The sequence below is a fragment of the Nitrogeniibacter aestuarii genome, assembly GCF_017309585.1.
GTDB lineage: Bacteria > Pseudomonadota > Gammaproteobacteria > Burkholderiales > Rhodocyclaceae > Nitrogeniibacter > Nitrogeniibacter aestuarii.
The window spans coordinates 4537965-4594236 of record NZ_CP071321.1; the positions used below are offsets into that span (position 1 = coordinate 4537965).

Here is a 56272-nt window from a genome sequence, read left to right on the forward strand (position 1 = left end):
AGCGTGACACCTCCAGCGGACTGACGGGGATGCCGAGGGTGTTGCAGATTTCCTCGGTCAGATCGTGGTTGGACCCGCAGGCAAAGACTCGGAGGGCGTCATTCATGTCGAACTCGGGCGTGAATCGTCTCGGAAAGTGTCCATTGTAGACCGGCAGAACGGCCACTTGGGCCGTTCGACACACATCCACCCGAGCGGAATGCCCGACGCCTCAGGGCAGAGAACGCAAATACGCCACCACAGCATCGATCCGCGGCTCGCCCAGCTTGGTCACCTGGGCCGTCATCGGCGGATAGATCCGCTCGCCCGACATGGTCAGATAGCGCTTGAGACTGACCCGCAGGTACTTCTCCTGCTGGCCGGCCAGACGCGGCACCTGGGCGTTGCCGTGGCCATCGGCACCATGACACTGGGCGCACAGACTGGCGTAGGCCTTGCCCCCGGCAGCCACCAGCGCGGCGTCACTTTGCGCCGCCGCGGGTGGCGTGCGCGTGGTGTAGTAAAGGACCAGTTGCGCCCGTTCGTCCGGAGAAAGCGCTTTCATCAGACCTTCCATGAACGGATTCTTGCGATCCCCCGACACGAAAGACTCGATCTGCCTGAGCAGGTAGGCCGGATGCTGTGCCGCCAGATTGGGCACATCCGGAATGGCGCTCACACCGCTCTGACCATGGCAGTTCGCACAGAAGGTGGCCGTTTTGGATCCGGCCTCGATGGCCGCCTCGCGCGCATCGGGATCTTTGGCCATACCCGCCAGAATGGTGGCCACATCCGCCGCACCTGCTGCGCTTGCCCATGCAGGATTGAACAGCAGCGCGGTGGTAACCGCCGCAAGCTTGATGTAGTGCCCGATCTTCATGAGGCACCCTCCTAAAGACACATAAAATCACAGTTCAGGTGAACTCACGGCACAGGCGGACGCATACTTGAGCATCGGCTGATGCCAAAAGGGCAGCCTTATGCTCAAATAAATCAATGGCATAAAAGAGAATGCCCGCAAATCCGCGGCATTGTTGCGTTTCCGTTCAGACGCTTCGTGCTAGTCTGTTTTCCTGAATCTTTTAGTTACAACCCGAGTTTCGTGTCCCCAGACGCCTCCAAGATCTCGACACAAGAGCGCAAGGATGATCAGGTCGCAGCCGAGTGCGAACGACAGATCACCCAGATGCTTTACCGTAACAACGGTTTTGCCATTGGCCTGTCGGCGGCAGTGAGCCTTCTCGTGGCCGCAGGCAACCTGGCCATGAGCGGCCCGCCCGCGCTGATCGCTCTCTGGCTGTCGATTTTCCTGGGCATTCAGGGCTGGCGTTACTGGCAACTGCGGCGGGCACGCCGCTACTTCGCCAATGGCGGCGAGCCCACCATGGCGTCGCGCGCGCCCGTGCTCCACGGTATCGTGGTCTCGGCCATCGGCTGGGCCCTGGCCGGCGTGATGCTGCTTCCGACCGGCAATTTCGAGGCCCGCCTGTTCACGGCGGTGGTCATCGTCTCGTCCACCACGGGCGCGATCCCGCAGGCGGGCATCTGGGCCAAGGCCTATCTGAGCTATCTGATCATTTCGATGGTGCCGGTGGCACTGGTACTGCTCCTGCATCCTGTCGAACAGATCGATATGGTGCTGGGCCTGGCCGTCTTTCTCTACATGGTGACCGCCAACGGCGGTGCCAAACGCTTTCGCACCAGCATGCTCGACAGCGTGCGCCTGGGTGTCGAACGCGCCCACCTCATCCGCGAACTCGAAGAAGCACGCGACCGGGCCCACGCCTCCAGTCGCGCCAAGACCGAGTTCCTGGCCAATGTGAGTCACGAGATCCGCACCCCAATCAACGCCATTCTGGGCTTCAGTGAAATGGCACTGGACGATCCGCGCAGCGACGACATGCCGCGCCATCTGAACGGCATCCGTCGTTCCGCTCGCGCCCTGCTTTCGCTCGTCAACGACGTGCTCGACATGTCCAAGATCGAATCGGGCATGCTCACCACCGAGCAGACCTGCTTTTCGCTGGATGAGACCATTGCGGGGCTGCTCGACATCTATTCCACCGAAGCGCACCGCAAGGGACTGCGCCTGCAGATCGATCGTGCCGATGACGTGCCCGACCTCATTCGCACCGACCCGCTGCGCCTGCATCAGGTGCTGTCGAACCTGCTCTCCAACGCCGTGAAGTTCACCGAACGTGGGCAGGTGACCCTGAGTGTGAAGCAGGTCGAATCGCGCGAGCACTGGCGGCGGCTGTTGTTCGCGGTGACCGACACCGGCATCGGCCTGACCAAGAAGCAGAGCGAACATATCTTCGACAGCTTCAGCCAGGCCGACACCAGCACCACGCGCCGCTATGGCGGCACCGGTCTGGGCCTGTCGATTTCACGGCAGCTGGTTCGCCTGCTCGGCGGCACCGGCATCGTCGTCGCCAGCCAGCGCGGCCGGGGCAGCCGTTTCAGCTTCGAACTGCCGGTGACGGTGGCCGAGAGTGCCGAGCCGGCGAGCGACGCACGCGCGACATTGCGCCCACCGGGCGATGCCGAGCACATGCGCGTCCTGCTGGGAGAGGATTGTGACGACAACCGCTTCATCATCGGCAACATGATCGAGCGCGCGGGTCATCACATCTGCTCGGCCCATAACGGACTCGAAGCGGTACGGCGCGCCGAGAGCGAAGAATTCGACGCCATCATCCTCGACATGCACATGCCGGAAATGGACGGTCTCGAGGCCACGTGCCGCATCCGCCAGCACGAGATCATGGCCGGCCGCCCCCGCACCCCCATCATCATGCTCACCGCCAGCGTACGCCCCGAAAACCGCGAGGCCTGCCTGGCCGCGGGCGCGGATCGCTACCTGCTCAAGCCGGTGGACGCAGAGCAGCTCATCGCGGCACTCACCAGCCTGCACGACTCCCTCGGCATGCCCTGAGCACACGCAGCTCAGCGTGGTTGCGGGCCATCTGCATGAACATTTATCTTGCTAGAAAGCAATCTAGCTGATAATTTAGATTCATGAAACCACGCTGCCGCACCCGCTGCGAAGACATGCTTCGCCAGACCGCCGAAAGTTTTCCCGAGCTTTACAGCCCGGGCATGCGCGCCATTGCGCGCATTTTCCGTCTGCGCGATCTCATCTTCGAAAACGCCCAACGCGAAATGGCGCGCTTCGACCTCTCTCCCGCCGAGTACTCGGTGCTCTCCGTGCTGCGCAAGACGCCGCCCCCCCACGCACTGCGTCCCTCGGACATCACCAAAGGCATGCTGCTCACCTCCGGCGGGCTGACCAAGGTGCTCAAGACACTGGAAGACCGCGGCTTCATCGAACGTGAGGACGACCCCGACGACAAGCGCGGCAGCCTCGCGCGCCTGACACCGGCCGGCATTGCCTTCAGCGAACAGGTCATGCACGCCGTGGTCGGCGGCGATGTGGCCATGCTCGAACGCGTGGCCGACGCGCCAGCGGTCGAGGCGCTCGCGAACGCCCTCCAACCCTTCACGGAGGCGCTGGACCGATGAACCCCAACCCCGTCCCCGAAACAGGCGCCCGCGCCGGACGCATGCATTTCTACGAATTCGTCGGCTTCATTGCCGCCTGCATGGCGCTCAACGCCCTGGCCATCGACGTGATGCTGCCGGCACTGCCTGACATGAATCGCGATTTCTTCCTGAGCGACCCCAACCAGAGTCAGGCGGTGATTGCCCTGTATCTGGGCGGCATGGGTCTGTCCCAACTGTTTTACGGCCCGCTCTCCGACCGTTTCGGCCGGCGACCGGTGCTCATCGGCGGTCTTGCCCTGTTCTCCCTCGCCGGTCTGCTCTCCGCCATGACCCAGAGCTTCTCCATGCTGCTGGCCGCGCGCTTCATCCAGGGCCTGGGCGCAGGCGCCCCGCGCGTCGTTGCCGTCTCCCTGGCGCGCGACACCTATTCGGGCACCCAGATGGGCCGGGTCATGTCGCTGGTCATGATGGTGTTCATGGCGGTCCCCATTCTGGCCCCCTCCATCGGCCAGCTCATCCTGCTGGTCGCCCCATGGCGCTGGGCCTTCGGTGCCCTCGTGGTCGGCGGCGGCCTGATGCTGGCGTGGACCCTGTACCGCCTTGAGGAAACCCTGCCGACGCATCGCCGACGCTCGATCTCCCCGGCCTCGGTATTCGAAGGCTTCCGCATTGCCCTGACCACCCGCACGACCCTGGGCTACATGCTCGCCATGGGGCTGGTGCTGGGCGCCCACATGGGCTTCATCATCTCGGCGCAGCGCATTTTCATGGACGTGTTCAACGCCGGGCAACGCTTCTCGCTACTGTTCGCCCTGGTCGCACTGGCCATGTCGGTGGCCGCCTTTACCAATTCGAAACTGGTCATGCGCTTCGGCATGCGCCGGCTCGCCATCATCGGGCTGTGCACGCTCATCGTGCTGAACCTTGTTCACCTGGCACTGGTCTGGCACCACCCCGAGTCACTTCCGATCTTCCTGCTCATGCAGGCCGGCAGCATGTTCATGTTCGGTTTCCTGGGCGCCAACCTCAACACCCTGGCCATGGAGAAAGTGGGTCATGTGGCCGGCACGGCCTCGTCACTGATCGGCTTCTTCACCACGGTGAGCGGGGCTGTGCTGGGTTTTATTGTCGGGCAGTGTTTCGATGGCAGCGTGGTGCCGCTGACCAGTGCCTACGTTCTCCTGGGCGCAGGGGCCTTGTTCATCGTGATGATGACGGAGCGAAATGGACCGGTTGCGATGGCGTAAGCGGGACTGTTAAAGAGGTTTGGGCCGGGATGCGCGGTCGTCGTGACGTGCATCGCTCTGCAGGTTGTGGAGGTTCATGTTTCGCCCGGAAGGGCGACAGACCTCGCCAGAATGGCAGGTCCGGAGTGCCCTCGGTCGCGCCAATCGCCAAGCGCCGGGGGCGGAAACACGGGCTTCGCTGTCTGAGCCCGATAGGGCGAGTTGGCGAAGCACGCCGCCTCCGGGGTTTGGCGGTTGGGGATCGCCGCAGGCGACACGACCGTGGGCTGTGCTTCTTTGCTTACTTTCTTGCACAAGCAAGAAAGTGAGGCGCCCGCCGGGGCGAAACCCGGCCAATGCCGTTTCGTGCCTGAACGACCTCACGCATGAGTTCAGTGTTGAGTCGGGACACCATTCCATTCTTGTTTCGCTGCTGGTTTCGCCCTGAGGGGCGACCTACTTTCTTGGCGCGCAAGAAAGTAGGCAAAGAGACGCATCCCGCTTTTCGTGGCCCTGCGGGCTACCCTCGCTGCCCGAATGCCCGGCAGGCGGATTCGCAAACTCGCCCTTCGGGCTCAGACAACGAAACCGCTTTTTCTGCCGGACATCCGGGCGACTCGGCACGACAGAGGGATTGGGGGTGTGCCAACCCGCCGCTTCTTTCAGATTTAGACGGATGATCCCGGCTACGGCCCCACCACAATGGGACGCCCGCTCCGCCCTCGAGAGCGCCAATCGACAAGCGCCGGGGGCGGCACAAGGGCTTCGCTGTCTGAGCCCGCAGGGCGAGTTGGCGAAGCACACCGCCTCCGGGGCTTGGCGATTGGGAATCGCCGGCAGGCGACGCGATCGTGGGCCGTGCTTCTTCGCTTACTTTCTTGCACAAGCAAGAAAGTGAGGCGCCCGCCGGGGCGAAACCCGGCCAACGGACCTCACTTGAATGCGCCAGCCGCCGCAACAGCTTCGCTCGCTAAAGCACCAGCACCAGCAACGGCTTCAATACAGCAACAGCGGCTGCACCGCCTCCCGCCAGGCGGCCTCATCCGGCTTGGTCAGCGCATCCAGATCCGCCGGCGCGGCTTCCGGGTCATCCACCCATTCACGCAGCAGCGGGCTGCCGTTGATGAGATCGATGGCGAGGCGCTCGAACTCGTATTCATAGGGGAAATCACGCCACAGCCGGTAGTCCGGATACAGATGGCGGATGGCTTTGAAGGCGAGTGTCTGCAGGCGCCAGGGCTTGAAGGTGGTGTGCTGGTAATGCGCCGCCGCCTCGACGTGAATCTGCACGCCATGACAGAGCCGGGTCTCGTGCTTGTGGAAAGTGGGCTCGAACCAGCATTCGCGCAGCACACAGCCGCCCAGCCACTGGGGCGCCAGTTCGCTCATGGTCCGCATCACCGCAAGGGCGTCGATATCCGGCGCACCGAACAGTTCCAGCGGTCGGGTGGTGCCGCGCCCTTCGGAGAGGGTGGTGCCTTCGAGCATCACCGTGCCAGCGTAGGCGCGTGCCATGGAGAGGTTGGGGGCGTTCGGGCTCGGGTTGATCCAGGCGCGCTCGCCCAGGGGCCAGCCAAAACCCGGCGCGGCGCCCGGATGCCAGCCGCTCATGGGCACAACATGGTAATCCACATCGAGATCAAGCTGATTGACGAACCACTGGCCCATCTCGCCCATGGTCAGGCCATGGCGCATGGGCATGGGCCCGGCGCCCACAAAGCTCTCCCAGCCTTCGCGCAGGCTCAGGCCCTCGACCGGGCGACCGGCGGGGTTGGGGCGATCGAGCACCCACACCGACTTGCCGTGGGCGGCAGCGGCTTCCAGCACGTAACACAGGGTGGTGATGAAGGTGTAGATGCGACAGCCCAGATCCTGGAGGTCCACCAACAGCACATCGAAGGTGTCCATCATGGCATCGGTGGGGCGACGCACCTGGCCATACAGGCTGAAGACCGGAATGCCGAGGCGCGGATCCCGATAATCCGGCGACTCCATCATGTTGTCCTGCTTGTCGCCACGCAGCCCGTGCTGAGGGCCAAAGGCGGCAGTCAGTTCGATATTGGGCAGCTCTGCCAGCGCGTCGAGGGTGTGGGTCAGATCTGCGGTGGTGGATGCCGGATGCGCCAGCAGGGCGACCCGTCGGCCTTCGAGGGGTCGACGCAGCGCGGCGTCTTCGGTCAGGCGATCGATACCGAACTTCATGCAACTCATTCCTTGCCAAGCATCAGCGCGAATCCGTCGCGATGATGAAAATCAGGCTGTGGTTCCGGGTGGGCCAGCGCCCAGTACGAGCGCGTGCCCTCGTGTGTCTCGATCACGCAGCTGAGCGCCGCCTGCCGGGCCGCGGGCGGCAGCAAGACGGCCGGAATCGGCACGCTGACGGTCGTTACCGCACCATCGTGCGCGCATTCGATATCGGGCCGCCATGCCGGTTGACCCTGATCGGCCCGCACCCGGTACGCGGCGAACCGGTAGCAGGCCCACGGCCCGGCAGGTGAGGCGTTGAACTCCACATAAGCCTCCGAGTCCGGTACCGCCACGAAGGCCTCGCAACAGGTGTGCTGCCACAATCCGTCCGTCGCCTGTCTCGGCGCGTCGGCCGGCCACAGGATCAGGCCATGGGGGTCTTCGACCCGGTAGTCGAGCTGCCACGCACCATCATCGGCGAGACGGACCGTCACGGTCACCGACACACCGGCAGGTGCGGGCACGGCCGGGTGGGGAACAAGCGTCAGGACGGACGAAGAGACCATCGAACCGGGGCTGCGGGATCAAAGGCCACGGAGTGTAACGCGCCGCCCGCCTCAGAGGACCGACTGAAACATTTCCAGTTGCGGCGGGCCCATGTACATGTCGCGCGAACTCTTGCCCGCATTGGCGTGGGCGGCGCGGAAGGCCTCGGACTGGGTCCAGGCTTCGAAATCGGCCTCGGAACGCCATTCGGTGTGCGAGGCGAAGAGGGTGAATTCCTCGTTGCTGGCGCCTTGCAGCAGGTGGAAGCGGACGAAACCCGGCACATCGGCCAGATAGCTGTCGCGCTCGCGCCACATCTGCACGAAATCGTCTTCTTTCCCGCGAGCGATGCGGAATCGGTTCATGGCCAGGTACATGGCATTGGCTCCATCAAAACAAAAAAAGGTCCGGTCCATTGTAGGACCGAACCTTTTCCGATGCGTTGCGCGGTGGCCTGACCACCGCACACCGGCAATCAGGCCAGCTGGGCGCGCATGCGGGCAGCCCGCTCCTTGGGTGCCGGATGGGTGGACAGCCAGCTGCTGTCGCGGCCGCCGGACATGGCGTCGAGCTTTTCGAGCGCGGTCACACAGGCCTGCGGGTCATAGCTTTTCTTCTTCATGAAGGCCATGGCGTAGTCGTCGGCCTCGTTTTCATTGCCCTGGGAGTGCTGTGCGCGCACCACCTTCTCGAACAGCTCACCCAGCTGGGAGTCGGCCAGCGCGGCCTGATCGCCACCGCTGGCCGCCAGCGCCTCGCGCAGGCCGCCGGAGGCCATCGCCACCTGCATGCGCTTGCGCGAATGGCCCGACTTCACGTGACCCATTTCGTGGCCGACCACGTAGCGGATCTCGTCGTCCGACATCTTGTCCATGAGGCCGCTGTAGAGGCGCACCGTACCGTCGGCCATGGCAAAGGCGTTCACTTCTTCGGTCATGTAGACGGCAAAGTTCAGCTTCATGCCGTCATGCGTATCCAGACCCTGGGTGAGCTTGGTCAGGCGCTTGCCGTACTTGCTGCCGGCCGGTGCCACCTCATGCTGGGCGTCCTGCTCGTCGCGCAGCTGGGCACAGTAGTTGGCGATGTCTTCGTCACTCAGGGTGGCGGCTCCGGCCAGGTCCTTGGCCGCACCGATGGCACGGCCCAGATCGAAGGCCGACACCGGCCCTGCCATGGAAACGCCCAGCGCCAGCAGGCACTGACGCAGCATGTCACGTCTGTTCATTGGGAGATTCTTCCTCGTTGCGATTGAAACGCGCGCCCCGAGGGGGCGCGGAGCGGATTGTCCCAGAGGTCGCCACCCTTGAACAGGAAAAAATGCCAACGTGCTATGCGTGTTATTTCAGCGCCCTTGCTGGACTTCATCCAAGCCCAGGGCGCTGAAGGCGGCGAGTACGGCCATGAACGCGAACACCGCCAGCACCGCCACCTCACCCGCCACCTGGGCCAGCACACCAAAGGCGCCCCCCGCGATCAGCACGACGCCGATGACCGTATTCGACAGCGCGGTGTAGTTTGCCCGCTGGTCCGCATCGGCCATGTCCACGATATGCGTGGAGCGGCCCAGGCGGACCCCCTGGTGCGCCACCATCAGCACGAACAGCAGCGCGGCAGGGACCAGCACGCCTTCGAGAAGCCCCGGGGCCACAAGCGCCAGGCCGGCGGTTCCGGCCAGCGCGACGGCGGCCACGATGCCCGCGAGCATCAGCACCTTGCGGCTGGAGCGGTCCGACAGGCGGCCCCACACATACGCACTCACGAAACTGGCCAGTGACGAGGCCACGATGAAGCCGCCGAGCTGGTCGAGCGCGCCCTTGCCGGCTTCGCCCGACACGGCGAGCAGAAACGGGGGTGACAGGGCGGTGGAGACCAGCAGCGCCCGCACCAGAATGAATCGGCGTAGTTGCGCATCCTCGCCGAGCAGGGCGAATTGCTTGCGGAACAGGGTCAGCGCGTTGCCCCCGCCCTCGGTGGCCCCGGGGGCCTCGGTGAGGGTGGCGAACAAGGCCGCTGCGGCCAGCCACAGGCCGCCCGCGAGCAGCAGCACGGCGGCCACCGTCGCCGTGGTACGGGGGAAAACGCCAAAGGCCAGTGCCAGGCCGAACAGCAGGACGATGACCGAGGAGGCCGATCCGGCCGCACCGGTGGCAGTACCCCGGGTGGACTTGGATACCGTCTTGCCGAGCACATCCTTGTAGCTCACCGAACAGGCCCCGCGTGCCAGCGCGGCGACGGCCAGCAGGCCCACGACGACCATGCCGGCGGCGGTGCCCTCGAGCGTGAGCGCGGCGATGGCGATGCCGATGACTGCCAGCCCCTGTCCGACACTGCCGATGACCCACACCCACTTGCGCACCGCCAGACCGCGGATGGCGGCCGCAATACCCAACTGCGGAAGCAGGGCGCCCGCCTCGCGCACCGGCACCAGCAGGCCGGTCAGCCAGGCCGGCACGCCCAGCGCCCCGAACAGCCAGGCGAGGATGAGTTTGGCGTCGGCAAAACCGTCAGCGCTTTTGGTGGCCCCCAGGCTGAGCACATGACGCATGAAGTTGCCAGGCTGGTCATTGCACGCGGATTCGGGGATGTCCTTGCAGATGCGGCCTTCGCTGTCATCGGCAAGCAGGGTGTAGGCCTCGCGTGCGAGGCGGCTGGATTCGGTGTTGGCGGCGGACATGGGGCGTTGAGAGGCGACGTCGAGTGAGGTCGACTATACCTTCGCGAAGGCCCCGTCCATCGGCGTTTGCGGCCGATCCGCGCAGAAACCCGAGCGGGGTCGGTCAGGCTGCGTCGGAAGTCTGCATGGCCTGCAGTGAAGCGACCAGGTCGGCAAAGCGCTCACCCTGGACGACCACATGGCGCTGGAGCGTATCGGCCGCCCCTTCGCTGTCGCCCTCGAGAATGCGCTCGACGATGGCCTGATGCTCCGAATAGGAGGTGCGCATGCGGTTGCGCACGCGCAGCTGCAGGCGTCGATAGGGGCGAAGCCGGCGGTGCAGCGCCTCGGCCTGCTCGGCGAGAAAGCCGTTGTGGCTCGCCTGGTAGATGCGCTGATGGAAGACCTCGTTGAGCCGGTAGTACTCATCCGGGTCGTCCGCATCGCGGGCCGCTTCGCAGGCGCGATGCGCTTCGAGCAGTTCCGCCTGCTCGGCGGGGGTGATGCGTCGTGCCGCGAGACGGCCGCACATGGCTTCGAGCTCGGCCATCACTTCGAACATCTCGCACAGCCGCGTGGCGCTGGCCTGGGCAACGATGGCGCCGCGTCGGGGACGCATCTCGATCATGCCGGTGGAGGCCAGCTGGATGAGGGCTTCGCGGATGGGCGTGCGGGAGACACCGAATTCGTTGGCGAGGTCCTGCTCATCGAGTCGCATGCCGGGGCGGTATTGCCCGGTCACGATGCGTTCCTCGATTTCTTCCCCCAGCTGTTCAGAGCGTCGCAGCGGAGTCGCGGTGTCACTCATGGATATCTCCGATTGTCGGATGCAGTGATTTTCATTATACGTGAGTCTTGACAATGAATACATGACTGCCTAGCTTGTATACAAAACAAAAACACTTGCACACATGACTGGTTCCCGGTGCCCCTCTGGACACCCCGGCCATGATGAAAACCACCAAAGGAGACTCAAATGACAAAGAAGCCGTTCCGGGCACTCGTGTCCGCCCTCATCAGCGCCACCTTCGTGGCCATGGCGCCAGCCGCTGTTCACGCCGCCGACACCACGACGCTGAAGCTGTCGCACCAGTTCCCGGCCTCCAATGGCCCCGACGGCGACTTCCGCGACCAGCTGGCGCGCAAGTTTGCCGCCGAGGTCGAGCAGAAGACCGGTGGTTCGCTGAAGATCGAGATCTACCCGGGCAGCTCGCTCATGAAGACCAAGAGCCAGTTCAGCGCGCTGCGCAAGGGCACGCTGGATCTGTCCGTGCTGCCGCTGGCCTATGGCGGTGGTGAAGTGCCGGAAGTGACCATCACCCTGATGCCGGCCCTGGTGCAGAGCTACGAGCAGGGCCTGCGCTGGAAGACCGCGCCGATCGGCGTCGAACTGGAAAAGATCCTTGAAGAAAAGGGCATGAAGATCCTCACCTGGGTGTGGCAGGCCGGCGGGATCGCCAGCCGCGGCGAGCCGGTGACCAAGCCGGCCGACATGAAGGGCCTGAAAGTGCGCGGCGGTGACCGCAGCATGGACCTGCTCATCAATGGCGCCGGCGGTGCCGCCACCAACCTGCCGTCCAGCGAGATCTACAGCGCCATGTCCACCGGCGTGCTCGACGCGGCGCTGACCTCCAGCACCTCGCTGATCAGCTACCGCCTCAACGAAGTGGCCAAGTCGGTGACCACCGCGCGCGGCAAGACCTTCTGGTTCATGTTCGAGCCGCTGCTCATCTCCATGGAAGCCTGGAACCGCCTGACCCCCGAACAGCAGAAAGTGGTGACCGAAGTAGGCGCCTCGCTCGAGCCCTTCGCCATGGAAGGCGCCAAGCGCGACGATGAACGCCTGGCCGAGGTCTATGCCGCCTCGGGCGACAAGGTGGTGGACATGGACGACGCGGCGTTTGCCGAGTGGGTCGCCATTGCCAAGGAAACCGCCTACAAGCACTTCGCGGAAAACGTGAAGAACGGCCAGGCCCTGATGGACATGGCCCAGTCGGTGAAGTGACATGAACAACGCCACCCACTCCTCGGCTGCCCCGCAGCCAACGGAGCCGGGTGGTCGGTCGGTCTGGCGCGTGTTTGCCCAGTCCGTGAAGGGCTTCAACGTCCTGACCGGCTACCTGTCCGCCATCGTCGTCGTCATCACCTCCCTCGTCGTGTGCTACGGCGTGTTCATGCGCTACTTCATGGACTCGCCCATCGACTGGGGGCTGGAGCTGTCGATCTTCCTGCTCATCATCGCCACCTTCATGAGCGCCGCCTACACCCAGCTGCAGCGCGGCCACGTAAACATCGAGGTGCTCGAACACATCCTCTCCCCCAAAGCCAACCGGGTGCGCTACCTGATTGGCGATGCCCTCTCGCTGGTGTTCTGTGCCTTCCTGGCCTTCAACGCCTGGGAGTTCTTCCTCGAAGCCTTCGAGGACGGCCGCATCACCGAAAGCACCTGGGGCCCGAAACTGTGGGTGCCCTATCTGTTCATGGCCATTGGCAGCACCGCCCTGTCGCTGCAGCTGCTGGTCCAGATCGTTGACGTGCTGGTCGGCTGGAAAGGCCGCCCCCATGTCACCGGCCCGGAATGGAGGGAATGATGGATACGACCACCATTGGTCTGCTGTACTCGGGCGTCACGCTGATCCTGCTGTTCTCCGGCATGCCCATCGCCTTTGCCCTCGGCCTGTCCGCCCTGGGTTTCATGGCTGTCTTCATGCCTTCGGCCCATCTGGGTTCGGTGGCCGAAACGATCTTTTCCGAGCTGGACAACTTCACCCTGCTGACGATTCCACTGTTCGTGCTCATGGGCGCGGCCATCGGCAAGACGCGGGCCGGCGCGGACATCTACAACTCGCTCAATGCCTGGCTGCACAAGGTGCCCGGCGGCCTCGGCTTGGCCAACGTGTTCGCCTGCGCGGTGTTCGCCGCCATGTGCGGCTCCAGCCCGGCCACCTGCTCGGCCATCGGCTCCTCGGGCATCCCGCAGCTGGTCAAGCGCGGCTACTCCGAGGGCCTGGCCACCGGCATCATCGCCGCGGGCGGCACCCTGGGCATCCTGATTCCGCCTTCACTCACGCTGATTCTGTATGGCCTGGCCTCCGAGCAGTCCATCGGCCGCCTGTTCATGGCCGGCATCGGCCCGGGCACCCTGCTGATCGTGCTCTTCGCCCTGTGGGTGATGTTCAAGTACAAGCTCGAGCGCCAGATGGCCACCGGCCGCGACGATGCCGCCTCGCAAGCCATCCTCGAAGACGAACAGATCACCTGGCATGACCGCCTTTCGGCCCTGCCGCGCCTGCTGCCCTTCGGCATCCTCATCGCCGTGATCATGGTCGCCATGTACGGCGGCTGGGCAACGCCGTCGGAGGTGGCCGGCATCGGCGCCGTGGGCGCCACGGTGATGGTGATCCTGCTCTACCAGTGCTACCGGCCGGACGACATCAAGACCATCCTGTCGGGCACCATCCGCGAGAGCACGATGATCATGATGATCATCGCCACCTCCTTCCTGTTCACCTACGTGATGAGCTACCTCGGGGTGACCCAGAAGGCCGCCACCTGGCTGGTGGAGCTGGAGCTGTCCAAGTGGGTGTTCTTCTTCTGGGTGAACGTGTTCATCATCGTGCTGGGCTTCTTCCTGCCGCCGGTGGCCATCATCCTCATGGTGACGCCCATCCTGCTGCCGGCGCTCAACGCGCTCAACATCGACCTTATCTGGTTCGGCATCGTCATGACCATCCTCATGGAGCTGGGTCTGATCACGCCGCCGGTGGGCCTGAACCTGTTCGTGATCAACGGTATCTCGCCGGACATCAAGCTCAAGAACATCCTGCTGGGCAGCCTGCCCTTCATCGGGCTGATGCTGCTGGCCATCGTCATCCTGTGTCTGGTACCGGGCATCGCCACGTGGTTACCCAATCACTTCTATCAAGGGGGCTAAGCTGACATGAGCGCCTCTCAACAATGGAACACCCTCCAGCAGGGCCGCATGCGGCGGCTGGAGCGGGCCGCCGCCCTGGCGCAGGGCAAGCGGGTCGAGGCCGACAAGGTGGTCGAGCTGCTCGAAGCGATCATCGAACCGGGTGACCGCATCTGCATCGAGGGCAACAACCAGAAGCAGGCCGACTTCCTCGCCCGCGCCATGGTGCAGACCGACCCCGAGCGGGTGCGCGAGCTGCACCTGGTGCAGTCGGTGCTGTCGCTGCCCGAACATGTGGACATCATCGAGCGCGGCCAGGTCAGCCGCATCGACTTCTCCTTCTCGGGCCCGCAGTCCGGCCGCCTGGCGCGGCTGGTGGAGTCGGGGCGCATCACCATCGGCGCCATCCACACCTACCTGGAGCTGTTCGGCCGCTACTTCGTGGACCTCACGCCCCATGTGGCGCTGGTCGCGGCGCAGATGGCCGACCGCCAGGGCAACCTGTACACCGGCCCCAACACCGAGGACACACCCGCCATTGTGGAGGCCACCGCCTTCAAGGGCGGTATCGTCATCGCCCAGGTGAACGAGATCGTGGACACCCTGCCGCGGGTGGACATCCCCGCCGACTGGGTGGACTTCACCGTGCCGGCGCCCACGCCGCACTATGTGGAGCCCCTGTTCACCCGCGACCCGGCGCTCATCACCGAAACCCAGGTGCTCACCGCGATGATCGCCATCAAGGGCCTGTACGCGGAGTACGGCATCACTCGGCTCAACCACGGCATCGGCTTCGACACCGCCGCCATCGAGCTGCTGCTGCCCACCTACGCCACCGAACTCGGCCTCAAGGGCAAGATCTGCACCCACTGGGCGCTCAACCCGCACCCCACGCTGATCCCGGCCATCGAGGCCGGCTTCGTGCAGTCGGTGCATTCCTTCGGCTCCGAAGTGGGCATGGAGCACTACGTGGCCGCGCGGCCGGACGTGTTCTTCATCGGCCCCGACGGGTCCATGCGCTCCAACCGGGCCTTCTGCCAGGCCGCCGGCCACTACGCCTGCGATCTGTTCATCGGCTCGACCCTGCAGATCGACCTGCACGGCAACAGCTCCACCGCCACCCGCGGCCGCATCGCCGGTTTCGGCGGCGCGCCCAACATGGGGGCCGATGCCCGTGGCCGTCGCCATGCTTCGCCGGCCTGGCTCAAGGCCGGCCGGGAAGGGCGCGGCAACATCGCCATGCCGCGCGGCCAGAAGCTGGTCGCCCAGGTGGTGGAGACCTTCCGCGAACACATGGAGCCGGCCTTCGTCGAGCGTCTGGACGCCTGGGATCTGGCCGAATCGGCGGGCATGGACCTGCCACCGGTGATGATCTACAGCGAAGACCTCACCCACATCATCACCGAGGAAGGCATCGCCCACCTGGTGCGCTGCCGCACCCCGGAAGAGCGCGAACAGGCCATCCGCGGCGTAGCCGGCTACACCCCGGTGGGCATGGGCCGCGACAAGCGCGCAGTGGAGAACCTGCGTGACCGCGGCATCGTCCAGCGCCCGGAAGACCTGGGCATCGACCCGCGCCAGGCCACCCGCGACCTGCTTGCCGCCCGCAACGTCAAGGATCTGGTGCACGCCTCGGGCGGGCTCTACGATCCCCCGAAGAAGTTCCGCAACTGGTAGGAGCGTGACATGGAACGATTTGAAATCACCCTGCCCGCCCAACCCGCGGGTGCTGCCCGGCAGACCGCCCTCACCGGCGTCGTCTCCTCGGGCAACCTGGAAGTGCTGGTCGAGGCGGGTGCGAACCCGTCGGCCTGCACCATCGAGGTCAACACTTCGGCCCACGGCTTTCGCGACATCTGGGAAGCGGTGCTGAGCGACTTTGCCGAGCGCCACCCGGCCGGGGGCCTGCGCATTGCCATCAACGATGCCGGCGCCACGCCCGCCGTGGTGAGCCTGCGCCTGGCCCAGGCCTTTGAAGACAGCACCGGGGAAGCATCAAGCGTCGGCGCACGGCCGCCCGAAGGCGACGCGCCTCCTCCCTCGGGGAGGATGTCGCGAAGCGACAGGAGGGTAGAAAAATGAGCCGACGCATCAGCTATTTCGAAGCCAGCGCGCGCGCCCGCGTGGCCGCGCTGGCCGACGCCGGCAGCTTCACCGAGTTCTGCCCGCCCGCCCAGCGCCGCACCAGCCCGCACCTGGCCCGGCTCGACGCGCCGGTCGCTTTCGACGACGGCGTGGTGGTCGGCTCGGCCACCGTGGATGGCCAGCCGGTGCTCATCGCCGCGCAGGAAGGCAAGTTCAACGGCGGCGCCGTGGGCGAAGTGCACGGCGCCAAGATCCGCGGCCTGCTCGAACGCGCCGCCCGCGAGAAACCCGCCGCCGTGCTGCTGCTGGTGGATTCCGGCGGCGTACGCCTGCACGAGGCCAATGCCGGCCTCATCGCCATCTCCGAGATCATGCGCGCCCTCATGGCCGCCCAGGCCGCCGGCGTGCCGGTGTTCGCCCTCATCGGCGGCTCCTGCGGCGCCTTCGGCGGCATGGGCATCGTCACCCGCCTGTGCGACGAAGTGATCATGTCCGAAGAAGGGCGCCTGGGCCTGTCGGGCCCTGAAGTGATCGAAACCGTGAAAGGCGTGGGCGAGTTCGATTCGCGCGACCGCTCCCTCGTCTGGAGGGTCACCGGCGGGAAACTGCGCCGGGCGCTGGGTGAAGCCACCCGGCTGGTGGACGACGATGCCGCGTCCTTCCGCGCCGCCGCCGTCGCCGCACTGACGAACCATCGCAGCGCCCCGGGAGATCTGGCCTCGCTCAAGGCCGCACAGGCCGCGCTCACCGAGCGCCGCGCCGCCCACCCGGACACCCGCGACGGGCTCGAGGTCTGGCGCGCCATGGGCCTGCCCCAGCCGGAGGCCGTGCCCATGCTCGCCGCCGACACCTTCAACCAACAGCTCGCGCAGCTGGCCACGGAGGCCTGATCATGTCTGACGCACGCCTTTTCGATGCCCTGTTCGGTGCCGGCCAGCACGAGGTCGTCATCGACGGCCACTTCGTCGCCGGCCCGGCCCGCCTGGGCAACACCCCGGTCGCCGTGATCGGCACCTGGGACACCGCCGCGGTGGACGGCGATCTAGCCCTGGCCATTGCCGGCGAGATCCTGCGTGTGGTCGAGGCCGATCAGGGTGCCACGCCGCGCCCGATCATCTTCATCGCCGACACCCAGGGCCAGGCCCTGTCGCGCCGCGAGGAGCTGCTCGGCCTCAACGGCTGCTTCGCCCATGTGGCACGCTGCGTGGATCTGGCCCGCCGCTCCGGTCACCCGACGCTGACCCTCATCCACGGCGAAGCCGTCTCCGGCGGCTTCCTCGCCTTCGGCATGCTGGCCGACCGGGTCATCGCGCTGCCCGAATCCCAGGTGCGCGTGATGGACCTGCGCGCCATGTCGCGGGTCACCAAGATCGAGCTCGAACGCCTGCAGACCCTCGCCAAAGCCTCGCCCGTTTTCGCCCCCGGCGCAGACAACTACTGGCGCATGGGCGCGGTGAGCACCCTGTGGGAAAGCACCGACGGTGACTGGCCCGACATGCTGGCCGAGGAACTGGCGCAGGCCCGCGACGTGGCCGGTCAGGACATCCGCGCCCGCACCGGCGCCGAGCGTGGTGGCCGCGATCTGGCCGACCCCGTGGCCCGCGAGGTGGCCGGTGGCTGAGATCCAGCCCCGCCGGCACGACCTCGTCTGGCTCGACCCCGAGGCGCTTGATGGCCTCGAGGTGAGCGCCGACGACCGTCCGCGGCTGGTCGACTGGCTGCAGCAGGCGCGCCCGCTGGTGACCGGCCGGCGCGAGCCGGGCGACGCCCGCCTGCGCCTGGGCTTCACGGTACCGGGCATGGGTGCGCGCCGACGGGTCGGCGTGATCGCACCCCGCGAGGCACGGGTGCGCCACACGCCACCGCCCTTGCTGACCGATCTGTGCGCCGCCGCACCCGTCTCCTGGTGCGCGACCCTGATCGATCTGGCCACCGACATGGCGGCAGCCGGCCACACGATTCGGGCCTATGGTTCGCTGGTCAATCAGCACCTCAGCGCTCAGCCTTGCCTGCGGCCCGACAGTGACCTCGACGTGCTGACGGACTGCACAGACCGCGCTCAGGCCATCGACGCCCTGCGCGTGCTCGATCGCTTCGGCGACGGCCATCCGCGCATCGATGGCGAGCTACGCATCGGCGGTTGGGCAGTGGCCTGGCGTGAGCTGGCTGGTGCCCTGGGCACGCAGCGCTCGGTGCTCACCAAATCCGATACCGCCGTACGCCTCATGTCGGTGGATGAATTCCTCGATGCAAGCCATGCAGATCAACGCACCCCTGACCCCCTCGCGGCCTGACACGGCCGTCTCCCTCAGCCCGGCCGCGCTCGACGCGGCCTGCTGTGCCGCGCTCAAGCACGAGGCCGATGCCTGGCCCAAACCCGGCCTGGTCACGCCCGTCGACTCCGGCAGCCACCGGGACATGAACTACGCCAGCTTCGTGGACAGCATCGCCGCCGTGCGCGGTTACTTCGCAGAGGTTGCCGAGGCCGGCGCGCGTGGGGCGACCTACGCCGAGCTGCAGCCCATCGCCATCGCCGCCGAAACCCGCATGCTGGCCGCCACCTATGGCGCCAACACCCATCGCGGGGCCATCTTCAACCTCGGTCTGCTGGCCGCCGCGGCCGCATGGCGGCAGGCAAACCCGGCCCATGGCAGGGCGCGTTGCGGCGATCTGGTCGCCCGCCTCTGGGGCCCGGCCATTCTGGCCTCGCGCAGTGCGGCGCCGTCCTCTCACGGGCAGGCGGTATGGGCTCAGTTTTCGGCCGGCGGCGCCCGTGCACAGGCAGCCGGCGGTTTTCCCGCGGTGTATCGCGTGGGGCTGCCCGCGTTACGTGCGCTGCTCGCCGACGGCATCGACGAGGAAGCGGCACTCATCGGCACGCTCATGGCCCTCATGGCGCGACTCGACGACACCAACCTGCTGTGGCGCGGCGGGGCCGCGGGTCTGGCCGATGTGCAATCGGCCGCCCATGCCTTCGAGCGCGACGGCGGTGTGCGCCACCCGGCCTGGCGCGACCGCCTCACCCACATGCACAGCTGGATGGTGCAACGGCACCTCAGCCCCGGCGGCAGTGCCGATCTGGTCGCGGCGGTGTGGCTGGTCCATCAGCTCGGTGACGCATGAGGCTGGCCATCCTGTGTTCCGGCCAGGCCGGCCAGCATCGCGAGATGCTCGACCCGGTGTTCGCGGCCCGTGATTGTGCCGACCTGTGCGACACCGCCTCCCGCCTGCTCGGTCGCCCGGTGGGCGACTGGTGGCGGGGTCTGGATGAGTCCGCCCTGTTTGCCAACGCCAACGCCCAGTTCGCCATTGCCCTGGTCCAGCTGGCGGCATGGCAGCGCATCTCGCCCCTGCTCGGCGGCGCGCCCACCGTGGTGGCCGGCTATTCGCTGGGCGAAGTGATTGCGTGGCATGTGGCCGGCGCGCTGAGCGCCGCCGACACCCTCAGCCTAGTGCGCGAGCGTGCCCACCTGATGGATGCCTGTGTGCCGCCCGGCCCGGCCGGCGCCGGCTGCATGGCGCTGTGGCGGGGCCGCACTCCGCCCACCCTGCGTCAGGCACGCACAGAGGCGATGACCCGACACGGCGTCACCATCGCCATCCATCGCCCCGGCGGCGATCTGGTCATTGGCGGATCGCCACAGGCCATGGATGCCTTCGTCGCCGAATCGAAGCTGGCGGCGGCCGATCTCAAGCGTCTGCCGGTGGAGATTCCGTCCCATACGGCCGCGCTGGCCAACGCCGTAGCCCCCTTCACCGACGCCCTGCGCCGGCACACCCTGCGCGACCCGATCTGCCCGGTGCTCGCCGGGATCGACGGCACCCCCCAGCGACGCGCCACCGATGCCCTCAACAGCCTGCCCCGCCAACTCGCCGAGCCCCTGCACTGGGACTGGTGCATGGAAACCCTCGGCGGGCTCGGCCTCGACGCGGCCATCGAACTGGGACCGGGCAACGACCTGGCCCGCCAGATCGAAACCGAAATGCCGGGCACGGTCGCGCGCTCGGTGGATGAATTTGCCCACCCCGACGACATCGCCCCCTGGCTGGACCTGCATTCATGACTCACCCCCCGGCGCGCTGGCGCCTGCCCATCGACGGGTTTCTCGCCACCATGCTGTCGGCCGTGGCGCTGGCACTGGCCTTCCCGTCCATTGGCCGCTCCGACGGACCGCTGCACCTGGGCATCGTCACCAACGTGGGCGTGGCCCTGGTGTTCCTGCTGCACGGGGCGAACCTGGCCACCGACAAGCTGGTGGCCGGCATGCGTCACTGGCGGCTGCACCTGTTCGTGCAGTAGTGTACCTTCGCGCTCTTTCCCCTCCTCGGGCTGGTGCTGGCCTGGGTGCTGGAGGGGCGCGTGGCGCCGGGGCTGATGGTGGGCCTGCTGTTCCTGTGCATGCTGCCCTCGACCATCTCGTCCTCCGTGGCCTTCACGGCCATGGCCGGCGGCAATGTGGCGGCGGCGGTGTTCAACGCCACGCTCTCCAACCTCATCGGCATCGTGCTCACGCCCCTGCTCATCAGTCAGGTGCTGCATGTGGCGGGCGAGGGGCTACCCATCGGCCGCGCCATCCTGGGCATCAGTGTGCAACTGCTTCTGCCCTTCATCCTCGGCCAGCTGTTGCGGCCCCATGTGCATGGCTGGATGGTGCGCCACAAGCACCTGACCCATAAGCTCGACCGGGGCGTGATCGTGCTCATCGTGTTCTGTTCCTTCAGCGATTCGGCCGCTGCCGGCATCTGGTCGGGGCAGGGCTGGATCGCCGTCATCGAGGCGCTGGCCGTGTGCGCCGGCCTGCTCGCGCTGGTGCTGTGGCTCACCCGACTGGCCGCCCGACGTATCGGCTTTGCGAAGGAAGACGAAATCGTGGCCGTATTCTGTGGCTCGAAAAAGAGCATCGCCAGCGGCATCCCCATCGCGCGACTGCTGTTCGGCGTGCGCCCCGACCTGGGCCTGATCCTGCTGCCGGCCCTGCTCTATCACCAGATCCAGCTGATGGCCTGCGCCGCGCTGGCGCGGCGTTACGCGCGGGTGTCGACGTAAGCCGGATGGCGCAGACGCTCATCCGTCCGACCGACCTCACCAAATCCGCACGGTCGAGTCGCCCTCGAAAGCGCCAATCGATAAACACCGGGGGCGGAAACACGGGCTTCGCTGTCTGAGCCCGCAGGGCGAGTTGGCGAAGCACGCCGCCGCCGGGGTTTGGCGGTTGGGCATCGCCGTCAGGCGACGCGATCGTGGGCCGTGCTTCTTTGCCTACTTTCTTGCACGAGCAAGAAAGTAGGGCGCCCGCCGGGGCGAAACCCGGCCTGCGTGCGACAGGCATCTACTTCGCACCTGTCGATATACTCGTGCCCATGCGCCTGCCTGTCGTCCCCACCATCGTCATCGCCCAGCTCTTCGGCACTTCGCTGTGGTTCTCCGCCAATGCCGCGGCCGCGGCACTGATGCGCGACTGGGGGATCGGCGCCGCCGAACTGGGGCTGCTGACCAATGCCGTGCAGCTGGGCTTCATCATCGGCACACTCACCTTCGCGCTCACCGGGCTGGCCGACCGCTTTGCGGCGAGCCGCATCTTCGCCGTGTGCGCGGTGCTCGGTGCCCTGGCCAACGCCGCGTTCGCGCTCTTTGCCGAGGGCATGAGCAGCGGGCTGGTGCTGCGCTTTGCGGTGGGCTTCAGTCTGGCCGGGGTCTATCCGCTGGGGATGAAGCTGATCGTGAGCTGGGTGCCCGAGCGCGCCGGCCATGCGCTGGCCCAGCTGGTGGGCATGCTCACCCTCGGGACAGCCTTGCCGCACGGGGTGCGCTTCGCCGGCGGGGACTGGCCCTGGCAAGCGGTGTTGCTGGCCGCCTCGACCCTCGCCGTGCTGGCGGCGATCATGATCTTTGCACTGGGCGACGGGCCACACCTGAAGCGCAAACCCGGTGCGCACCCGCTGCGCCTGGGCCGGGTGCTGACCGCCTTCACGATTCCCACCTTCCGGGCCTCGGCCTTCGGCTACTTCGGCCATCAATGGGAGCTGTACGCGATGTGGACGCTGGTGCCGCTGCTCATCGCCGGCTCCAGCCTCGCGGGCTTTGCCGCTTCAAGCGCGCTGAGCTTCGCCGTCATCGGCATCGGCGCCGTGGGCTGCATCGCGGGTGGCTTTGTGAGCCGACGCGCGGGCAGCGCCCCGGTCGCCGTCTTCGCCATGCTCGTCTCTGCCCTGTGCTGTGCGCTCTTTCCGTTCCTGAGTCATGCCGCGCCGGTCGTCGTCCTGGGGCTCATGCTGATCTGGGGCGCCAGCGTGGTGGCCGATTCGCCCCATTTCTCGGCGCTGTCGGCCAAGGCCTGCCCGCCCGAAATCGTCGGGAGCGCGCTGGCCCTGCAGAACGCGCTGGGGTTCGCGGTCACCATGGTGTCCATCGCCTGGGGGACCTCGGTGGTCGAGGCCTGGGGCGCCAAGGTGGCCTGGTTGCTGCTGCCCGGCCCGGTGCTCGGCGTGGTGGCCATGCTGCCACTGTTGCGGCGCCCCCGCGACTGACCGCTTCGGTGGCCGCTGAAGCGGCGTTTCAGCGGCCCCGCCAGCGGTGCCATATCAGCATCGGGTTATGCATCAGTCCTGATTAAATTCGCGATTCCCGGCAGACCTGCATAGACTGAAAGGACCCCCTCCACCTTGCGACGGCGCCATGACGAACGCCAGTGGGAGCTCCATGAAGGCAAAACAGACGATATTTTCGATGCTGCCGGCAGGCAGCGAGAGCCGGGCCGCAATCCGCGCCCGCTATGCCATTGACGAGGCCGAGGCCGTGCGCGATCTGGCGGCACGACTGGGCCTGCCGGCCGACCGGCGCCAGGGCGTGACGGCGCAGGCGGCACAGCTGATCCGCCAGGTCAGGGATGACACCGACCCGACGATGATGGAGGCCTTTCTCGACGAGTACGGCCTGTCGACGGAAGAGGGCGTGGGCCTGATGTGCCTGGCCGAGGCCTTGCTCCGGGTGCCCGACGCCGAGACCATCGACGACCTGATCGAGGACAAGATCGCCCCGTCCGACTGGAGCGCCCACCTCGGCCATTCCTTCTCGCCGCTGGTCAACGCCTCCACCTGGGCCCTGATGCTCACCGGGCGCATGCTCGACAGCGACCCTTCGCGCCCCGCCGCTGGCGCGCGCCGGCTCATCAAGCGGCTGGGCGAGCCGGTGGTCCGCACTGCGGTCGGCCGGGCGATGAAGATCATGGGGCAGCAGTTCGTCCTCGGTCAGACCATCGAGGAGGGCATCAAGCGGGCCGACAAGATGCGCGCACGCGGCTACACCTACTCCTACGACATGCTGGGCGAGGGCGCGCGCACCGAGGCCGATGCCCGGGCTTTCTACGACAGCTACGCCCACGCCATCCGGCAGATCGAAAAGGTCGCCCGGGCGGACGTGCGCGACAACGCCGGCATCTCGGTCAAGCTCTCGGCGCTCTCGGCCCGCTACCTGACCACGCACCGCCAGGCCATCGATGAAGAGGTCATCCCGCGTTGTCTGGCGCTGGCGCAGATGGCCGCCAAGGCCAAGGTCGGTTTCAACATCGACGCCGAGGAACAGGACCGGCTCGATGTGTCGCTCGACGTGGTCGACGCCGTGCTGGCGGACCCGAGCCTGGCCGGCTGGGACGGTTTCGGTGTGGTCGTGCAGGCCTACGGCAAGCGCGCACCGGCGGTGCTCGATCATCTGTACGCGCTGGCCGGGCGACTGGGGCGCCGCATCATGGTGCGCCTGGTCAAGGGCGCCTACTGGGATACCGAGATCAAGCTCGCACAGGAACTGGGCGCCGACGCCTTCCCGGTGTTCACCCGCAAGACCAACACCGACGTCTCCTACATGGCCTGCGCGAAGATGCTGCTGGACATGCGCGACCGGATCTACCCGCAGTTCGCCACCCACAACGCCCACACCTGCGCCGCCGTGCTCGACATGGCCGGCACCGATCGCGACAGCTTCGAGTTCCAGCGCCTGCACGGCATGGGCGAATCGCTGCACGAGATCATCCGCCAGCAGGCCGGCACGCGCTGCCGCATCTACGCGCCCTGCGGCCCGCACAAGGACCTGCTCGCCTATCTGGTGCGGCGCCTGCTGGAGAACGGGGCCAATTCGAGCTTCGTGAACCAGATCGTCAACACCGAGATCGCGCCCGAGACCATTGCCGCCGACCCGGTGGAACGGGCACTGGCGACCGAACCGATCCAGAACCCGGGCATCTGCCTGTCGCGCGACCTGTTCGCGCCCGAGCGCGTCAATTCCCGCGGATACCGGCTCGAGGAGCCCGCCGTCGCCGTGCCCCTGATCGAGGCACGTGACCGCTTTGCCGACACCCGATGGACGGCCCGGCCGGTGCTGGCCGGTGATGCGCCGCCCGCGGGCGTGGCCCGGCCGCTGCACTCACCCGCCGACGGCAGCCTTGTCGGGGAGGTGCATGAGGCCACTGCAGACGAGGTCGCTCACGCGCTGGATGCCGCCCAGGACGGCTTCGACCAGTGGTCGCGCACGCCGGTTGCCACCCGCGCGGCGACCCTGCGCCGGATCGCCGACCTGTACGAAGACCACATGGCCGAGTTCTGCGCCATTGCCACCCGCGAGGCGGGCAAGATCCTGTACGACGGAGTGGCCGAGGTGCGCGAAGCGGTCGATTTCCTGCGCTACTACGCGGCCGAGGCCGAGCGGCTGGACGCCGAGGACCCGGCCGAGGGGCGGGGCGTGTTCGTGTGCATCAGCCCGTGGAACTTCCCCCTGGCGATTTTCACCGGGCAGATCGCCGCGGCCCTGGCGGCCGGCAATGCGGTGCTGGCCAAGCCGGCCGAACAGACGCCGATCATCGCCACCCGGGCCGCGCAGCTGTTCCGCGAGGCGGGTGTGCCCCCGGCGGCCTTCCAGCTGCTGCCCGGCGACGGCCCGAGCGTAGGCGGCCCGCTCACGGCCGACCCGCGCATCGCCGGCGTCTGCTTTACCGGCTCGACCGCCACGGCGCAGCGCATCCACCAGACGCTGGCCGCCCATGCGCCGGCCAGCGCCGTGCTGATCGCCGAAACCGGCGGCCTCAACGCCATGATCGTGGACTCCACCGCCCTGCCCGAGCAGGCGGTGGACGACATCGTCGCCTCGTCCTTCCAGTCGGCCGGCCAGCGCTGCTCGGCGCTGCGCATGCTCTATGTGCAGGAGGACACCCGCGACCGGGTGGTGGACATGCTCATGGGCGCCATGGACACGCTGGTCACCGGCAATCCGTGGTCGATCGACACCGACGTGGCCCCGGTCATCGATGCCGAGGCGCAGGCCGACATCAGCGCCTATGTCGATGCGCAGGAAAAGCGCGGCCGTGTGCTCAAGCGCCTCGCCGCCCCCGAGGGCGGCACCTTCGTCGGCGCGGCGCTGGTCGCGGTCGATGGCATCGAGGACCTGGAACGCGAGATCTTCGGCCCGGTGCTGCATGTGGCCTCCTTCAAGGCCAGGGATATCGACAAGGTGGTCAGTGCCATCAACGACCGTGGCTTCGGGCTGACCTTCGGGCTGCACACCCGCATCGACGACCGCGTGCAGCAGATTGTCGACCGCATCCGCGTCGGCAACATCTACGTCAACCGCAACCAGATCGGCGCCATCGTCGGCAGCCAGCCCTTCGGCGGCGAGGGGCTCTCGGGCACCGGACCGAAGGCCGGCGGGCCGCACTATGTGAACCGCTTCCGCCGCACCGAAGCACCCGCGGCGCATCCGGCCCCCGAAGGCGCGCCGGTGTCGGCCCAAGCGCTGAGCACGGCCTTTGCGGACCTCGACGCACGCGCCTGGACGGCCCGGGTCGACCGGGTGCAGGTGCTGCGCCGGGCGCTCGACGGCACCGGGGCGGTGGTACGCCGCGCCGTCAATGCCGCCGCCAGTCTCGACAGCGGGCCGTTCCGTTTTCCCGGGCCGACCGGCGAATCGAACCGGATGATCATGCCGCCGAAGGGGCCGGTCCTCTGCCTCGGACCCCAGCTCGACACGGCCCTCGCCCAGGCCGCCCAGGCGCTTGCTGCCGGCTGCCCCGCGCTGGTCGTTGTGCCCGGGGCGACCGCGGCCATCGCCCCGCTGCTCAAGGCCGGCGTACCGGTCGCGGCGCTGGATGGCACCGTGCCGGCCGAGCTGCTGGCCACGGCAGACGGATTCGTGGCGGTGGCCGCTGCCGGCGATTCGGCATGGACGCGCGCCCTGCGCCAGGCCCTGGCCGGTCGTGAAGGGCGCATCGTGCAGCTCGAAACCGAGGTGATCTGCGCCGAGCGCTACTACGCCGAACGCCACGTGTGCATCGACACCACCGCTGCCGGAGGCAACACCAGCCTGCTCGCCGCAGAGGCCTAGCGGCCTCACCGACAACAGGAACACAAGGAAACGCTCATGCAAACCGGAGTCTGGATCAGCCTGACCGCCTATTTCGTCGCCATGCTCGGCATCGGCTTCTACGCCTACCGCAAGTCCACAGGCAACTCCGAGGAATACATGCTCGGCGGGCGCAACCTGCCACCCGCCGTGGCGGCCCTGTCGGCGGGCGCCTCCGACATGTCGGGCTGGCTGCTGCTCGGCCTGCCCGGCGCGCTCTACGCCGCCGGCCTGGTGCAGGCCTGGATCGGCATCGGCCTGTTCATCGGCGCGCTGATCAACTGGATCGTCGTCGCGCCACGCCTGCGCGAGCAGACCCAGCGCTATGACAACGCGCTGACGATTCCGGAATTCCTCGCCAACCGCTTCCCGACGCAGGCGGTCGCGCTGCGCATGGTGTCGGCGCTGATCGTGGTGGTTTTCTTCGCGGTCTACACCGCCTCGGGTCTGGTCGCCGGCGGCAAGCTCTATCTGACGGCCTTCAACGGCAGCTACCAGATGGGCGTCTGGCTCACGCTGGGCGTCGTGCTCGCCTACACCGTGGTCGGGGGCTTTCTGGCGGTCTGTCTCACCGACTTCGTGCAGGGCTGCATCATGATGCTGGCGCTCATCATCATGCCGGCGGTGGTGCTCTATGCGGGCGACGGCGGCGGCTTCACGCAGGCGGGTGAGACCCTGTCGGGGCTGCAGGGCTTCACGCTCTCGTGGTGGAGCAGCGACATGACCGTCATCGGATGGGTCTCCTTGATGGCCTGGGGGCTGGGTTATTTCGGCCAACCGCACATCATCGTGCGCTTCATGGCGGTGCGCAGCGTGCGCGAGGTGGCCACCGCGCGCAACATCGCCATGGCCTGGATGGCGATCTCGCTCATCGGCGCCATCGGTGTGGGGCTCTTCGGCCGCGCCTATGTGGAGCGCAACGGCATCACCCTGGCCGACCCGGAGACGATCTTCATCCTGCTGGCCGAAACGTTGTTCCCGGCGCTGGTCACGGGCTTCCTGTTCGCGGCCCTGCTCGCCGCGATCATGTCCACCGTCTCCAGCCAGCTGCTGGTGTCCTCCTCGTCACTGGCCGAAGACTTCTACCGGCTGCTGGTCAACAAGCAGGCCAGCGACCGGACCATCGTGAACGTCGGGCGTCTCGCCGTGGTGGCCGTGGGCCTCGTCGCCGCCATCATTGCCGGCAACCCGGACAGCGAAGTGCTCGGTCTGGTGAGCAACGCCTGGGCGGGCTTCGGCGCCGCCTTCGGGCCGCTGATGATCCTCTCACTGACCTGGCGACGCATGACCGGCCTGGGCGCCCTCGCCGGGCTCGTCACCGGCGCGGTGACGGTGATCGTGTGGATTGCGCTGGGCTGGGGGTCGAGCTTTCTCGGTGGCCCGGGGGTCTATGAAATCATCCCCGGCTTCATCCTCGCCACGCTGGCCATCGTGGGCGTCAGCCTCGCCACCCGTGCGAATGGCGAATTCCGGGAAATCACCGGGAGCTGAGCGGCGGCCGGCGGGCAGGCTCCGGGCGGGCCGATAGCGCCAACCTGCCCAACCAACCGCCACGCCGCCGGTCATGTCACGGTGTTCAGGCGCCGGCCACGCGTCCCTGAAGGTCGAACAGGGCATCCACCTCGGCCATGCCCAGCGCGCCGACCTGGGCGCCGGAGTCATCGAGAATGTCGAAGATGACGCCATCCGGCCCGCCACGGGTGCTGTAGAACACCACCGCGCCCGCGTCGCCACCGCCCTCGGTGTGGATGTCGCCGTCGGCGGGCGTGAAGGCGTACGCGCCAGCCGGGCGCGCGTCCTGCAACTGTCCGTCTTCGGCGTAGATCCGGTGTTCGCCCGCCATCACCACCATCAGGGTGTCGGCACGATGCCGGTGGAGGAAGATGCGCGAACCCGGCTCATAGTGCACGCAGAAGTCGGTGGTGCCGCGTTCGCGGTCCACGGCCATGATCGAGTAGGTGAAACCGGTGAAATCGGGCAGGGCGCGCCAATTGATGCGGTCGGCATTCAGGGCGCGACTCGGGGCAAGGGTGTTCATGCAAGACTCCGTGCGGGTTGAAAACCCCCACAGAATCGCCGCCCCGGCCCCGAAGGCACAGGGCATGCTGCCCACGGCCACGCGGGCATCACGCCTGCATGACCCGGGCATGGGCGCGGGTACGCCCCGTCAGTCGGCAGCGATCGAGTCCGGCTCGGTCACCGCATCGAGCTTGGCGCGGATGCTGTCCACATCCACCGTCTCCAGGTAGCTCGGGATGTTCTTCCAGATGCTGTGGTAGCCGTAGCCCCCGTTGAGCATTTCGTCGAGCGCCGCTTCGCGGGTCCATCCCTGCACCACCATGCGGTACATGGCGCTCACCAGCCCGGTGCGGTCGGCACCATGCTGGCAATGGAGCAGCACCGGCCCCCGCTGTTCGGCCTCGAGAATGGCGCGCAGCGCACGCACCACCTCGTCGTCATCGATGGCCCAGGTGAGCGTGGCCACCCGGACCGTGTCGATCCCCGTGCCACGCAGCAGACGCCGGTCGGAATGAAAGGCACGCAGGCTCACCACGGTACGGATACCCAGTGCCGTCAGCTGCGGCAGGTCGTCTTCATCGAGCCGGGCGCTGCGGTAGAACCGGGGTGCGACCTGAAACAGATTGAGTTCATCGTTGACCGGGCTCGCCCAGGTGGCGGGGCGTTCCGGCGCGTCAAGGGCCGCCCACAGGGGGCCGGCCGTGAGCGACAACGCGAGGGCGAGGGCATTCAGGAAAGGACGGAGCATGAGGCGCTCTCCTGGACAAAGGTGGGTGATAGAACGCGATCGACCACGGCCGCCGCAGCCCGGGGCCGGCCGAGCACGCGTGCCGCCTCGCTCATGCGGCCGAGCCGCACCGGATCGTCCATGAGTTGCTGCACGCGATAGGCGAGGGTGACCCCATCGACGGCCTTGAGTGCCGCGCCTGCTTCGAGCAGCAGATCGGCGTTGCGCTCTTCCTGCCCGGGGATGGGGGAATTGACGATCATCGGTCGGCCCATGGCCAGACATTCTGCGGTGGTCAGCCCGCCCGGTTTGGTGATGACCACGTCGGCGCAGGTCATCAGGCGCTCGACCTGGTGGGTGAAGCCCTGCACCGAGAGTCGGGCACCATAGGTCGGTTGCAGTGCATCGAGCCGTGCCTTGAGGGCGGCGTTCTTGCCCGTAAGCACGATCAGCTGAAGTGCCGGCACGGTTTCGAGCAGATGCACCGTCACTGCGTCGAGCGCCCCCAGCCCCTCGCCACCGCCCATGAGCAGGGCCGTCGGGCGTGCCGCCTCCAGGCCCAGTTCCACCATGCAGGTGCTCCGGTCAAGCCGTGTGGCGAAGGCCGGCATCAGGGGGATGCCGGTCACGTGGATGCGCGCCGGGTCGATGCCCAGGGCGGTGAGCCGGTGGGCGGCTTCATCGCTGGCGACGCCATAACCGCCCATGTCGGGCACGGCCCACATGCGATGCACGTCAAAGTCGGTCACCTGCAGCCAGATGGGGCAGCCCACCCGTCCCTTGCGGCGCTGGTGGAAGAGGATCTCGGCTGGCAGGAAATGGGTGCACACGATGGCGTCAGGCTGCCAGCCGTCGATCTCGGCTATCAGTTGCCGTGCGCTGAGGCGTTCCACGGCCCGGCGCAGGCGCTGACCCGGGCTGTCGGGCGGGGTGCAGTTGCTCAGGTCGTACAGATATCGCCACACCGAAGGCGCCATGCCGATGAGGCGCAGGTAGACATCGGTGTACAGGGTGCGAAAGCTGCTGCTCACGAAGTCCATGACGTCCAGGTGACGCACCTGGACGCTGTCGCCCCGGAGTGCCACCGCCGCCTCAATGGCCTCGGCGGCACGGCGATGGCCTGCGCCGGCAGACACGCTGAGCAGGAGAAGTCGTTGGCCGGTCATGTGTAACGGTGTCCGTGTCGCCCGAAAAGGTGCCCAGCATATCAGCGCTGATGTTCAACATGCCATATTCATGAAGCGTGAAACACATTTCGACGCGACCCGCGTCGGGCGACACTAGGGCAGTCGCATCACCTGCAGGCAGGCGGCAATGCCGGTGGCGATGCCGTCGGCCATGCGCCGCTGGTAGGCCGGATCGCGCAGTTGCAACTCTTCGGCCCGGTTCTTGATCACGCCGGCTTCGAAGAGCACCGCCGGCACCTCAGTGCGGTAGAGCACCACCAGATTGTCGTACCAGTGCACCGTATTGGCCTGATCGGCCCAAGTACGGCGGCGGGCGTTCTTGTCGGTAGGCACGAATCCCATGCGCTGCAGGCGCGCGCCGATCACCGAGGCACAGGTGAGACTGGCATCGGGGTAGGGGTTGTCGTGCGAGACAAACAGGGAGTGACCCGCAAACGCGTCGTTGTAATCGCGCGCCTTGCCCTGCCAGGTCCACGGCTTGAGTTCATGCTCGCTCACCGAATCGTGATGAATGGAGATGAACAGATCGGCCCCGGGCACGGCCTTGGGCCGGTCACGCAATGAGGCAATCCTTCCGTCGTCATTCACCAGGTGCGCAGCAATGCCACGACTCATCAAGGCCGCCGACACTTCCCTGGCCAGATCGCGGTTGAATTCGAACTCCATCCGCCCACGGGCGCTGGTGGCGCCGCCCGCCGCCAGGGTATGACCCACGTCGACCGCCACCACCGGTGCGGCAATGAGCGGAGCACTCGCCAGCATCAGGGCCCAGGCGGCACACACCTGCCCAGCTAAACAGCCTGCTTTCACGCGGGTTTCACTCCTGCTCCCTGTTGATCGCCACGCAAATACGTGTGACTCAAGCCGTGCCCGAAGGTCCGCCTGATCATCTCAACTCCGTTCATTCCGTACCATGGACCGATTATGGTCCAGGAAGCGCCGTCAAAGCCCCCACCACATGATCGGGCAACGATCCTGATTGTCGATGACGTGCCCGACATCGTGGTCACCATCGGCCGGGTGCTTCGCGACTACCAGTCGCGTGCGGCCACCTCGGGCGCAGACACGCTCGATTGGGTTCTGCACAGTCGCGTCGATCTGATGCACCTGGATGCGAGCCTCCAGCGTGACACACCCCATTCCCTCTGTGGTGCCGAGTCGTCCGAATGATCGGCGGAAAAAGTGGCTTCGCTGTCTGAGCCTGAAGGGCGAGTTGGCGAAGTCACCTGCTGAGCAGTCGGGCGGCGAGGGGAGCCCGCAGGGCCACGAAATCAGGACGCGCTTCAGGGCGAAAACAGAATGGAATGGTGTTTCGACTCAGCACTGAACTGATGGGTGAGGCCGTTCAGGTATGAACCGACATTGGCCGGGTTTCGCCCCGGCGGGCGCCTCACTTTCTTGCTTGTGCAAGAAAGTAAGCAAAGAAGCACAGCCCACGGTCGCGTCGCCTGACGGCGATCCCCAATCGACAAACCCCGGCAGCGGCGTGCTTCGCCAACTCGCCCTGCGGGCTCAGACAGCGAAGCCCGTTTCTCCGCCCCCGGGGTTCGTCGATTGGCGCTCTCGAGGGCGGAGCGGGCGTGCCATCGTGGTGGGGCCGTAGCCCGGCCGAGCGCAGCGACGCCAGGAACAACGTCTTGCATAAGAACAAGGTCTCCGTCCGGCACTTTCAATCCCTCTGTCGTGCCGAGTCGTCCGGACGACCGGCAGAAAAAGCGGTTTCGCTGTCTGAGCCCCGCAGGGGCGAGTTTGCGAAACCGCCCGCCGGGCGTTCGGGCAGCGAGGGCAGCCCGAAGGGCCACGAAAAGCGGGATGCGTCTCTTTGCCTACTTTCTTGCGCGTCAAGAAAGTAGGTCGCCCCTCAGGGCGAAACCAGCAGCGAAACAAGAATGGAATGGTGTCCCGACTCAGGCGCGATCTGATGCGTGAGGTCGTTCAGGCACGAACCGCCATTGGCCGGGTTTCGCCCCGCCGGGCGCGGCCATTCACCGCAATGCTGACACCCGACGGGCCGGATAACCCGTCTTGAATAAGACCGGACTTCAAGCTCGAGACACCCGACACCACACCGTATTTGCATCCCTCCTGCGGGTCTGCCACATTGCCTGCTCAACAATAATTCACCACCATCCCGACGCCATCGTGAGCACCGACACCCCTTCTCCGCCGCCTGATCTGCCACCGCATCGGCCACGTTATCGGCGTCTGCGCTTGATGTTTCTCATCGCAATGCTCGGCATTACCACGCCGTGGATCAGCCGGCTCACGGTCGACATGCCCAGGGTGGGCTGGTTGAGCGATCTGGGCAGCCACTGGCAGTGGTTCTTTGTGCCCGCAGCCATGTTCACCGGCATCTTTGCGTGGCGCGGGCTGGCAAGAATCGTGGCCCTGCTCGCCCTCGGGGCCGGGCTCTACGGCCTGTGGGTAGTGATGCCGCCACTGGCGGCCAAGGCGGAAGCGGAGGACGCGCCCACCCTCCGCGTGGTCACCGCCAACGTGATGTACACCACGGGCGATCCGGTGGGCGTGATGGAATGGGCGCTCAGCCAGCGGGCGGACATCATCCTGCTGCAGGAAGTGAACGGAAAATTCGCGCAGACGCTCGAAACCATGACCACCGGCTTCCCGCATCGTCATCTGCTGGCCCGCGACGACCCCTTCGGTATCGGCATCGTGTCCCGCTACCCCTTGAGTCACAGCGCCGTCGTCACCGGGCCGGGTGGCATCCCCATGCTCGAAGCCACCGTCGACACGCCCGATGGCGCCGTGCCGGTGCTGGTCGTCCACCCCTTTCCACCGCTGACCGAGGTTGCCCATCGTGAGCGCGCCGAGCTGATTCACCTTGTGGATACCCGCGCCGGGAAGACGCCGACACTGATCGTGGGCGGCGATTTCAATGCCACGCCGTGGTCATCGGCCTTCAACGGCGTCCGCCACCTGGGCATCGCCAGCCGCGGGCTGCCGACCTGGCGGGAAGTCCTGCCGATCGACCATGTGATGGTCGGGTCGGGCTGGGCGCTGAGGATGGCTGATCGAGGCCCGGCCAACTGGTCCGACCACCGGCCCTTGGTGGTGGAACTGGCACGCCGGTCTGCAGGTCGTCACGACGACAACAACGCCGCTTCACGGCAATAGCTGGCTCGGCACGGCACTCGCGTCTGTCGGGCGCTCGCGACCCGGCGCTGACGCCAGGCGTGTATTGACCTGCCGGACAAAGCGCCAGTGCACGGCCCAGAGGATGATGGCGATCAGGCTGGCCGTTTTTCCGATCATGCCGGGTGCCAGCGACACAATCTGCGCCACGCACCACCCGATCCCTGAAAACAGCCCGTTACCTCGAAGGTCGTTCAACTGTGGGTTGGCCGCCGCTTCCCGTTCGATGGAGCGAGCGACGTTGTGGACGATGAAGAAGTCTTCAACAAAGTTGTAGGGGATCAGGAACATCAGCCAGACCGAGCCCGGGGCGGCCGCACGGCGCTCGGGTGACACCAGTGCCAGCGTGCGTGAGAGATCCCGACAATAGAAGTAAACGAAAACTAGAAAGACCGCGAACAGCGCAACGGCGCCGCCAACACCGAGCATCTCGAGTTCTTCGAGGAAGCCGCTTCCGTACTGCGGGTAGATGAACGGCAGGGAAAACGCCAGCACCACCAGACAGGTGAGGCACATTTTGAGGCTCAACAGTTTCATGGCGCTCTCGATGGACAAACGGCGTTGCGTCGTCCCTTGCACGCCGGACGTCCGCAGATATATGCAAATCGGTTTTCCAGCCATCATATACGCTGGCGACAAATCATGAACTGCGGGCCACTGGCCTGTCAGGCGAAGACAGCCCCCCCTCAGCCACGTTTCAGGTAGTCATCCACCAGCACCTGTGCCTTGAGCAGCATGATGTCCTTGAGCATGCGCACCTTGCGTCCGTGTTCTTCATGGGCAATGTCGTAGATCTGCTTCTTCAGCGTTTCGTCACAGCCGTCGGGGAAACTCAGCGACCATTGGGTGAAGTATTCGCCGTATCCATCAATGGTCCTGATCAGCTCGAAACGGATCTTTTCCCGCGTCTTGGGGGGAAGGGCGGCGAGCAAGGCTTCGACATCGGCGTCGTAGTCGTGACCGCGCTGATCGGGGATGGGGAACTGGATGATCTGTGACATGGTGGCATCCGCTCGGATTGGATGGTGTCGGGGGCCGGCGTACCGTGTGCCTCATGCGGCTGCTTTGAGCAGGGCATCACGTGCGGTGCTCAAACGCACGAACTGCGCATGGCTGCCCCCGGCATCCGGGTGGGCACGCTGCGCCAGACGACGGAAGGCGGCCTTGATCTGGGCGCGGCCGAGCGCGCCGGTAAGCGGTAGCGCCAGCGCCTCGCGGTGGATTCGGTCGTCCGCGCTCGGCGGGGGTGGCACCGGATGCTGTCGCTGCGAAAACCGGGCAAAGGCAGCTTCGGTGCGCCGCTGAGTCTCCTGCCGCAGATGCAGCGATTCGCGCCTCAACGCCGCCTGATCGCGCTGCCAGCGCTGACGGGACATGACGATGCAGGCGGCAAACGCGATGCGGCCGCAGCGCTCAAGCGCGTCCAGATCGAAGGGGCCGACCATATCGAACGGTTCGTCCAGCCAGGCCATGCGCCCGTTCGGCCCCCGCTCGATCACGCCCAGCGCCGCCGTGGTCACCAGCCCATGGTTGCCGTTCCAGATCACCCAGTCTTCATCGCCGGCACCGGAAAAGAACTCAGACATGGCGGCCCCCACGGGCGTGAAGACGCCGTTGCGCCCTTGAGGGCGCCACGGCCGAGCGGGCGGCGGAAGGGTTCTTTGAAGCAAACACGACAGGAATCGCCTATTTCACTGTGCTGATTCCAGGCGTTGCAATTTGCGCACCAGATCCTCGATGCGTGGCGGACGGCCGCACAGCGGAATCCGTCTGCTGCGCTATTCCGCCCCGGTGAATGAGCGGTTCAGTCGCGCCAGCACCGTCTCCACCACCTCCAGCCGCCCGACCACGTCCATATGGTCGAAACCCTCGAACATCAGGGTGTCGGCGTTGGGCAGCGCGGCGAGCAGGCGATCTTGCGGCAGCACGAAGTGATCGTGGCTGCCGTTGATGATGAGCACAGGCACCTGAAGCGCGCCGAGCTGCGCCTCGGTGAGCGGGTGCTCCTGCGGACGGGTGATGCAGGCCGCCATGGCTTCAGGATCGTTCCCGGACGCTTTCACGTCGTCGATGAGCCTGACCAGCGCAGGTGGCGCATCGGGCGGCAGGCCTTCGCGCAAGGCGCGGGCCAGCAGCTCGCTGGCGCCGAGGGGTTTGAACGCGTTGTCGCCACACCCCACCAGCACCAGCTGGCTGAACATGTGGGGGTGTCGACAGGCCAGGGCGAGCATGAGTTTGGCGCCCAGTGAGTACCCGATGCCGACGACCCCGTCGAGGTGTCCCAGGCGGGCGTCGAGGTCATCAAGGATGGTGGCGTAGGCCTGCGGATCGCGGGGGGCCTCGGGCACGCCGTGACCGGGCAGGTCGTGCTCGATGACCGGAAAGCCGTTGCTTTCAAGACAATGGGCCCAGCCGAGCCGCACCCAGGTGTGCTGGAAGGAACCGCCCCAGCCGTGCAACAGCACGACGGGCGGCCGTTCGGTCGCCGGTGATCCGGACATTCTGTCTCCTCCTCGCCGTGTCGGGCGATGGTATGTCGGGTCTGCCGCGTTCCGGCGCGCAGGGCAGCGGTCCTGGCGCCTTTCACGAACCCGTTATCGTGTTCTGGTCCTGCGGGGCCGACACGACGCGAAGCCGGGCCGGTCCCGAAGTCATGGTGCCCTGACTGCCCATGATGCGCAATGCCGATGGACTATTCACGACATCATCAGGCATGCTTGACGGGCACGTCGCGATACCGGGTCCACACCCGTCGCCGCGTGACGGGTCACCACTCACGTTACAGCCCCAGCGAGGCAATGATGAAAAGACGGGTTTTTCTCGGGGCACTGTCCATTCCCCTGCTGGCCCTTGCCCAATCAGACCGCACGGTGCCCTCCAGCCCGGTCGACTCGGTCGTGCTCTACATCGTCCCGACCGATGGTTTCCCGGAACAGGTGGCGGCGACCATTGCCCGCCAGCTGACCACGGACACCGGCCTGTGGGTCAAGGCCTCGCTGTGGACGCCGTCGGGCGTGTCATCGCCCCTGCCGGGCACGAACCAGTATCCGGCCGAGGACTATCTGCCGCTGGGCGACGCGCTGGCCCGGCAACTGGGCGATGCGAGCGCGCGGACCTATTTCATCGTGCTGACCGACCGGGACATCAACTCACGGGCACAGAACTTCCGCTTTCAGTACTCGCTTCACCGTCCGATGGCCAGAACCTCGGTGCTCTCCATTGCCCGGCTGCTCTACCGCAAGGACGGCACACCGGCCAGTGACGCGCAGATCGGCAAGCGGATGCGCGTCATGTTGATGCGCATCGTCGGCGAGATGAAGTTCGGCTGGCAACGGACGCGCGAACCGGCCGACCTGATGTTCGCCCCCATCATGTCCATCGACGATATCGACAACATCGATCTGACGCGCTCGATCGCGACACGACGCGCCCAGGGACTCATGCGCCCTTGAGCACTGCCGGCGGCCCGGCGCACTGCTTCGCATCGTGACCGCCTTCCATCTGCCCACTCGCGCTAATAGCTGCCGGCCACCGGCCCACCCGCAGTGCGTTCGATGAATTCATCGCACAGGGCCGAGGTGGCCCCGGAGAGGATCATCGAGTCCACCCCCACGGCCACGAAGCGGGCACCGGCGTCTTCGTAGCGGCGGATGAGCCCCTTGTCGCCGCACAGCACACCGCCCCACTTGCCGTGGGCGCTGACCTTGCGCAGGCCGTCCTCGATGAGGCGCACCACGTCCGGGTGATCGGCCTCGCCCAGAAAGCCCACCGAGGCCGCCAGATCGGCGGCGCCGAAGAAGACGCCGTCCACCCCCTCGACCGCCTGGATGGCATCGAGGTTTTCCAGCCCGGCCGCGGTCTCCACCTGTACGATCAGGCACATCTGGCCGTTGGCGGTGTGCATGTAGTCGCCGATGCGCCCCCAGCGCGAGGCCCGCGCCAGCGCGCTGCCCACGCCGCGAATGCCATGGGGCGGGTAGCGCATGGCGCGCACCAGTTGCTCGGCCTGTCCGGCGGATTCGACCATGGGGATCATCAGCGTCTGCACGCCCGTCTCCAGCAACTGCTTGATGAGCACATGATCGCCATGGGGCGGGCGCACCACCGGGTGGGACGGATAGGCTTCGATCACCTGCAGCTGCGCCAGGATGGAGCGCAGGTCGTTGGGGCCGTGCTCGGCATCCACCAGCAGCCAGTCAAAACCGGCGCCGGCGCAGATCTCGGTGCTGATGGTCTGCGCCAGCCCCAGCCACAGGCCGTACTGTTTCTCGCCGGCGAGCAGACGTTGCTTGAAGGTGTTGGCGGGAATGTTCATGGGTGTCTCGGTCCTCGGGCGCGACAGCGATACGCCGTATTCTGCCAGTCGAACATGGACGTTGACGAATAAATCTCGAGAAATTACGATTCTGTCGGGAATTTTACGGGGTATTCCCCAATACAGGGGCGTGCCCGTTCCGCGTTTAATGCAGTGCACAACGCTTCGGGAGACGGGAGCCACCGGCGGGCCGCAAGGCCGTCCGGTGAGCGTCGGCCACAGGGCCGGCAGGGCCGAAGCACTCGAGTTGCATCCATAACAACATAACGTGGCGACCTTGCCAGGGGTTCGAGCGTATTCGCTGATTCCGTGCGCATGTCGCTGGTGATGACCTCAGCTTCTCCCGTCAGGTGTCGCGTTCGTAGCGCGCCCCTCGGGCACGGACACGACATGAAAGAGATCAAGAGCATTCTGGTGGCCAACCGCAGCGAGATCGCCATTCGCGTGCTGCGCGGGGCGTCCGAACTGGGCCTGCGCACGGTGGCCATCTTCTCCAACGAAGACCGCTTTGCCCTGCACCGCTTCAAGGCGGACGAATCCTATCTGGTGGGCGCGGGCAAGAAGCCGCTGCAGGCCTATCTGGACATTGACGACATCATCCGCATCGCCAAAGAGAACGATGTGGATGCGATCCACCCGGGCTACGGCTTCCTGTCCGAGAACCCGGAGTTTGCCGACGCCTGTGCCAAGGCGGGTATCGCCTTCATCGGCCCCAAGGGCGCGGTGATGCGCACCCTGGGCAACAAGGTGGCCGCGCGCGAGGTGGCGATCAAGGCCGGGGTGCCGGTGGTACCGGCCACCGGTGCGCTGCCCGGCGACATTGAAGAAGTGAAGCGCATGGCCGCCGAGATCGGCTATCCGCTCATGCTCAAGGCCAGCTGGGGCGGGGGTGGGCGCGGCATGCGCGCCATCGAGACCGAAGCGGATCTGGCGCCGATGATCGACGTGGCCCGCCGCGAGGCCGCCGCCGCCTTCGGTAATGACGAGGTCTATCTCGAGAAGCTCATCCGCCGCGCCCGCCATGTGGAAGTGCAGGTGCTGGGCGACCCAGCACGGCAACCTGGTGCACCTGTTCGAGCGCGACTGCTCGGTGCAGCGGCGCAACCAGAAGGTTCGAACGTGCCCCGGCGCCCTACAATGGACGAGACCAAGCGCACCGAGCTGTGCGAATCGGCCCTGCGCCCAGGCGCGCGAAGCAAACTACTCCCACGCCGGCACGGTGGAATACCTCTTCGACGACGACACGGACAGTTCTACTTCATCGAAGTGAACCCGCGCATCCAGGTCGAACACACGGTCACCGAGGAAGTGACCGGCGTGGACATCGTCAAGGCGCAGATCCGCGTCACCGAGGGAAGCGCATCGGCGCTGACGACCTGCTGCCCAGCCAGGACCAGATCACCCTCAACGGCCACGCCCTGCAGTGCCGGGTCACCACCGAAGACCCGGAGAACAACTTCACCCCCGACTACGGCAAGATCGCGGTGTATCGCTCCGCCGCCGGCGGCGGCATCCGCCTGGATGCGGGCACGGCCTATTCGGGCGCCGTCATCACCCCGTACTACGACTCCCTGCTGGTGAAGGTCACCGCCTGGGGTCACACGCCGGACGAGGCGGCCTCGCGCATGGACCGGGCGCTGCGCGAGTTCCGCGTGCGGGGGCTGTCGACCAACCTGCAGTTCCTCGAGAACGTGATCGACCACCCGCTGTTCCGCTCGGGCGAGTGCACCACGCGCTTCATCGACACCACCCCGGAGCTGTTCAACTTCCAGAAGCGGCGCGATAGGGCCACCCGATTGCTGCGCTTCCTCGGCGAAGTGGCCATCAACGGCAACCCGGAGATGAAGGGCCGCGTGGCCCCGGCGCTGCCGCTCTCCAAACCCATCAAGCCACGCTCAACCTGCGCACCCAGATCCCCAAGGGCACCCGCGACTACCTCAAGGAGATGGGCCCGACCCGCTTCGCCCAGTGGATGCGCGACTGCAAGCAGGTGCTGCTCACCGACACCACCATGCGCGATGCGCACCAGTCGCTGTTCGCCACGCGCATGCGCAGCCACGACATGCTGGCCATCGCCCCGCACTACGCGCGCATGCTGCCCGGGCTGTTCTCGATGGAATGCTGGGGCGGCGCCACCTTCGACGTGGCCATGCGCTTCCTCAAGGAAGACCCGTGGGACCGTCTCGCCCGCCTGCGCGAAGCGGTGCCCAACATCCCCTTCCAGATGCTGCTGCGCGCCTCCAATGCGGTGGGCTATACCAACTACCCGGACAACGTGGTGCGCTACTTCGTGCAGCAGGCCGCGCAGAACGGCATCGACATCTTCCGCGTGTTCGACTCGCTCAACTGGGTGGAGAACATGCGCGTGGCCATGGACGCGGTGATCGAGTCCGGCGGACTGTGCGAAGCGGCCATCTGCTACACCGGCGATCTGCACGACCCCAAGCGCAGCAAGTACGACCTCAAGTACTACGTGAATCTGGCCAAGGAGTTGGAGAAGGCCGGCGCCCATGTGCTGGGCATCAAGGACATGGCCGGGGTGTGCAAGCCGCGCGCCGCCAAGGAACTGGTCACCGTCCTCAAGCAGGAGGTGGGGCTGCCCATCCACTTCCACACCCATGACACCAGCGGCATTGCCGCCGCCTCGGTGCTGGCGGCCATCGAGGCCGGGTGTGATGCGGTCGATGGTGCACTCGATGCCATGAGCGGCATGACCTCCCAGCCCAACCTGGGCTCCATCGCCGCTGCGCTGACCGGCTCCGAGCGCGACCCGGGCCTCGACCTGGACGCCATGCAGAGCCTCTCCCACTACTGGGAGGGCGTACGCCGCCAGTACAGCCCCTTCGAGGCCGACATGCGTGCCGGCACCTCGGACGTCTACAACCACGAGATGCCCGGCGGGCAGTACACCAACCTGCGCGAGCAGGCCCGCGCCATCGGACTGGAGCACCGCTGGCCGGAGGTCTCGCGCGCCTATGCGGATGTGAACCAGCTCTTCGGGGACATCGTCAAGGTCACCCCCACCTCCAAGGTGGTGGGCGACATGGCCCTGTTCATGGTGGCCAACGACCTCACCCCGGCCGACGTGCGCAACCCGGCGCGGGAGATCGACTTCCCCGAATCCGTCGTGCAGCTCTTCCGCGGCGAACTGGGCTACCCGGCGGACGGCTTCCCCAAGGACCTGGAAGCCCGGATCCTGCGCGGCGCCCAGCCGGTGGAAGGGCGCGTGGGCGCCACCCTGGCGGAGGTGGATCTGGACGCCGCCCGCACCAAGGCGGAGACGGCCATCGGCCGTCAGGTGACCGACACCGACCTGGCCTCGTATCTCATGTACCCCAAGGTGTTCACCGACTTCGCCCACCACCGCAAGCAGTTCGGCGATGTGGCGCGCATCCCCACCCCGGCCTTCTTCTACGGGCTGTCGGACCTGGACGAGATCTCGGTGGACATCGACAAGGGCAAGACCCTGGTCATCCGCCAGACCGGCCGCTCGGACACCGTGGATGAAGAGGGCAAGATCAAGGTCTTCTTCGAACTCAACGGCCAGCCCCGCGCGGTGCGTGTCGCCAAGGCCGGCCTCCAGGGCACCGGCACCGCCCGCCCGCTGGCCAAGGACGGCGACCCGAAACAGGTCGGCGCCCCCATGCCGGGCATGATCGCCACCGTGTCGATCAAACCGGGCCAGAAGGTCAAGAAGGGCGACGCGCTGCTCTCGCTCGAAGCCATGAAGATGGAAACCCTGCTCACCGCCCCGGAAGACGGCACCATCGCCGCCATCCATGTGAAACCGGGCGAGACCGTGCAGGCCAAGGAGTTGCTGGTTGAATTGAGCTGAGAGACAGCAGGGGTCAGACAGTCATGCCGTTCAGTTAAGGCACGGTTCCTCCCCCTTCAAGGGGGAGGTCAGGAGGGGGATGGGGTTTGAGCTGCCCAGTTTCACCCCATCCCCACCCCAACCCTCCCCTTTAAGGGGAGGGAGGGACCCGTCTATAAGGCTCGGATTCGCTTAACTGAACAGCATTAGGGTCAGACAACGGTTTTCTTGGGGACGAATGTCGACTTGACGTTCTGCTTCCCCGACAACCGTGGTCTGGCCTCTGTTTCCCTTGGTCCTCTGCGTATCCCCTGCTGCTCTGCGCGTTGGCGCGTGCCCGCCACCTGGGGGCCTCGTGCGCGCGTCCCGATGATCCTCGACGGCGCCAGCTCATGACACTTGCCTATTAGGACAGTTGTCCTATAGCATCCGGAACACACGATTCCATCGAGCAAGTCATGAGCGAATCACTTGACCCGGCCGCCGTCGAACCCGATACCCGCGAGCGTATCGTCGCGGCGGCAGACGCCCTGTTCTACCAGCGCGGTTTCGAACACACCTCGTTTGCAGACATTGCTCGCGCGGTGCAGCTCTCGCGGGGCAATTTCTACTATCACTTCAAGACCAAGGACGACATCCTCGAGGCCGTCATCGGCCTCCGCTCGCAGCGCACGCAGGCCATGCTCGATGCCTGGACGCGTGCGGCCGACACGCCGGAGGGTCGTCTCGGCTGCTTTGTCCAGATGCTGGTCCGCAATCGCGAAAACATTCAACGTCATGGCTGCCCCGTGGGCACGCTGTGCACCGAGCTTGCCAAGCTCAAGCACCCGTCCCGGGACGATGCAGGCATGATCTTTTCGCAATTCAGGGCCTGGCTCCGCACCCAGTTCGACGCCATGGGTCTGGCCGACGAGGCGGACCGCCTCGCCATGCACCTGCTCTCCCGAAGCCAGGGCATCGCCACCCTGGCCAATGCCTTCGACGACGAGGCCTTCATCCGCCAGGAAGTCGCCCTGCTCGAAGCGTGGATCAGCTCACTGAACCCTGCCTCATCAACCTCTCACTGACGCGCCAGGAGTCCTCATGAACGACAACGACCTCAAGATTTTCGTCATCTTCCTGCGCTTCGGTACCAACCGGGCGCAGGCTGGCCAATGGATGGCCGAACACCGCCAATGGATCGAAACCGGCATCGCCGATGGATGCTTCCTCATGGCCGGTTCGCTCGACGAAGGCCAGGGCGGGATGGTGCTTGCCGCCGCTCGGGTACGCGCCGAAATTGACGCCCGACTGGCGCAGGATCCGTTCGTGATTCACGACGTGGTCACCGTGCAGATCCACTCGGCCGAACCCGCCTTCATGGCCGACGGCATGGCAACGCTGATCCAGCGCGGTGGAGTCGCGGAGGCGCAATCGTGAGTGATACGCCACCGTTCATTGCGGGCACGGATGGCCAGCCACGCTGCCGCTGGTGTGCCGCTGCGCCCGAATTCGAGGCCTACCATGACCGGGAATGGGGCTTCCCGGTCGACGACGACATCCGGCTATTCGAAAAGCTGAGCCTCGAAGCCTTTCAGTCGGGGCTCAGCTGGCGGACGATCCTCGCCAAGCGCGAGCACTTCCGGCGCGCCTTCGAGGGTTTCGATTTTCACCAGGTGGCACGCTTTGACGACGCCCGACGCGACGCCCTGCTGGCAGACGAAGGCATCGTGCGCCACCGGGGCAAGATCGAGGCGGTCATCCACAACGCCCGCCGGGCAGTGGACCTGCAGGCCGAGCACGGAACACTGGCCGCGTATTTCTGGCGCTTCGAGATCGACCCCGCCCAAGCGGCCGAACCCCAAACGGTCAGCACCGCGCCCCAGGCCATCGCACTCGCCAAAGACCTGAAGAAGCGTGGCTGGAAATTCGTCGGCCCGACAACGGTCTACGCCTTCATGCAGGCCATGGGCCTGGTCAACGACCATGTCGAGGCCTGTGTCATCCGGCAACAGGTCGCTGAGGCTCGAGATCGCTTCGTGGTACCGCGCTCACGACAAATCGCCGTGAAATAGTCGGCCGGGCCAATGTAGGTCTTCTCTGATTCGGGGCCGTACACGGTCCGTTCGTCAGCGGTGTCGCCACCGGCGGCCGAAGCACTCACCACGCAAAACTCAGGGCAAACAGGGTGGTGCGAAGCAGGGTCTTGAAAGGATTCATGTCGTTCTCCTTTACTCGTCGATTGGGGATGCATTCAGCTTACGGACGGACCCGAATCGACCGGTAGAACGATCCTGCGGTGGTTCTTGCTCAGTTCTCTTTTGGTGTCAGGGGGGACTACTGGGGCGCGAGACAAGGGCTGTGCTGAGGGCGACTTCGAGCGTAGGGCCGGGTGTTTCTCCGAGGCACCATGGGCGGCCATTCGGCGCAATAACCATCGGGCATTGCGCCGAACGTTGCTCCGAGGCACTATGGAGCCTCATGCGGCGCAATGCCCTTCGGCTATTGCGCCCTACGCGAGCTAGAGCGCAGCCCCTTACTTTCAAGTTAGACATCGCCACCCGCACCCAGCACCTCACACCCGATGACCATCACGCGAAAGTCGATTCCACTCAATACTGCCCGGCAGCTTTGGGCACAGTGTGGTGGCTTCTGTCAAAACCCATCCTGCAACAAGCCACTCTTTCGGGAAGTTGCAGAGGAGTCGGTAAGCCTTGCGAACGTAGCGCACATCATCGGGCATGGAAGCTCTGGCCCGAGAAGCGATCATGAACTTGCGGAGCACATTGATAGGGATGGGATCCCTAACCTCATCATGCTCTGCCTGGAGTGCCACAAGGTGGTCGACGAGTTGGACAGGCGCTTCAGTGTCGAAGAGATGCAATCTTGGAAGACCGCGCACGCGAGAAAGATCACGTCGCTGTTTTCCGTTCCAAGTATCAAAGACGAGCGCGCCCTTCTGACTGAAGTCAATGATCTTCTCGAAGAGAACGCAGCACTGTTCCGAGAATGCGGCCCGTACTCAGAAAGCGTTCTTGGCGGCCTAGGCGGCGACGGCCTGAAGGTTTGGAAGAAGCGTTGCCTAGATACGATTCTCCCAAACAACCAAAGAATCATTGCTCTCATAGAAGGCAACAAGCGAAACTTCCCATATCCGTGGGACGTCTACCCTAAGATGCTTGAGTACAAGATTCATGTCGATGCGTTCCAAGACAACTGTTTAACTGATCAAAAGATCAACGACTACAAGCTGTTCCCGCGAGGCTTTGATCATTTTGTCAAGACGCGACTTGGTATCGACTCGCCACCTCCTCAAGTTGTCGCTCAAGAAGAACTGGAGTTCCGATACAACACGGTCAAGAAGTTCGTCGAAGAATTTCTTTCCGGCCACAGTGCAATAGCGAATCTTCAAGAGATCAATCGCGGCACCATGTTTGTTGAACTCCGAGACGGACGAAAACTCAAGGTCTTCGTAACTAATACCTACTACTTCACCGACTACACGCTAGAGCGCGTTCTTGAGGTCGATCCCGCGGTTAACGCGATCATCTGCTCAAGCCCCGCCGGCCAGTACTCCGATTCGGCGAAAGAGCTGTGTATTGAGCGCGGAATTGGGCTCTTTATGCTCGGTGAGTTCATGGGTGCAATTAATCTGAGCGGGGACCAGTACTTAAACTTTTTGCTTCGAGCCGATCGCGAGCGAAGAATGGGGGACCTCAAGCAACTAAGTCGAATGGCCGACCCGCCGACAAGAACAGAAGTATTTGCCTTTGGCTCCTTCATACGGCGAAAGCACTACCATGACGTTGATCTTATGATCGTGTATGAAGAGCCTGCGGACTCAGGCAAGCTGAAGAAATTCGAATCCGAACTCGACCGATTGCTCCGCCAGCGATTTGGTGAACCCGACATTTCCGTTGCTTCAGCACGAGAGTTCACTGCTTTGCGTCTCAAGTACGACAACCTTTCGCGGGTTTATCCCTGAGCGGCAGGCAAAGAGCAACGATGTCTAAGTCAAACTTTAAACGTCAGCTTCGAGGCGGGTGCAAATCAATAGCTGCAGCGATTGAATAACGCCTTCGAAGTAGCACTTAGACATAAGGCGACATATGTGCTGTAAAGACTCGTTTGCCGCCACCAATCCCACGCCGATCCACCCCAAGCATCAAATTCCGATACCCAATGACATCGGTATCGCCTCCCGGTACACCGCTGACTATGATGGCGCTACCCGTACCACGAGACGACACCCATGCTGTCCATCTATGACATCAAGCCCCGATTCCAGGCCCTGCTGCGGCCGCTGACACAGCGGCTGGCGGCCGCCGGGGTGACTGCCAATGCCGTCACGCTGACGGCGATGTTCATTTCCGTTGCGATTGGTCTGTGGCTGTCGATGGCCCAACCGGCACCGGTGGCCTTTCTGGTGTTGCCGGTGTGGCTGTTCCTGCGCATGGCGCTCAATGCCATTGACGGCATGCTGGCGCGGGAGCACGGGCAGCAATCCACCTTGGGTGCCTACCTGAACGAGCTGACCGACGTGATTTCCGACGCAGCGCTGTATCTGCCCTTTGCCTTCGTGAGCCCGTTTGGCGCGCTGGGCGTGGGGCTGGTGATCTGGCTGTCGGCGGTGTCCGAGATGGCCGGGGCGCTGGGGCCGATGGTGGGGGCGAGCCGCCGCTACGACGGGCCGGTGGGCAAGAGCGACCGTGCCTTCGTGTTTGGCGCCCTGGGCCTGTGTCTGGGGTCGGCGGGCAGCCTGCCGGCGTGGCTGGGCTGGCTGATGCCGCTGATGGCGCTGGGCATCTGCCTGAACATTTTCAACCGAGTGCGCGCCGGGCTGGCCGAAGTGGCTGCCCGCTGAGTTGCGCCCGTTCGTCTACTGAAAGGATCAAATTCATGGATTACCCGACCCAACGCCCGGTGAGCGAACACCACTTCACCACCCATGACGGCGTCGAGCTGTTCTACCGCCATTGGCCGGCCACCGGCAGCCGACGCGGTGCGGTGGTGATGTTCCACCGCGGGCATGAGCACTCCGGCCGCATGAGCCATCTGGTGGATGAGCTGGACCTGCCCGATTTCGATGTGTTTGCCTGGGACGCCCGCGGCCATGGCCGCTCGCCGGGCGAGCGCGGTTTTTCGCCCAGCTTCGGCACCTCGGTGCGCGATGTGCAGACCTTTGTGGATCACATCCGCGACACCCACGGCGTGGCGCACGCCGACATGGCGGTGCTGGCGCAGAGCGTGGGCGCGGTGCTGGTGAGCACCTGGGCGCACGACTACGCGCCGCGCATCCGCGCGCTGGTGCTGGCCTCGCCCGCCTTCAAGGTGAAGCTCTATGTGCCCTTCGCCCGGCCGGGCCTGCGGCTCATGCAGAAGCTGCGCGGCAACTTTTTCGTGAACAGCTATGTAAAGGCGAAATTCCTCACCCACGACCCGGCGCGGCAGGCCAGCTACGACACCGACCCGCTCATCACCCGGCCGATTTCGGTAAACATCCTGCTCGGCCTGTATGAGGCGGCCGAGCGGGTGGTGGCCGATGCGGCGGCGATCACCCTTCCCACTCAGATGCTCATCTCGGGCGCCGACTGGGTGGTGGAGCACCAACCGCAGCACGACTTTTTCGAGCGGCTGGGTTCGAGCGTGAAGGAAAAGCATGTGCTGGACGGCTTCTTTCACGACACCCTGGGCGAAGCCGACCGCGACCGCGCGGTGGGGCTGGTGCGCGGCTTCATCCTGCGCCAGTTCGACACGCCGGCCGAGGCGGTGGACCTGAACGACGCAGACAAACAGGGCTTTACCTTTGAAGAGGCCCGCACGCTGGCCGAGCCCTATCCCGAGGGCAGCTTCCGCGGCTGGTACTGGAAGATGTACCGCAAGGGCCTGGGCTGGGCGGGCATGGTGTCCGAAGGGGTGTCGCTGGGCCAGCGCACGGGCTTCGATTCGGGCAGCACGCTCGATTATGTGTATCGCAACGAGGCCAAGGGGGCCGGCCCCATCGGCCGCATGGTGGACCGCAACTACCTGGACGCCATCGGCTGGCGCGGCATCCGCCAGCGCAAGCTGAATCTGGAGGCGCTCATCAAGGACGCCATGCGCCGGGTACGCGCCGACGACAAGCCCGTACGGGTGCTCGACATTGCCGCCGGCCATGGCCGCTATGTGCTCGACGCCCTGAGCCAGGGCGAACAGCGGCCCGGCAGCGTGCTGCTGCGCGACTATTCGGACATCAACGTGCGCGACGGCGGCCGGCTGATCGAAACCAAAGGCATGGGCGATATTGCCCGCTTCGTGAAGGGCAACGCCTTCGATACCGAGTCGGTGGCCAGCGCCCAGCCGGGCACCACCATCGGCATCGTCTCGGGGCTGTATGAGCTGTTCCCCGACAACGACCTGATCCGCGCCTCGCTGGCGGGCATGGCGGGGGCGATCCAGGACGGCGGCTACCTGATCTACACCGGCCAGCCGTGGCACCCGCAGCTGGAGATGATCGCCCGCGCGCTCACCAGCCACCGGGAGGGCGAGGCCTGGGTAATGCGCCGTCGCACCCAGGCGGAGATGGACCAGCTGGTGCGCGAGGCGGGTTTCGAGAAGATCGACCAGCGCATTGACGAGTGGGGCATCTTCACCGTGTCGCTGGCCCGCCGCGTCGCAAAATGAGCGCCACTGGCACGACGCGGGGCCCCATCCGCTGGAAGCACAGCCTCGCCTGGCTGGCGCTGCTCGCGCCGCTGTTCTTCCTGAGCTACGGCTGGGCGAACCAGCTGGCAGCCAGACGCGGGGTGACCGACAGCATCGTCTTCGGCTGGGAGTCGGCCATCCCCTTTCTCCCGTGGACCATCGTGCCCTACTGGTCCATCGACCTGATGTACGGCCTGTCTTTCCTGGCCTGCCGCACGCCGCGCGAGGTGAATCACCACGGCCTGCGCCTGCTCACCGCGCAACTGGTGTCGGTGGCCTGCTTCGTGGCCTTTCCGCTGCGCTTCACCGGCGAGAAGCCGGCCAGCGAGGGCATGTTCGGCGCCCTGTTCGACGCGCTGGCGGGCTTCGACCTGCCCTACAACCAGGCGCCCTCACTGCACATCAGCCTGCTGGTGATCATCTGGTGGGTGCTGGTGCGCCGCGCCTCGCCCGCCTGGCGCTGGGTGTGGCACGGCTGGGCGCTGCTGGTGGCCGCCTCGGTGCTGACCACCTGGCAACACCATTTCTTCGACCTGCCCACCGGGGCGCTGGTGGGCCTGCTGTGCCTGTGGTTGTGGCCCGACCGGGGCGAGTCGCCGCTGCGGTTGGCGATGGGCAAGACGGTCACGCGGCCAAGGCTGGCGCTCTACTACCTGATCAGCGCCCTCGCTTGTCTCGCGCTCACGTTCATCGGCGGTTGGGGCTGGCTGGCCCTGTGGCCAGCGGCGGCGCTGGCGCTGGTGGCGGCCAACTACGCCTGGGTCGGCCCCGAAGGCTTCCAGAAGCATGATGGCCACCACAGCACCGCCAGCCGCTGGTTGCTGGCCCCCTACCGATTGGGGGCATGGATCAACAGCCGCCTGTGGACGCGCGGTCAGGCGCCGGCCGATGCCATCACCGAACAGGTGTGGATCGGGCGCTATCCGGGTCGCGGCGATCTGGCGGCCGGGGGTTTCGACGCCCTGCTGGATCTGACCGCAGAATTCCATCCGCTCACCCGTGCCGAACACCACCACAGCGAGCCCATGCTCGATCTGACCACGCCCGATCTGCCCAGCCTGCGCCGGGCGGCCGAGGCACTTGAAGCCCTGCACGCCAAGGCCGGGCGCATTCTGGTGTGCTGTGCCTTGGGCTACTCGCGCAGTGCCCTGACCGTAGCAGCATGGCTGCTGCACAGCGGCCGGGCGGGAAGTGTGGATGAGGCCATCGAGACGGTGCGCCAGGGGCGACCTCAGGTGGTGTTGGGTGCCGAACACCGGACAGTGTTGGAGCGGTTTCATCGTGGCGAAGGCTGAGTCCATCCAGACACAGGCCGCGCAGCTGGCGACTCGCACGGCGGATGCCTTGCGGCTGGGCTGGCTGTTGCTGGGCGCGAGCCTGCTGCTGGACTGGATCGCATGGCGCGGTGACACCAGTGCGGCCAACGTGGTGATCGTGTTGATTGCCATTGCCGGGGGTGCCGGGGTGTTCTGGTATGGCGCCCGCGCACTCTTCGACGCGCGGGTCTTTCGCCAATGGGCACGCCACTGGCATGATGGCGCCGACGTGATGCAGACGCTGATCGACTTCGATGCCCGGGTGGGGCGCGCCAAACCGCGCTCGGCCGATGTGCTCACCGAGCTGGCCGGGCGGCGCGGCGGGGCGTTGGGTCTGCTGCGAAGGCAGGCGCTGTGTCTGCTCGTGCAACTGCTGGCCACGGCCTGGGCGCTGTGGCCCTGAACGAAGAACAAGAAGGCTCATGATCGAACGCTTCCTCGCCGGCTTTACGGCCCGCTTCCTGTGCAACCTCGCCAAGCTCATCACCGGCATGCGCTCGTTTTGGCAGGGCGAGGGGCCGGTGCCGCGCCTGCGGGTGTATTACGCCAACCACCGCAGCCATGTGGACTTCGTGCTTATCTGGGCCGCGCTGCCCCCGGCCTTGAGGGCGCAGACCCGGCCGGTGGCGGGGGCGGACTACTGGCTCACCAGCGGCCTCAAGCGCTGGCTGATCAACAAGGTGTTGCGCGCGGTGCTGATCGATCGCCGCCCAGAGCGCCAGGGCCCCGACCCGGTGCGGCTCATGGCCGAGGCCATCCGCGCGGGCGACTCGCTCATCGTGTTTCCGGAAGGCACGCGTAACACCGGCGACGCCTTGCTGCCCTTCAAGAGCGGCATCTACCACCTGGCGCAGGCGCTGCCCTGGGTGGAGTTCGTGCCGGTGTGGATCGACAACCTGGGCCGGGTGATGCCCAAGGGCGCGGTGATCCCCATTCCGCTGCTGTGCTCGCTGCGCTTCGGCCACCCGATCACCGTGGCCCCGGATGAAGCCAAGGACGCCTTTCTGGCACGCGCCCGCGGAGCACTGATCGCATTGGCACCGCCGGAAGCGTAAGGAAAGGACGATGAACGTTGCGATGAGCACCGAAAAACTGCAGATGATGGTCTTTGCCGCCGTGTTCGGCGCCCTGCTGCTGGCCAGCGGCATTGCCGCGCTGCTCAAGCTGCGCCTGCCGGTGGGCGCCGACACCGGCACCATCGACAACCTCAATGCCCGCACCAACGCCTGGTGGATGATGGTGGCGGTGCTGGCGCTGGCCTTCTGGATCGGCGACGGCGGCATCATCGCGCTGTTTGCCTTCATCTCCTTCCAGGCGCTGCGCGAATTCATCTCGATCACCCACACCCGGCGGGGCGACCACCGGGCGCTGGTGTGGAGCTTTTTCTTCTTTCTGCCGGCGCAGTACTTCCTGATCGGTATCGACTGGTACGGGATGTTCTCCATCCTCATCCCGGTCTACGCCTTTTTGCTGCTGCCGATTTCCGCCACCCTAGGCAGCGATGCCGAGCGCTTCTTCGAGCGCGCCGCCAAGGTGCAGTGGGGGCTGATGATCTGCGTGTACTGCATCTCGCATGCCGCCGCGCTGCTCACGCTCGACATCCCCGGCTTCGAGGGGCGCAATGCGCAGCTGATCCTGTTCCTGGTGCTCACGGTGCAGTCGAGCGACGTGTTCCAGTACGTGTGGGGCAAGCTGCTGGGCAAGCACAAGCTGGCCCCGGCGATCTCGCCCTCCAAGACCGTGGAAGGGCTGGTGGGTGGCGTGCTCACCGCCTCGGCCCTGGGCGCCGCGCTCTACTGGATGACACCCTTCAACGTATGGCAGGCGGCGCTGGTGTCGCTGGCCATCAACATGGTGGGCTTCTTCGGCGGCTTCGTGCTCTCGGCCATCAAGCGCGACCGGGGCGTGAAGGACTGGGGCACCCTCATCGAAGGCCACGGCGGCATGCTCGACCGGGTCGATTCGATCAGCTTCTCGGCGCCGATCTTCTTTCACATCGTGCGGTATTGGTGGGCTTGAGCAAGCCCTTTGAGTGGCACGGTATGCTGTTCAATTCATGCAGTGCCTTGTGTCTACTCGCGATGCTTGTGTTCTGGTTCAAGGGTTGGGTGCTTTTGATCCTGCTCGGAGGGGCCTCACTGTTCTTCGCATGCCGAGACGAGGTGCCACGCCCGTGGCGTAGGCGCTTCGGATACATCTGCCTGATTTCATGCGTGACGTTCCTGTTAGCCGTAATTGGTCTCTCAAGCGTCTGAGAAACCGATTCCTGCAGGTCTACATCGGCGCCCGATTCTCCGGATGACACCCTTCAACGTGTGGCAATCGGCGCTGGCCAACAACATGGCGGGATTCTTCAGCGTCGTGCTCTCGGCGACTACTTGGCCCCACCGTCCGGCGCATTGTGGCGTCACCGGACACATCCTGCGTGACACGGCCGATTACGGTAAGGTGGTCGCGACGAACGCGATTCAGGACTACCCCATGCCCACCACCGAATTCACCATCGACGGCCTGAAAACCGATGACGACCTGCGCACGGTCATGAATGCCATTCAGGATCTGCCCTGCATCTCCCATTCGGAGGTGGACATGTCCACCGGCGCGGCCTGGGTGGAGCACACCAGCATGCTCTCGGAAGGAGAGATTCGCGGCGCGGTGGAAGAGGCGGGTTTCACCACGCGCTGAGCGCATCGGGCGGCCATGAACACCCGCATCGGGTTCAAACGCAACGGCGAAAAATCGTTCTTTGCGCCGCAAAACGTAAGAATTCGACTGAAACGCCGGCGGACGATTGCAAGGCTCACAGCGAACGCATAGCATGTGTCTCGCATGGCCGGGTCCCCGGTCGGCCGACCCTCCCGATTGCAAAGCTGCACTGTGTTCCGCCTCATCCGTATCACTCTGGTTCTGACCGCAATCGGCTTGCTTGTCTGGTTTGTTGCGGACGAGATGCGTACCTCACGCCTGCAGGCGCACTACCTGTCCGAGCTGGGTGACGAGTTGTCTTTCACGCTCAAGCCGGGTGATGCCCCGGTGCTGACTGCACCGGTCGGGCCCTACGACGAGCGCACCGGTTACACCCACATTGCCGACTTCAGCCAGCGCCTTCAGGCGCGGGGGTTCGAAGTGGCCGAGTCGGCCCGCGTGTCGGCGCGCATGAACCAGCTCAGCGACGAAGGTCTCTACCCGGCCTTTCGGGAAAAAGACCGAACCGGTCTGAGCATCCATGACGAAGCCGGCCGGGTGTTGCATGCCGCCGGCTACCCGGAGCGCACCTACGCCCGCTTCGAGGACATTCCTTCGGTGCTGGTCTCCGCCCTGCTCTTCATCGAAAACAAGGAGCTGCTCGACAAACGCCATGCCCAGCGCAACCCGGCTGTCGAGTGGGACCGCTTTGCCCAGGCCGTGGTCGGCCAGCTCATGACCACCGCCGGCATGACGCAGGACGATGCCGGCGGCGGCAGCACGCTGGCCACCCAGATCGAGAAATACCGCCACTCACCCGAGGGGCGCACCGCCACCAAACGCGACAAGCTGCGCCAGATGGCCTCGGCCTCGGTGCGCGCCTATCTGAGCGGCCCGGACACCGAAGCGGCCCGCAAAGCCATCGTGCTGGCCTATCTCAACACCGTGCCCCTGGCCGCCAAGGCGGGCTTCGGCGAGGTGAACGGCATGGGCGACGGCCTGTTTGCCTGGTACGGCATGGATTTCGACAGCGCCAACCGCGCGCTTCGCGATGCCTCTGCCGCCAGGGTGCGCGAGCGCGGCCGGCTGTTTCGCGCCGCGCTGTCACTCATGATCGCCCAGCGCCGTCCGGCCTGGTATCTGGGCGGTGGCGCCGAACGGCTCGAGTCGCTCACCGACAGCTATCTGCGCCTCATGGCCCAGGACGGCACGATCTCCCCGCAGCTGCGCGACGCGGCGCTGGTGCGTCAGATGCGGCTCGACACCGCGCCCCTGGTGCCCGAATCGAGCTCATTCGTGGAGCGCAAGGCCGCCACGGCGCTGCGCAGTCACCTCAGTGACATGCTGGGCGTGAAGAGTTTCTATGCCCTCGACCGGCTCGATCTGGACGTGACCACCACGCTGAACGCCAGCGTGCAGCAGGGGGTGATCCACATGCTGCAGGCGCTCAAGGACCCGGACGTGGCGCGCGATGCGGGGCTGGACGGCCAGCGCATGCTCGGCGGTGGGGAAGATCCGGGCAAGGTGATCTACAGCTTCACCCTCTTCGAGCGCACCGCCGCGGGCAACGCCCTGCGCGTGCAGGCCGACAACTACGACCAGCCCTTCGACATCAACGAAGGCGCCCGGCTCGATCTGGGCTCGACCGCCAAGCTGCGAACGCTGGTGACGTATCTGGAAGTGATTGCCGAAGTTCACCAGCGTTACGCGGGGCGCAGCGCCGAGGCCCTGGACGAGGCCGCCGATGGCGCCGACACGCTCAGCCGCTGGACCCTGGGGCAGTTGCGCCGTCAGCCCGACATGGACCTGCGCACCCTGCTCGACGCCGCCATGGAGCGCAGCTATTCCGCGAGCCCGAAAGAGCCGTTCTACACCGGCGGCGGGCAGCATTACTTCGGCAACTTCAACCGCCGCGACGACGATCGGGTGGTGACCGTGCGCGAGGCGCTGCGCCACTCGATCAATCTGGCCTTCATCCGCATGATGCGCGACATCGTGCAGTACTACATCCATATCAATCCCGCGGCCGACAAGGCCATCGTGAGCGATGCGGACGACCCGCGCCGGGCCTACTACCTGTCGCGCTTTGCCGACCGCGAGGGGCGCACCTTCCTGAGCGGCTTCTATCGCAAGTACGCGGGCAAGACCACCGAAGCCCGTCGCGATCTGCTGATGCAGTCCGCCGGCAGCCCCAAGCGCGCTGCGGCCGCCTTGCGCAGCATCCGGCCCGACCTGAGCCTGGCCGACTACAGCGAACAGCTGCGCGCCTACGTGGGCGACTCGGCTGCGCTGGACGACGCGCGCATTGCCGGCTGGTACAAGCGTTTCGACCCCGCCGAACTCAACCTGCCCGATCAGGGCTATCTGGCGCGCATCCACCCGCTGGAGCTGTGGCTGGTGCGCTACCTGAGCGAACACCCCGCGGCCACCCTGACCGAGAGCCTGGAGGCCAGCGTGGACCAGCGCCAGGCGGTCTACACCTGGCTGTTCCGCACCCGCCACAAGAATGCGCAGGACGTGCGCATCCGCAGCCTGCTGGAGGTGGAAGCCTTCATCGCCATCGGCCGCAGCTGGCAGCGCCTGGGCTACCCCTTCGACAGCCTGACGCCCTCGTACGCCAGTGCCATCGGCAGCTCGGGCGACCGGCCGGCGGCGCTGGCCCGGTTGATGGGCCTGATCGTCAACGGGGGGGTGAAGCTGCCGGTAGTGCGCTTCGACGAGCTTCATTTCGCCGCCGACACCCCGTACGAGCGCCGCTTCAAACACACGCCCCCCCAGGGCGAGCGCCTGCTACCGGTGGAATTGACCGAGGTGGTACGCGATGCGGTCATCGATGTGGCCACCCATGGCACCGCCCGACGTATTGCCGGCGCCTTCACGCTGGCCGACGGCACGGTGGTGCCGGTGGGCGGCAAGACGGGCACCGGGGATCACCGCATCCAGCGCTTCGACCGCGCCGGCCACAAGGTGAGCGAGCAGGTGGTGAGCCGTTCGGCGACCTTCGTGTTCCTGATCGGCGACCGCTTCTTCGGGACGCTTACCGCCTATGTGGGCGGCGCGGACGCCGAGCGCTATGTGTTCACCAGCGCGCTGGCGGTACAACTGCTGCGGGCGCTGTCACCGACGCTCATGCCGCTCATGGAGACACCGACGCCGCCGGTGCCCGTGCTGTCGGCGGAGTCCGAACACCCGGCCTGAGCGGCCTCAGTCGCGCGGGATCGGCCGGCCCTCGCCGGCCTCTTCGCTCGTGCGCCCGTCGCGGATGTGATAGATGCGCCGGAAGGTGGGGATGATCTTCTCGTCGTGGGTGACCACGATGATCGCCGTGCGATAGCGCTCGGCCATCTCGTTGAGGATGCGGATCACCGCCAGCGCCCGCTGCGAGTCGAGCGGCGCGGTGGGTTCGTCCGCGAGGATCACCGGGGGCCGGTTCACCAGCGCACGGGCGATGGCCACGCGCTGCTGTTCGCCCCCCGACAGGGCCGAGGGCTGGGCGTTGGCCCGGTGGGCCACATCCAGCGCGTCGAGCAGCTCCCGCGCGCGTTTGCGCGCTTCGCCATTGGGCACGCCGGCGAGCATGGGGAGCAGGGCCACGTTGTCGGTCACGTCCAGAAAGGGGATGAGGTAGGGCGCCTGGAACACGAAGCCGATGCGGTCGCGGCGCAGGGCGCGCAGGTCGCGGAGGGTCCAGCGGTTGTCGAAGATCACCTCGTCGCCCAGGGTCATGCGCCCGGCGGTGGGTTCGATCACCGCGCCCAGGCACTTGAGCAGGGTGCTCTTGCCCGAGCCGGAAGGGCCGATGAGCCCGACCACCTCGCCCGGCGCCACCTGCATGTCCACATGGCTGAGCGCGTCCACGGCGGTGTCGCCCTCGCCGTAGCGCTTGCGCACCCCTTCGATGAGAATGCCGTTGCCT

The 56272-nt window shown here is 66.0% G+C and carries 51 protein-coding genes and 2 pseudogenes (2 of these 53 only partly in view); 35 read left to right on the forward strand and 18 right to left on the reverse strand.

Annotation, left to right across the window (positions count from 1 at the left end; genetic code table 11):
- Both J0W34_RS21165 and J0W34_RS21170 read right to left on the reverse strand, forming a co-directional pair.
- Positions 1-106 carry the 5' portion of a ribose-phosphate diphosphokinase gene (locus tag J0W34_RS21165; protein ID WP_227817508.1) on the reverse strand. It extends 836 nt beyond the left edge of the window, so 106 of the gene's 942 nt are visible here — the first part of the coding sequence; its start codon is at positions 104-106; its stop codon lies off the left edge, out of view.
- Positions 107-211: 105 nt separating this feature from the next.
- Positions 212-859, reverse strand: a complete 648-nt coding sequence (locus J0W34_RS21170) for a c-type cytochrome (RefSeq protein WP_230970105.1) — start codon at positions 857-859, stop codon at positions 212-214.
- A gap of 222 nt (positions 860-1081) precedes the next feature.
- On the opposite strand from J0W34_RS21170, the gene J0W34_RS21175 reads away from it, so the two are divergent.
- The 3 genes from J0W34_RS21175 to J0W34_RS21185 all read left to right on the forward strand — a co-directional run bounded on the left by J0W34_RS21175 (position 1082) and on the right by J0W34_RS21185 (position 4730).
- Positions 1082-2914, forward strand: a complete 1833-nt coding sequence (locus J0W34_RS21175; protein ID WP_230970106.1) for an ATP-binding protein — start codon at positions 1082-1084, stop codon at positions 2912-2914.
- A gap of 83 nt (positions 2915-2997) precedes the next feature.
- Entirely contained in the window at positions 2998-3501 is a 504-nt protein-coding gene (locus J0W34_RS21180) for a MarR family winged helix-turn-helix transcriptional regulator (protein WP_227817505.1), read from the forward strand.
- The gene (locus tag J0W34_RS21185) at positions 3498-4730 is read left to right on the forward strand and encodes a multidrug effflux MFS transporter (protein WP_230970107.1); all 1233 of its coding nucleotides are present in this window, start codon (positions 3498-3500) and stop codon (positions 4728-4730) included. Before J0W34_RS21180 ends, J0W34_RS21185 begins: the two co-directional genes overlap by 4 nt.
- Positions 4731-5705: 975 nt before the next feature.
- Here J0W34_RS21185 and J0W34_RS21190 read toward each other — a convergent pair.
- The 6 genes from J0W34_RS21190 to J0W34_RS21215 all read right to left on the reverse strand — a co-directional run bounded on the left by J0W34_RS21190 (position 5706) and on the right by J0W34_RS21215 (position 10903).
- Positions 5706-6911 carry an exo-beta-N-acetylmuramidase NamZ family protein gene (locus J0W34_RS21190; protein ID WP_407941114.1) on the reverse strand — a complete coding sequence of 402 codons (1206 nt, stop codon included), beginning with the start codon at positions 6909-6911 and terminating at the stop codon, positions 5706-5708.
- Positions 6912-6916: 5 nt separating this feature from the next.
- On the reverse strand, positions 6917-7462 hold the full coding sequence (locus J0W34_RS21195; protein WP_230970108.1) for a DOMON-like domain-containing protein: 546 nt from the start codon (positions 7460-7462) through the stop codon (positions 6917-6919).
- Positions 7463-7513: 51 nt separating this feature from the next.
- The gene (locus J0W34_RS21200) at positions 7514-7819 is read right to left on the reverse strand and encodes an antibiotic biosynthesis monooxygenase family protein (RefSeq protein WP_227817501.1); all 306 of its coding nucleotides are present in this window, start codon (positions 7817-7819) and stop codon (positions 7514-7516) included.
- Between the two features lie 98 nt (positions 7820-7917).
- Entirely contained in the window at positions 7918-8667 is a 750-nt protein-coding gene (locus J0W34_RS21205) for a M48 family metallopeptidase (RefSeq protein WP_227817500.1), read from the reverse strand.
- A 117-nt stretch (positions 8668-8784) separates the two neighbouring features.
- Complete coding sequence (locus J0W34_RS21210; RefSeq protein ID WP_230970109.1) at positions 8785-10116, reverse strand: MFS transporter; 1332 nt, start codon at positions 10114-10116, stop codon at positions 8785-8787.
- 103 nt (positions 10117-10219) lie between these two features.
- Complete coding sequence (locus J0W34_RS21215; RefSeq protein WP_227817498.1) at positions 10220-10903, reverse strand: GntR family transcriptional regulator; 684 nt, start codon at positions 10901-10903, stop codon at positions 10220-10222.
- A gap of 168 nt (positions 10904-11071) precedes the next feature.
- Here J0W34_RS21215 and dctP point away from each other — a divergent pair, with 168 nt between their 5' ends.
- The 14 genes and pseudogenes from dctP to putP all read left to right on the forward strand — a co-directional run bounded on the left by dctP (position 11072) and on the right by putP (position 27968).
- A complete protein-coding gene (dctP, locus tag J0W34_RS21220; protein WP_227817497.1) occupies positions 11072-12100 on the forward strand; it encodes a TRAP transporter substrate-binding protein DctP in 1029 nt (342 codons plus the stop codon).
- Position 12101: 1 nt separating this feature from the next.
- Entirely contained in the window at positions 12102-12686 is a 585-nt protein-coding gene (locus J0W34_RS21225) for a TRAP transporter small permease (RefSeq protein ID WP_230970110.1), read from the forward strand.
- Positions 12683-14029 (forward strand): TRAP transporter large permease, encoded by a 1347-nt coding sequence (locus J0W34_RS21230; RefSeq protein WP_230970111.1) that lies wholly within the window; start codon positions 12683-12685, stop codon positions 14027-14029. The genes J0W34_RS21225 and J0W34_RS21230 overlap by 4 nt, the downstream gene beginning before the upstream one ends.
- A 6-nt stretch (positions 14030-14035) precedes the next feature.
- Entirely contained in the window at positions 14036-15685 is a 1650-nt protein-coding gene (mdcA, locus tag J0W34_RS21235) for a malonate decarboxylase subunit alpha (RefSeq protein WP_230970112.1), read from the forward strand.
- Positions 15686-15694: 9 nt separating this feature from the next.
- Positions 15695-16090 (forward strand): malonate decarboxylase acyl carrier protein, encoded by a 396-nt coding sequence (mdcC, locus tag J0W34_RS21240; protein ID WP_230970113.1) that lies wholly within the window; start codon positions 15695-15697, stop codon positions 16088-16090.
- Entirely contained in the window at positions 16087-16983 is an 897-nt protein-coding gene (locus tag J0W34_RS21245) for a biotin-independent malonate decarboxylase subunit beta (protein WP_230970114.1), read from the forward strand. Before mdcC ends, J0W34_RS21245 begins: the two co-directional genes overlap by 4 nt.
- A gap of 2 nt (positions 16984-16985) precedes the next feature.
- Positions 16986-17714, forward strand: coding sequence for a biotin-independent malonate decarboxylase subunit gamma (gene mdcE, locus J0W34_RS21250; protein ID WP_230970115.1), 729 nt, complete (start codon positions 16986-16988; stop codon positions 17712-17714).
- Positions 17707-18387: a malonate decarboxylase holo-[acyl-carrier-protein] synthase gene (gene mdcG / locus J0W34_RS21255; RefSeq protein WP_230970116.1), complete on the forward strand. Its 681-nt coding sequence runs from the start codon at positions 17707-17709 to the stop codon at positions 18385-18387. Before mdcE ends, mdcG begins: the two co-directional genes overlap by 8 nt.
- Positions 18341-19216: a triphosphoribosyl-dephospho-CoA synthase MdcB gene (gene mdcB, locus J0W34_RS21260; protein WP_230970117.1), complete on the forward strand. Its 876-nt coding sequence runs from the start codon at positions 18341-18343 to the stop codon at positions 19214-19216. Before mdcG ends, mdcB begins: the two co-directional genes overlap by 47 nt.
- Positions 19213-20157 (forward strand): ACP S-malonyltransferase, encoded by a 945-nt coding sequence (locus J0W34_RS21265; RefSeq protein WP_230970118.1) that lies wholly within the window; start codon positions 19213-19215, stop codon positions 20155-20157. Before mdcB ends, J0W34_RS21265 begins: the two co-directional genes overlap by 4 nt.
- Positions 20154-21140, forward strand: a pseudogene (locus tag J0W34_RS21270) (bile acid:sodium symporter family protein). The gene J0W34_RS21265 and the pseudogene J0W34_RS21270 overlap by 4 nt, the downstream one beginning before the upstream one ends.
- A gap of 314 nt (positions 21141-21454) precedes the next feature.
- Positions 21455-22621 (forward strand): MFS transporter, encoded by a 1167-nt coding sequence (locus J0W34_RS21275; RefSeq protein WP_230970119.1) that lies wholly within the window; start codon positions 21455-21457, stop codon positions 22619-22621.
- Positions 22622-22793: 172 nt separating this feature from the next.
- Positions 22794-26459, forward strand: coding sequence for a bifunctional proline dehydrogenase/L-glutamate gamma-semialdehyde dehydrogenase PutA (gene putA / locus J0W34_RS21280; protein WP_230970120.1), 3666 nt, complete (start codon positions 22794-22796; stop codon positions 26457-26459).
- A gap of 36 nt (positions 26460-26495) precedes the next feature.
- Positions 26496-27968 carry a sodium/proline symporter PutP gene (gene putP, locus J0W34_RS21285; protein WP_230970121.1) on the forward strand — a complete coding sequence of 491 codons (1473 nt, stop codon included), beginning with the start codon at positions 26496-26498 and terminating at the stop codon, positions 27966-27968.
- A gap of 85 nt (positions 27969-28053) precedes the next feature.
- Here putP and J0W34_RS21290 read toward each other — a convergent pair whose 3' ends face one another.
- From J0W34_RS21290 to J0W34_RS21305, 4 genes are all read right to left on the reverse strand, one after another.
- The gene (locus tag J0W34_RS21290) at positions 28054-28515 is read right to left on the reverse strand and encodes a cupin domain-containing protein (RefSeq protein ID WP_227817483.1); all 462 of its coding nucleotides are present in this window, start codon (positions 28513-28515) and stop codon (positions 28054-28056) included.
- A 129-nt stretch (positions 28516-28644) separates the two neighbouring features.
- A complete protein-coding gene (locus J0W34_RS21295; protein ID WP_227817482.1) occupies positions 28645-29244 on the reverse strand; it encodes a tyrosine-protein phosphatase in 600 nt (199 codons plus the stop codon).
- The gene (locus tag J0W34_RS21300; protein ID WP_230970122.1) at positions 29226-30389 is read right to left on the reverse strand and encodes an MGDG synthase family glycosyltransferase; all 1164 of its coding nucleotides are present in this window, start codon (positions 30387-30389) and stop codon (positions 29226-29228) included. The genes J0W34_RS21295 and J0W34_RS21300 overlap by 19 nt, the downstream gene beginning before the upstream one ends.
- 114 nt (positions 30390-30503) lie before the next feature.
- On the reverse strand, positions 30504-31172 hold the full coding sequence (locus J0W34_RS21305) for an N-acetylmuramoyl-L-alanine amidase family protein (protein WP_230971706.1): 669 nt from the start codon (positions 31170-31172) through the stop codon (positions 30504-30506).
- Between the two features lie 162 nt (positions 31173-31334).
- On the opposite strand from J0W34_RS21305, the gene J0W34_RS21310 reads away from it, so the two are divergent.
- Positions 31335-31580, forward strand: a complete 246-nt coding sequence (locus tag J0W34_RS21310; RefSeq protein WP_230970123.1) for a hypothetical protein — start codon at positions 31335-31337, stop codon at positions 31578-31580.
- Between the two features lie 1044 nt (positions 31581-32624).
- A complete protein-coding gene (locus tag J0W34_RS21315; protein WP_230970124.1) occupies positions 32625-33545 on the forward strand; it encodes an endonuclease/exonuclease/phosphatase family protein in 921 nt (306 codons plus the stop codon).
- On the opposite strand, the gene J0W34_RS21320 is transcribed toward J0W34_RS21315, so the two are convergent.
- The 4 genes from J0W34_RS21320 to J0W34_RS21335 all read right to left on the reverse strand — a co-directional run bounded on the left by J0W34_RS21320 (position 33534) and on the right by J0W34_RS21335 (position 36064).
- On the reverse strand, positions 33534-34100 hold the full coding sequence (locus J0W34_RS21320; protein ID WP_227817478.1) for a hypothetical protein: 567 nt from the start codon (positions 34098-34100) through the stop codon (positions 33534-33536). The genes J0W34_RS21315 and J0W34_RS21320 overlap by 12 nt on opposite strands.
- Positions 34101-34249: 149 nt before the next feature.
- Positions 34250-34564: a hypothetical protein gene (locus tag J0W34_RS21325; RefSeq protein ID WP_227817477.1), complete on the reverse strand. Its 315-nt coding sequence runs from the start codon at positions 34562-34564 to the stop codon at positions 34250-34252.
- A 51-nt stretch (positions 34565-34615) separates the two neighbouring features.
- On the reverse strand, positions 34616-35149 hold the full coding sequence (locus J0W34_RS21330; protein ID WP_227817476.1) for a J domain-containing protein: 534 nt from the start codon (positions 35147-35149) through the stop codon (positions 34616-34618).
- Positions 35150-35341: 192 nt separating this feature from the next.
- Positions 35342-36064, reverse strand: a complete 723-nt coding sequence (locus J0W34_RS21335) for an alpha/beta fold hydrolase (RefSeq protein WP_230970125.1) — start codon at positions 36062-36064, stop codon at positions 35342-35344.
- 297 nt (positions 36065-36361) lie between these two features.
- On the opposite strand from J0W34_RS21335, the gene J0W34_RS21340 reads away from it, so the two are divergent.
- Positions 36362-37015, forward strand: coding sequence for a hypothetical protein (locus J0W34_RS21340; RefSeq protein ID WP_230970126.1), 654 nt, complete (start codon positions 36362-36364; stop codon positions 37013-37015).
- 62 nt (positions 37016-37077) lie between these two features.
- Here J0W34_RS21340 and J0W34_RS21345 read toward each other — a convergent pair whose 3' ends face one another.
- On the reverse strand, positions 37078-37878 hold the full coding sequence (locus tag J0W34_RS21345; protein WP_230970127.1) for an aldolase/citrate lyase family protein: 801 nt from the start codon (positions 37876-37878) through the stop codon (positions 37078-37080).
- Positions 37879-38268: 390 nt separating this feature from the next.
- Here J0W34_RS21345 and J0W34_RS22380 point away from each other — a divergent pair, with 390 nt between their 5' ends.
- The 15 genes and pseudogenes from J0W34_RS22380 to J0W34_RS21420 all read left to right on the forward strand — a co-directional run bounded on the left by J0W34_RS22380 (position 38269) and on the right by J0W34_RS21420 (position 55554).
- Positions 38269-39459, forward strand: coding sequence for an ATP-binding protein (locus tag J0W34_RS22380; protein WP_230970128.1), 1191 nt, complete (start codon positions 38269-38271; stop codon positions 39457-39459).
- A pseudogene (locus tag J0W34_RS22385) lies at positions 39360-39563 on the forward strand (hypothetical protein); the annotation flags it as partial. The gene J0W34_RS22380 and the pseudogene J0W34_RS22385, both read left to right, overlap by 100 nt.
- A gap of 260 nt (positions 39564-39823) precedes the next feature.
- Positions 39824-41713 carry a pyruvate carboxylase subunit B gene (locus tag J0W34_RS21360; protein ID WP_230970129.1) on the forward strand — a complete coding sequence of 630 codons (1890 nt, stop codon included), beginning with the start codon at positions 39824-39826 and terminating at the stop codon, positions 41711-41713.
- A gap of 437 nt (positions 41714-42150) precedes the next feature.
- Complete coding sequence (locus tag J0W34_RS21365; protein ID WP_230970130.1) at positions 42151-42759, forward strand: TetR/AcrR family transcriptional regulator; 609 nt, start codon at positions 42151-42153, stop codon at positions 42757-42759.
- Positions 42760-42775: 16 nt separating this feature from the next.
- A complete protein-coding gene (locus J0W34_RS21370; protein WP_230970131.1) occupies positions 42776-43111 on the forward strand; it encodes a YciI family protein in 336 nt (111 codons plus the stop codon).
- Complete coding sequence (locus J0W34_RS21375; RefSeq protein WP_230970132.1) at positions 43108-43746, forward strand: DNA-3-methyladenine glycosylase I; 639 nt, start codon at positions 43108-43110, stop codon at positions 43744-43746. The genes J0W34_RS21370 and J0W34_RS21375 overlap by 4 nt, the downstream gene beginning before the upstream one ends.
- 509 nt (positions 43747-44255) lie before the next feature.
- Positions 44256-45656, forward strand: coding sequence for a hypothetical protein (locus tag J0W34_RS21380; RefSeq protein ID WP_230970133.1), 1401 nt, complete (start codon positions 44256-44258; stop codon positions 45654-45656).
- A 267-nt stretch (positions 45657-45923) separates the two neighbouring features.
- On the forward strand, positions 45924-46535 hold the full coding sequence (locus J0W34_RS21385) for a CDP-alcohol phosphatidyltransferase family protein (RefSeq protein WP_230970134.1): 612 nt from the start codon (positions 45924-45926) through the stop codon (positions 46533-46535).
- Between the two features lie 35 nt (positions 46536-46570).
- The gene (locus J0W34_RS21390; RefSeq protein WP_230970135.1) at positions 46571-48334 is read left to right on the forward strand and encodes a bifunctional alpha/beta hydrolase/class I SAM-dependent methyltransferase; all 1764 of its coding nucleotides are present in this window, start codon (positions 46571-46573) and stop codon (positions 48332-48334) included.
- Complete coding sequence (locus J0W34_RS21395) at positions 48331-49650, forward strand: phosphatase PAP2/dual specificity phosphatase family protein (protein ID WP_230970136.1); 1320 nt, start codon at positions 48331-48333, stop codon at positions 49648-49650. The genes J0W34_RS21390 and J0W34_RS21395 overlap by 4 nt, the downstream gene beginning before the upstream one ends.
- A complete protein-coding gene (locus J0W34_RS21400; protein ID WP_230970137.1) occupies positions 49637-50074 on the forward strand; it encodes a hypothetical protein in 438 nt (145 codons plus the stop codon). Before J0W34_RS21395 ends, J0W34_RS21400 begins: the two co-directional genes overlap by 14 nt.
- Positions 50075-50093: 19 nt before the next feature.
- Positions 50094-50726 (forward strand): lysophospholipid acyltransferase family protein, encoded by a 633-nt coding sequence (locus J0W34_RS21405; protein ID WP_230970138.1) that lies wholly within the window; start codon positions 50094-50096, stop codon positions 50724-50726.
- Positions 50727-50736: 10 nt separating this feature from the next.
- The gene (locus J0W34_RS21410; protein WP_227817281.1) at positions 50737-51690 is read left to right on the forward strand and encodes a phosphatidate cytidylyltransferase; all 954 of its coding nucleotides are present in this window, start codon (positions 50737-50739) and stop codon (positions 51688-51690) included.
- Between the two features lie 279 nt (positions 51691-51969).
- Positions 51970-52356, forward strand: a complete 387-nt coding sequence (locus J0W34_RS21415) for a heavy-metal-associated domain-containing protein (protein WP_230970139.1) — start codon at positions 51970-51972, stop codon at positions 52354-52356.
- Between the two features lie 177 nt (positions 52357-52533).
- Positions 52534-55554: a transglycosylase domain-containing protein gene (locus J0W34_RS21420; RefSeq protein ID WP_230970140.1), complete on the forward strand. Its 3021-nt coding sequence runs from the start codon at positions 52534-52536 to the stop codon at positions 55552-55554.
- A 6-nt stretch (positions 55555-55560) separates the two neighbouring features.
- Here J0W34_RS21420 and J0W34_RS21425 read toward each other — a convergent pair whose 3' ends face one another.
- Positions 55561-56272 carry the 3' portion of an ABC transporter ATP-binding protein gene (locus tag J0W34_RS21425; RefSeq protein ID WP_227817284.1) on the reverse strand. Its footprint extends 5 nt past the window's final position, so the window shows 712 of its 717 coding nt (coding positions 6-717); its start codon lies off the right edge, out of view; its stop codon occupies positions 55561-55563.

Excerpts from the sequence above, each read along its gene's own strand:
- J0W34_RS21170 (WP_230970105.1), bottom strand. The coding sequence starts at position 859 with ATGAAGATCGGGCACTACATCAAGCTTGCGGCGGTTACCACCGCGCTG.
- J0W34_RS21180 (WP_227817505.1), top strand. The coding sequence starts at position 2,998 with ATGAAACCACGCTGCCGCACCCGCTGCGAAGACATGCTTCGCCAGACC.
- J0W34_RS21185 (WP_230970107.1), top strand. The coding sequence starts at position 3,498 with ATGAACCCCAACCCCGTCCCCGAAACAGGCGCCCGCGCCGGACGCATG.
- J0W34_RS21190 (WP_407941114.1), bottom strand. The coding sequence starts at position 6,911 with ATGAAGTTCGGTATCGATCGCCTGACCGAAGACGCCGCGCTGCGTCGA.
- J0W34_RS21195 (WP_230970108.1), bottom strand. The coding sequence starts at position 7,462 with ATGGTCTCTTCGTCCGTCCTGACGCTTGTTCCCCACCCGGCCGTGCCC.
- J0W34_RS21200 (WP_227817501.1), bottom strand. The coding sequence starts at position 7,819 with ATGTACCTGGCCATGAACCGATTCCGCATCGCTCGCGGGAAAGAAGAC.
- J0W34_RS21205 (WP_227817500.1), bottom strand. The coding sequence starts at position 8,667 with ATGAACAGACGTGACATGCTGCGTCAGTGCCTGCTGGCGCTGGGCGTT.
- J0W34_RS21210 (WP_230970109.1), bottom strand. The coding sequence starts at position 10,116 with ATGTCCGCCGCCAACACCGAATCCAGCCGCCTCGCACGCGAGGCCTAC.
- J0W34_RS21215 (WP_227817498.1), bottom strand. The coding sequence starts at position 10,903 with ATGAGTGACACCGCGACTCCGCTGCGACGCTCTGAACAGCTGGGGGAA.
- dctP (WP_227817497.1), top strand. The coding sequence starts at position 11,072 with ATGACAAAGAAGCCGTTCCGGGCACTCGTGTCCGCCCTCATCAGCGCC.
- J0W34_RS21225 (WP_230970110.1), top strand. The coding sequence starts at position 12,102 with ATGAACAACGCCACCCACTCCTCGGCTGCCCCGCAGCCAACGGAGCCG.
- J0W34_RS21230 (WP_230970111.1), top strand. The coding sequence starts at position 12,683 with ATGATGGATACGACCACCATTGGTCTGCTGTACTCGGGCGTCACGCTG.
- mdcA (WP_230970112.1), top strand. The coding sequence starts at position 14,036 with ATGAGCGCCTCTCAACAATGGAACACCCTCCAGCAGGGCCGCATGCGG.
- mdcC (WP_230970113.1), top strand. The coding sequence starts at position 15,695 with ATGGAACGATTTGAAATCACCCTGCCCGCCCAACCCGCGGGTGCTGCC.
- J0W34_RS21245 (WP_230970114.1), top strand. The coding sequence starts at position 16,087 with ATGAGCCGACGCATCAGCTATTTCGAAGCCAGCGCGCGCGCCCGCGTG.
- mdcE (WP_230970115.1), top strand. The coding sequence starts at position 16,986 with ATGTCTGACGCACGCCTTTTCGATGCCCTGTTCGGTGCCGGCCAGCAC.
- mdcB (WP_230970117.1), top strand. The coding sequence starts at position 18,341 with ATGCAAGCCATGCAGATCAACGCACCCCTGACCCCCTCGCGGCCTGAC.
- J0W34_RS21265 (WP_230970118.1), top strand. The coding sequence starts at position 19,213 with ATGAGGCTGGCCATCCTGTGTTCCGGCCAGGCCGGCCAGCATCGCGAG.
- J0W34_RS21275 (WP_230970119.1), top strand. The coding sequence starts at position 21,455 with ATGCGCCTGCCTGTCGTCCCCACCATCGTCATCGCCCAGCTCTTCGGC.
- putA (WP_230970120.1), top strand. The coding sequence starts at position 22,794 with ATGAAGGCAAAACAGACGATATTTTCGATGCTGCCGGCAGGCAGCGAG.
- putP (WP_230970121.1), top strand. The coding sequence starts at position 26,496 with ATGCAAACCGGAGTCTGGATCAGCCTGACCGCCTATTTCGTCGCCATG.
- J0W34_RS21290 (WP_227817483.1), bottom strand. The coding sequence starts at position 28,515 with ATGAACACCCTTGCCCCGAGTCGCGCCCTGAATGCCGACCGCATCAAT.
- J0W34_RS21295 (WP_227817482.1), bottom strand. The coding sequence starts at position 29,244 with ATGCTCCGTCCTTTCCTGAATGCCCTCGCCCTCGCGTTGTCGCTCACG.
- J0W34_RS21300 (WP_230970122.1), bottom strand. The coding sequence starts at position 30,389 with ATGACCGGCCAACGACTTCTCCTGCTCAGCGTGTCTGCCGGCGCAGGC.
- J0W34_RS21305 (WP_230971706.1), bottom strand. The coding sequence starts at position 31,172 with ATGCTGGCGAGTGCTCCGCTCATTGCCGCACCGGTGGTGGCGGTCGAC.
- J0W34_RS21310 (WP_230970123.1), top strand. The coding sequence starts at position 31,335 with ATGGTCCAGGAAGCGCCGTCAAAGCCCCCACCACATGATCGGGCAACG.
- J0W34_RS21315 (WP_230970124.1), top strand. The coding sequence starts at position 32,625 with ATGTTTCTCATCGCAATGCTCGGCATTACCACGCCGTGGATCAGCCGG.
- J0W34_RS21320 (WP_227817478.1), bottom strand. The coding sequence starts at position 34,100 with ATGAAACTGTTGAGCCTCAAAATGTGCCTCACCTGTCTGGTGGTGCTG.
- J0W34_RS21325 (WP_227817477.1), bottom strand. The coding sequence starts at position 34,564 with ATGTCACAGATCATCCAGTTCCCCATCCCCGATCAGCGCGGTCACGAC.
- J0W34_RS21330 (WP_227817476.1), bottom strand. The coding sequence starts at position 35,149 with ATGTCTGAGTTCTTTTCCGGTGCCGGCGATGAAGACTGGGTGATCTGG.
- J0W34_RS21335 (WP_230970125.1), bottom strand. The coding sequence starts at position 36,064 with ATGTCCGGATCACCGGCGACCGAACGGCCGCCCGTCGTGCTGTTGCAC.
- J0W34_RS21340 (WP_230970126.1), top strand. The coding sequence starts at position 36,362 with ATGATGAAAAGACGGGTTTTTCTCGGGGCACTGTCCATTCCCCTGCTG.
- J0W34_RS21345 (WP_230970127.1), bottom strand. The coding sequence starts at position 37,878 with ATGAACATTCCCGCCAACACCTTCAAGCAACGTCTGCTCGCCGGCGAG.
- J0W34_RS22380 (WP_230970128.1), top strand. The coding sequence starts at position 38,269 with ATGAAAGAGATCAAGAGCATTCTGGTGGCCAACCGCAGCGAGATCGCC.
- J0W34_RS21360 (WP_230970129.1), top strand. The coding sequence starts at position 39,824 with ATGGGCCCGACCCGCTTCGCCCAGTGGATGCGCGACTGCAAGCAGGTG.
- J0W34_RS21365 (WP_230970130.1), top strand. The coding sequence starts at position 42,151 with ATGAGCGAATCACTTGACCCGGCCGCCGTCGAACCCGATACCCGCGAG.
- J0W34_RS21370 (WP_230970131.1), top strand. The coding sequence starts at position 42,776 with ATGAACGACAACGACCTCAAGATTTTCGTCATCTTCCTGCGCTTCGGT.
- J0W34_RS21380 (WP_230970133.1), top strand. The coding sequence starts at position 44,256 with ATGACCATCACGCGAAAGTCGATTCCACTCAATACTGCCCGGCAGCTT.
- J0W34_RS21385 (WP_230970134.1), top strand. The coding sequence starts at position 45,924 with ATGCTGTCCATCTATGACATCAAGCCCCGATTCCAGGCCCTGCTGCGG.
- J0W34_RS21390 (WP_230970135.1), top strand. The coding sequence starts at position 46,571 with ATGGATTACCCGACCCAACGCCCGGTGAGCGAACACCACTTCACCACC.
- J0W34_RS21395 (WP_230970136.1), top strand. The coding sequence starts at position 48,331 with ATGAGCGCCACTGGCACGACGCGGGGCCCCATCCGCTGGAAGCACAGC.
- J0W34_RS21405 (WP_230970138.1), top strand. The coding sequence starts at position 50,094 with ATGATCGAACGCTTCCTCGCCGGCTTTACGGCCCGCTTCCTGTGCAAC.
- J0W34_RS21410 (WP_227817281.1), top strand. The coding sequence starts at position 50,737 with ATGAACGTTGCGATGAGCACCGAAAAACTGCAGATGATGGTCTTTGCC.
- J0W34_RS21415 (WP_230970139.1), top strand. The coding sequence starts at position 51,970 with ATGACACCCTTCAACGTGTGGCAATCGGCGCTGGCCAACAACATGGCG.